This window comes from Kitasatospora sp. NPDC023385 (genome assembly GCF_055664045.1).
Genome location: NZ_JBVOOL010000027.1, coordinates 1,713 through 59,383 on the forward strand (window position 1 = coordinate 1,713; position 57,671 = coordinate 59,383).

General features: G+C 73.5%; 43 protein-coding genes, 1 tRNA gene and 1 pseudogene (1 of these 45 only partly in view). 31 read left to right on the top strand and 14 right to left on the bottom strand.

Translation table 11 applies throughout. From position 1 onward, the window contains the following. The first annotated feature begins 476 nt into the window (after positions 1–476). Positions 477–1,355 carry a tetratricopeptide repeat protein gene (locus AC0B61_RS30275; RefSeq protein WP_471744589.1) on the top strand — a complete coding sequence of 293 codons (879 nt, stop codon included), beginning with the start codon at positions 477–479 and terminating at the stop codon, positions 1,353–1,355. Positions 1,356–1,439: 84 nt separating this feature from the next. Here the strand turns inward: AC0B61_RS30275 and AC0B61_RS30280 are convergent, their stop codons facing one another. Continuing rightward, complete coding sequence (locus AC0B61_RS30280; protein ID WP_471744591.1) at positions 1,440–2,810, bottom strand: DUF1015 family protein; 1,371 nt, start codon at positions 2,808–2,810, stop codon at positions 1,440–1,442. Between the two features lie 93 nt (positions 2,811–2,903). Here AC0B61_RS30280 and AC0B61_RS30285 point away from each other — a divergent pair, with 93 nt between their 5' ends. Together AC0B61_RS30285 and AC0B61_RS30290 are read left to right on the top strand one after the other, a co-directional pair. Next, on the top strand, positions 2,904–3,503 hold the full coding sequence (locus AC0B61_RS30285; RefSeq protein WP_471744593.1) for a tetratricopeptide repeat protein: 600 nt from the start codon (positions 2,904–2,906) through the stop codon (positions 3,501–3,503). Between the two features lie 81 nt (positions 3,504–3,584). Then, on the top strand, positions 3,585–4,622 hold the full coding sequence (locus AC0B61_RS30290) for an HAD-IIA family hydrolase (protein ID WP_471744595.1): 1,038 nt from the start codon (positions 3,585–3,587) through the stop codon (positions 4,620–4,622). 47 nt (positions 4,623–4,669) lie between these two features. Here AC0B61_RS30290 and AC0B61_RS30295 read toward each other — a convergent pair whose 3' ends face one another. Continuing rightward, positions 4,670–5,017, bottom strand: a complete 348-nt coding sequence (locus AC0B61_RS30295; protein WP_471744597.1) for an SCP2 sterol-binding domain-containing protein — start codon at positions 5,015–5,017, stop codon at positions 4,670–4,672. A gap of 179 nt (positions 5,018–5,196) precedes the next feature. Between AC0B61_RS30295 and AC0B61_RS30300 the strand changes: the two genes are divergently transcribed. The 4 genes from AC0B61_RS30300 (at position 5,197) to AC0B61_RS30315 (ending at position 8,147) form a co-directional block, all read left to right on the top strand. Further along, on the top strand, positions 5,197–6,108 hold the full coding sequence (locus AC0B61_RS30300; protein WP_471744598.1) for a hypothetical protein: 912 nt from the start codon (positions 5,197–5,199) through the stop codon (positions 6,106–6,108). Then, positions 6,092–6,316: a hypothetical protein gene (locus AC0B61_RS30305; protein WP_471744599.1), complete on the top strand. Its 225-nt coding sequence runs from the start codon at positions 6,092–6,094 to the stop codon at positions 6,314–6,316. Before AC0B61_RS30300 ends, AC0B61_RS30305 begins: the two co-directional genes overlap by 17 nt. A 27-nt stretch (positions 6,317–6,343) precedes the next feature. Next, the gene (locus AC0B61_RS30310) at positions 6,344–7,150 is read left to right on the top strand and encodes a TlyA family RNA methyltransferase (protein ID WP_471744679.1); all 807 of its coding nucleotides are present in this window, start codon (positions 6,344–6,346) and stop codon (positions 7,148–7,150) included. Positions 7,151–7,241: 91 nt separating this feature from the next. Next, on the top strand, positions 7,242–8,147 hold the full coding sequence (locus AC0B61_RS30315) for an NAD kinase (protein WP_471744601.1): 906 nt from the start codon (positions 7,242–7,244) through the stop codon (positions 8,145–8,147). Positions 8,148–8,196: 49 nt separating this feature from the next. Here the strand turns inward: AC0B61_RS30315 and AC0B61_RS30320 are convergent, their stop codons facing one another. Next, positions 8,197–9,801: an aminotransferase-like domain-containing protein gene (locus AC0B61_RS30320; protein ID WP_471744603.1), complete on the bottom strand. Its 1,605-nt coding sequence runs from the start codon at positions 9,799–9,801 to the stop codon at positions 8,197–8,199. 266 nt (positions 9,802–10,067) lie between these two features. Between AC0B61_RS30320 and yczE the strand changes: the two genes are divergently transcribed. The 3 genes from yczE to AC0B61_RS30335 all read left to right on the top strand — a co-directional run bounded on the left by yczE (position 10,068) and on the right by AC0B61_RS30335 (position 13,824). Beyond that, entirely contained in the window at positions 10,068–10,655 is a 588-nt protein-coding gene (gene yczE / locus AC0B61_RS30325; protein ID WP_471744681.1) for a membrane protein YczE, read from the top strand. Positions 10,656–10,743: 88 nt separating this feature from the next. Continuing rightward, positions 10,744–12,477: a DNA repair protein RecN gene (recN, locus tag AC0B61_RS30330; protein WP_471744683.1), complete on the top strand. Its 1,734-nt coding sequence runs from the start codon at positions 10,744–10,746 to the stop codon at positions 12,475–12,477. Between the two features lie 168 nt (positions 12,478–12,645). Then, positions 12,646–13,824 (top strand): glycosyltransferase family 4 protein, encoded by a 1,179-nt coding sequence (locus AC0B61_RS30335; protein WP_471744605.1) that lies wholly within the window; start codon positions 12,646–12,648, stop codon positions 13,822–13,824. A 27-nt stretch (positions 13,825–13,851) separates the two neighbouring features. Here the strand turns inward: AC0B61_RS30335 and AC0B61_RS30340 are convergent, their stop codons facing one another. Continuing rightward, entirely contained in the window at positions 13,852–15,852 is a 2,001-nt protein-coding gene (locus AC0B61_RS30340; RefSeq protein WP_471744607.1) for a glycoside hydrolase family 15 protein, read from the bottom strand. A 722-nt stretch (positions 15,853–16,574) separates the two neighbouring features. Between AC0B61_RS30340 and AC0B61_RS30345 the strand changes: the two genes are divergently transcribed. The 10 genes from AC0B61_RS30345 to AC0B61_RS30390 all read left to right on the top strand — a co-directional run bounded on the left by AC0B61_RS30345 (position 16,575) and on the right by AC0B61_RS30390 (position 29,925). Further along, complete coding sequence (locus AC0B61_RS30345) at positions 16,575–18,254, top strand: CTP synthase (protein WP_471744609.1); 1,680 nt, start codon at positions 16,575–16,577, stop codon at positions 18,252–18,254. Between the two features lie 106 nt (positions 18,255–18,360). Beyond that, the gene (locus tag AC0B61_RS30350) at positions 18,361–19,008 is read left to right on the top strand and encodes an NUDIX domain-containing protein (RefSeq protein WP_471744611.1); all 648 of its coding nucleotides are present in this window, start codon (positions 18,361–18,363) and stop codon (positions 19,006–19,008) included. A 248-nt stretch (positions 19,009–19,256) separates the two neighbouring features. After that, complete coding sequence (locus AC0B61_RS30355; RefSeq protein ID WP_471744613.1) at positions 19,257–21,443, top strand: tetratricopeptide repeat protein; 2,187 nt, start codon at positions 19,257–19,259, stop codon at positions 21,441–21,443. A 262-nt stretch (positions 21,444–21,705) separates the two neighbouring features. Next, the gene (ald, locus tag AC0B61_RS30360) at positions 21,706–22,821 is read left to right on the top strand and encodes an alanine dehydrogenase (protein WP_471744615.1); all 1,116 of its coding nucleotides are present in this window, start codon (positions 21,706–21,708) and stop codon (positions 22,819–22,821) included. A gap of 425 nt (positions 22,822–23,246) precedes the next feature. Next, on the top strand, positions 23,247–24,314 hold the full coding sequence (locus AC0B61_RS30365) for a ParA family protein (protein ID WP_471744685.1): 1,068 nt from the start codon (positions 23,247–23,249) through the stop codon (positions 24,312–24,314). Continuing rightward, positions 24,311–24,919 (top strand): hypothetical protein, encoded by a 609-nt coding sequence (locus tag AC0B61_RS30370; RefSeq protein ID WP_471744616.1) that lies wholly within the window; start codon positions 24,311–24,313, stop codon positions 24,917–24,919. Before AC0B61_RS30365 ends, AC0B61_RS30370 begins: the two co-directional genes overlap by 4 nt. Positions 24,920–25,417: 498 nt before the next feature. Then, positions 25,418–26,296, top strand: a complete 879-nt coding sequence (locus tag AC0B61_RS30375) for a segregation and condensation protein A (RefSeq protein ID WP_471744618.1) — start codon at positions 25,418–25,420, stop codon at positions 26,294–26,296. Further along, positions 26,293–27,147, top strand: a complete 855-nt coding sequence (gene scpB, locus AC0B61_RS30380; protein ID WP_471744620.1) for an SMC-Scp complex subunit ScpB — start codon at positions 26,293–26,295, stop codon at positions 27,145–27,147. The genes AC0B61_RS30375 and scpB overlap by 4 nt, the downstream gene beginning before the upstream one ends. 62 nt (positions 27,148–27,209) lie before the next feature. Further along, on the top strand, positions 27,210–28,625 hold the full coding sequence (locus AC0B61_RS30385) for a pseudouridine synthase (protein ID WP_471744621.1): 1,416 nt from the start codon (positions 27,210–27,212) through the stop codon (positions 28,623–28,625). A gap of 292 nt (positions 28,626–28,917) precedes the next feature. Next, the gene (locus tag AC0B61_RS30390; protein ID WP_471744623.1) at positions 28,918–29,925 is read left to right on the top strand and encodes a helix-turn-helix domain-containing protein; all 1,008 of its coding nucleotides are present in this window, start codon (positions 28,918–28,920) and stop codon (positions 29,923–29,925) included. Between the two features lie 73 nt (positions 29,926–29,998). On the opposite strand, the gene AC0B61_RS30395 is transcribed toward AC0B61_RS30390, so the two are convergent. From AC0B61_RS30395 to AC0B61_RS30405, 3 genes are all read right to left on the bottom strand, one after another. After that, positions 29,999–30,361, bottom strand: a complete 363-nt coding sequence (locus AC0B61_RS30395; protein ID WP_471744625.1) for a DUF952 domain-containing protein — start codon at positions 30,359–30,361, stop codon at positions 29,999–30,001. Between the two features lie 76 nt (positions 30,362–30,437). Further along, entirely contained in the window at positions 30,438–32,033 is a 1,596-nt protein-coding gene (locus AC0B61_RS30400; protein ID WP_471744627.1) for a mucoidy inhibitor MuiA family protein, read from the bottom strand. A 2-nt stretch (positions 32,034–32,035) separates the two neighbouring features. Continuing rightward, positions 32,036–34,330: a DUF4139 domain-containing protein gene (locus tag AC0B61_RS30405; RefSeq protein ID WP_471744629.1), complete on the bottom strand. Its 2,295-nt coding sequence runs from the start codon at positions 34,328–34,330 to the stop codon at positions 32,036–32,038. Between the two features lie 328 nt (positions 34,331–34,658). Between AC0B61_RS30405 and AC0B61_RS30410 the strand changes: the two genes are divergently transcribed. From AC0B61_RS30410 to der, 4 genes are all read left to right on the top strand, one after another. Then, a complete protein-coding gene (locus AC0B61_RS30410; protein WP_471744631.1) occupies positions 34,659–35,744 on the top strand; it encodes a prephenate dehydrogenase in 1,086 nt (361 codons plus the stop codon). A gap of 108 nt (positions 35,745–35,852) precedes the next feature. Then, positions 35,853–36,977 carry a DUF4419 domain-containing protein gene (locus AC0B61_RS30415; RefSeq protein WP_471744633.1) on the top strand — a complete coding sequence of 375 codons (1,125 nt, stop codon included), beginning with the start codon at positions 35,853–35,855 and terminating at the stop codon, positions 36,975–36,977. Positions 36,978–37,099: 122 nt separating this feature from the next. After that, entirely contained in the window at positions 37,100–37,813 is a 714-nt protein-coding gene (gene cmk, locus AC0B61_RS30420) for a (d)CMP kinase (protein WP_471744635.1), read from the top strand. A gap of 297 nt (positions 37,814–38,110) precedes the next feature. Further along, the gene (der, locus tag AC0B61_RS30425) at positions 38,111–39,565 is read left to right on the top strand and encodes a ribosome biogenesis GTPase Der (RefSeq protein ID WP_471744637.1); all 1,455 of its coding nucleotides are present in this window, start codon (positions 38,111–38,113) and stop codon (positions 39,563–39,565) included. Between the two features lie 181 nt (positions 39,566–39,746). On the opposite strand, the gene AC0B61_RS30430 is transcribed toward der, so the two are convergent. Together AC0B61_RS30430 and AC0B61_RS30435 are read right to left on the bottom strand one after the other, a co-directional pair. After that, the gene (locus AC0B61_RS30430; protein ID WP_471744639.1) at positions 39,747–40,385 is read right to left on the bottom strand and encodes a hypothetical protein; all 639 of its coding nucleotides are present in this window, start codon (positions 40,383–40,385) and stop codon (positions 39,747–39,749) included. A 473-nt stretch (positions 40,386–40,858) separates the two neighbouring features. Further along, a complete protein-coding gene (locus AC0B61_RS30435; RefSeq protein WP_471744641.1) occupies positions 40,859–41,689 on the bottom strand; it encodes a hypothetical protein in 831 nt (276 codons plus the stop codon). A 595-nt stretch (positions 41,690–42,284) separates the two neighbouring features. Here AC0B61_RS30435 and AC0B61_RS30440 point away from each other — a divergent pair. The 7 genes from AC0B61_RS30440 to AC0B61_RS30470 all read left to right on the top strand — a co-directional run bounded on the left by AC0B61_RS30440 (position 42,285) and on the right by AC0B61_RS30470 (position 49,453). Next, a complete protein-coding gene (locus AC0B61_RS30440) occupies positions 42,285–43,085 on the top strand; it encodes a LysM peptidoglycan-binding domain-containing protein (protein ID WP_471744643.1) in 801 nt (266 codons plus the stop codon). A 475-nt stretch (positions 43,086–43,560) separates the two neighbouring features. Beyond that, on the top strand, positions 43,561–44,208 hold the full coding sequence (locus tag AC0B61_RS30445; RefSeq protein WP_471744687.1) for an alpha-ketoglutarate-dependent dioxygenase AlkB family protein: 648 nt from the start codon (positions 43,561–43,563) through the stop codon (positions 44,206–44,208). 181 nt (positions 44,209–44,389) lie between these two features. Next, positions 44,390–45,259, top strand: a complete 870-nt coding sequence (locus AC0B61_RS30450; RefSeq protein ID WP_471744645.1) for an acyl-CoA thioesterase — start codon at positions 44,390–44,392, stop codon at positions 45,257–45,259. Positions 45,260–45,478: 219 nt separating this feature from the next. Further along, positions 45,479–46,267: a DUF1684 domain-containing protein gene (locus AC0B61_RS30455; RefSeq protein ID WP_471744647.1), complete on the top strand. Its 789-nt coding sequence runs from the start codon at positions 45,479–45,481 to the stop codon at positions 46,265–46,267. Between the two features lie 257 nt (positions 46,268–46,524). Next, positions 46,525–47,772: an MFS transporter gene (locus AC0B61_RS30460; RefSeq protein ID WP_471744649.1), complete on the top strand. Its 1,248-nt coding sequence runs from the start codon at positions 46,525–46,527 to the stop codon at positions 47,770–47,772. 136 nt (positions 47,773–47,908) lie between these two features. Further along, positions 47,909–47,982: transfer RNA gene (locus AC0B61_RS30465), tRNA-Pro, on the top strand. A gap of 691 nt (positions 47,983–48,673) precedes the next feature. Next, entirely contained in the window at positions 48,674–49,453 is a 780-nt protein-coding gene (locus AC0B61_RS30470) for a hypothetical protein (RefSeq protein ID WP_471744651.1), read from the top strand. Positions 49,454–49,465: 12 nt separating this feature from the next. On the opposite strand, the gene AC0B61_RS30475 is transcribed toward AC0B61_RS30470, so the two are convergent. The 5 genes and pseudogenes from AC0B61_RS30475 to AC0B61_RS30495 all read right to left on the bottom strand — a co-directional run. Beyond that, the gene (locus tag AC0B61_RS30475; RefSeq protein ID WP_471744653.1) at positions 49,466–50,512 is read right to left on the bottom strand and encodes a tyrosine-type recombinase/integrase; all 1,047 of its coding nucleotides are present in this window, start codon (positions 50,510–50,512) and stop codon (positions 49,466–49,468) included. A gap of 626 nt (positions 50,513–51,138) precedes the next feature. Then, positions 51,139–51,405 (bottom strand): annotated as a pseudogene (locus AC0B61_RS30480) (transposase); the annotation flags it as partial. Between the two features lie 366 nt (positions 51,406–51,771). Further along, on the bottom strand, positions 51,772–53,580 hold the full coding sequence (gene drmB, locus AC0B61_RS30485; RefSeq protein WP_471744655.1) for a DrmB family protein: 1,809 nt from the start codon (positions 53,578–53,580) through the stop codon (positions 51,772–51,774). Next, positions 53,561–56,752 carry a helicase-related protein gene (locus AC0B61_RS30490; protein WP_471744657.1) on the bottom strand — a complete coding sequence of 1,064 codons (3,192 nt, stop codon included), beginning with the start codon at positions 56,750–56,752 and terminating at the stop codon, positions 53,561–53,563. Before AC0B61_RS30490 ends, drmB begins: the two co-directional genes overlap by 20 nt. Next, on the bottom strand, positions 56,749–57,671 hold the 3' portion of the coding sequence (locus tag AC0B61_RS30495) for an NERD domain-containing protein (RefSeq protein WP_471744659.1). It continues 598 nt past the right edge of the window; 923 of the gene's 1,521 nt are visible here — the last part of the coding sequence; its start codon lies beyond the right edge, outside the window; the stop codon is at positions 56,749–56,751. Before AC0B61_RS30495 ends, AC0B61_RS30490 begins: the two co-directional genes overlap by 4 nt.

Here is a 57,671-nt window from a genome sequence, read left to right on the forward strand (position 1 = left end):
ACCGTGGTGGCGACCGTGGCGGGTTCCGTCGCGATGACCGCCCGTCCGGTGGTGGGTTCAACCGTGACCGTGGCGACCGCCCCTCCGGCGGTGGCTTCCGTCGCGACGACCGCCCGAGTGCCTTCCGTCGTGACGACCGTCCCTCCGGTGGTGGGTTCGGTCGTGACCGTGATGACCGTGGTGGCGACCGTGGCGGGTTCCGTCGCGATGACCGCCCGTCCGGTGGTGGGTTCAACCGTGACCGTGGCGACCGCCCCTCCGGCGGTGGCTTCACGCGCGACCGCGGTGACCGTCCCTCTGGTGGCGGCTTCCGCCGCGACGACCGCCCGTCCGGTGACCGTGGCGGCTTCCGCCGTGACGACCGCCGTGACGACGACCGCGGCCGTCGCGACTACGACGACCGCCGGGGCAACTACGAGCCGGTCAAGCGCCTGCCGATTCCGGAGGACGTCACGGGCTTCGAGATCGACGCGGACGTGCGCCAGGAGCTCAAGAGCCTGCCCAAGACCCTCGCGGACGATGTCGCGCGCAACCTGGTGATGGTGGCCCGTCTGCTTGACAGCGAGCCGGAGGAGGCCTACCAGTACTCGCGCGTCGCGCTCCGTCTGGCCTCCCGCGTGCCCGCCGTCCGTGAGGCGGCCGGTTTCGCCTCCTACATGACGCAGCGTTACTCCGAGGCGCTGACCGAGTTCCGCGCCGCACGCCGGATGACCGGCCGGGCGGACCTGTGGCCGGTGATGGCGGACTGCGAGCGCGGTCTGGGCCGTCCGGAGCGGGCGCTGGCGATGGCCGGTGAGCCCGAGGTGAAGCAGCTGGACAAGTCCGGCCAGGTGGAGATGCGCCTGGTGGCGGCCGGTGCCCGCAGCGACATGGAGCAGTTCGACGCCGCCGTGGTGACCCTGCAGAGCCCGGAGCTGGCCTCCAGCACCGTGCACTCGTGGACTGCGCGTCTGCGCTACGCCTACGCCGAGGCGCTGATCGCGGCCGGCCGTGGCGAGGAGGCCCGTGACTGGTTCGCCAAGGCGGCCGAGGCCGACACGGACGGCACCACCAACGCCTCGGAGCGGCTCGCCGAGATCGACGGCGTGGAGTTCACCGACGCGCTCGACCCGGAGGCGGCCGAGGAGGAGTCCGACCAGGCCGAGGCGCCGGCGAAGAAGCGCGGCGGCGACGTCTCCGACGACCGCGTGATCTTCGAGGACGAGGAGGACGTCGAGGAGTACTACGACGAGGACGACCTCGAGATCGACGAGGAGTTCGACGGCGTGGTGCCCGGACGGCCCCGGAACGGCGCCAAGGCTGAAGCCGACAAGGCGGACCAGGCCGACAAGGCCGAGGGCGACGACGCCAGCTGAGCGACCGCAACGCCGTGAGGCCCTGCCGTTCCCCCGGAAGTCCGGGAACGGCAGGGCCTCACGGCGTCCGGGCCGGTGGCGGGATCAGCCCAGCGCGAGATTGCGCAGCACCAGCCCGGTGGCCGGCTTCGGCCCGAAGGACGTGGACTTACGAGGCATCGTGACGCCCTGTTCGGCCAGCCGCCGGACCACGCTCTCCCGGACCGGGTGCAGCAGGACGGCGGTGCCGCCCGCGCGGGCGGCCTCCCGTTCGGCGGCCGCGGCGGTGTGCAGGTAGCCGATGTCGTCCGGGCCGTCGGGGATGCGCCAGGTGTGGTCGAGCAGGGTGGCGTGCAGGACGGTGGCGTCCAGGTGGCGCCACTCCTCGGGCCGGTCACGCGGCACGGTCGCGTCCAGCAGGGCCTCGTCGGGCTCGCCGACGAGCCAGTAAGAGCCGTCGCCGCCGGTCAGGACGAAGCCGTTGCCGCCATGCCGCTTCTGCTCGGCGAGGGCCTGGAGGGCGGCGGGCAGCGGCCCGGGGACCTCCTTGACCTTCCAGCGGTCGCCGAGCTTCTCCAGCGCCTCGGCCACCGGCAGCCGGTAGAGCACGCGGTGGATGGCGCGGACCCGCAGCGGGTAGCGGGCGGTGTCCACCAGGAGCACCATGCCGCGGTCCCACGGGCTGCGCGGCAGGTGGCGGTGCTCGCGCTGGAGGCGCAGGTACATCTCCCAGCGGTGGTGGCCGTCGGCGATCAGGGCCCGGCAGGTGGCGAGGTCGCGGCCGATCTCGGCGATGTCGGCCGGGCCGGTGACGGCCCACAGCCGGTGGTGGGTGCCGTCGCTGGTGGCGGTGGCGAGCAGCGGCTCGCCCTCGACCGTCCGCTCGATCACGCCGGCGGCGCCGCCGTTGCCGCGGTAGGTGAGCAGCAGCGGTTCCAGGTTGGCCCGGGTGGTGCGCATCAGGCCGACCCGGTCGGCGACCGGCCGCGGCATCACGTCCTCGTGGGGGAGCACGACGCCGGTCTCGGGGCCGCTGATCGCGAGGGCGCCGATCAGGCCGCGCTGGACCAGCTCGGGGGAGTCGGCGGTGGCGGGCACCCGCTGCTCGTAGACGTAGATCGCCGGGGCCGGGTCGGCGGCGAGGATCCCCTCGCGCTGCCAGGCGGCCAGCAGACGGGCGGCGTGCCGGTACCGGGTGTCCCGGTCGGGGCGGTCGCCGGCGTCCTCGGGCTCGGGCCGGGGCAGGATCAGCCGGACCACGTTGTGCGGATCGCCGGTCTCCAGGTCGAGCCGGCGGCCCGGGTCGACGACGTCGTACGGCGGGGACATCACCGCGGCCAGGGCGCCGACCCGGTCGGGGACGTAGCGCAGGCCGCGGAAGGGGGACAGGGACAGGCCGGCGGTGGCGACGTGACCGGGATCGCCGGGGCCGCCCTCGGGAGTCTCGACTCCGTCTTCTGCACTGGGTGTGCTCATTCTGGGCATCGTAATCGGGTACGCGTTGTTGAGAGATCGGAACACCCGTGCCGGCTCGTGGGGGCGGGTGGGCGACCGAGGGCGAGGTACGGCATGGACGACGGGCAGGAACGGATGGACGGCGGCGGCCCCGGCGGCGCGGGCGGTCCGGCCGCTGTCACCGGCGGCGCCGCCCCGGCCGGCGGCGCACCGACCGGCGGGATCCCGGCGCAGAGCCGGTCCGGGGAGCCCGCAGGAGAGGTGTACGACTGGTTCCGCCGGGGCGCGCAGCTGTTGGCGCAGGGGCACCCGGCGGCCGCCGAACAGCTGCTGTCCCGGGCGGCGGCGGCCGAGCCGCACTCGCGCAGCATCCGGGAGGCGCTGGCCCGGGCACAGTTCGACGCCGGTTCGTACGAGGCGGCGCTGGAGAACTTCCGGGCCGTGGCGCTGGCCGATCCGGCGGACGACTACGCTCAGTTCGGGTGGGGGGTCGCGGCGGCCCGGCTGGGCGACTTCGAGACGTCCGCCGAGCACCTGGCCCTGGCCGTGGCGATGCGGCCGGGGACCGACCACTACCGGGAGGCGCTGCGGCAGACCCGGGCGACGCTGGCGGCCCGCGCCGGGGCGTACGGCCCGCTGCTGCCCGGGGCGCCCGGGCACCTGGCGCCCCCACCCGGTACCGAGCCGCTGCCTGGTGCCGACGGCGACGCCTGACCGGCCTACGGCCCGGCAGTGCCCCGCGGCAGGTCGGTGCACGACCTGACGGACGAACGTAGCGAATGAGGTAGCTCAGCCATGACCGAGACGGCCACCCCCGTGCGACGCACCGCCCCCGGCGGCAGTGAGCGCCCGCTCACCGAGGCGTACGACACCGCGCTGCTGGACCTGGACGGCGTGGTCTACGCCGGCGACCACGCGATCGACCACGCGGCGGCCGCGCTGGACACCGCCCGGACGGCCGGAATGCGGCTCGCGTACGTGACCAACAACGCCTCCCGCCCGCCGCGCGTGGTGGCCGAGCACCTGACCGAGCTGGGCGTGCCGGCCGAGCCGACGGATGTGATCAACTCGGCCCAGGCGGCCGCCCGACTGATCGCCGAGAAGGTACCGGCCGGAGCGAAGGTGCTGGTCGTGGGCGGTCTCGGGCTGGAGGAGGCGCTGGCCGAGCGGGGCCTGGTCGCGGTCCGCTCGCTGGCCGACGGGCCGGTTGCGGTGGTCCAGGGCTTCGACCCCTCGGTGGGCTGGGCGGACCTCGCGGAGGCCTCGTACGCCGTGCAGAGCGGGCTGCCGTGGGTGGCGTCCAACCTGGACCTGACGGTGCCGCGGGCCCGTGGCATCGCGCCCGGCAACGGCACGCTGGTCGCGGCGGTGCGGGCGGCCACCGGGGTGGAGCCGGAGGTGGCGGGCAAGCCGCTGCCGCCGATGCACCGGGAGACCGTGCTGCGCACCGGCGCCAAGCGGCCGCTGGTGGTCGGGGACCGGCTGGACACCGACATCGAGGGCGCGTTCAACGGCGGGGTGGACAGCCTGCTGGTCTTCACCGGCGTGACCACCCCGGAACTGCTGCTGGCGGCCCCGGTCGAGCACCGGCCGACCTACCTGGCCGCCGACCTGCGCGGACTGCTGGTGCCGCACGCGGCGGTGACGGCCGAAGGCGACGGCTTCACCTGCGGAGGCTGGGCTGCGCGGGCCGAGGGCGGCGTGCTGCGGCTGACCGGGGCCGGTGACCGCTGGGACGGCCTGCGAGCGCTGTGCGCGGCGGCGTGGACGGCGCTGGACGCCGACGGCGCGTCGGTGGACGGCCGGAAGGCGCTGGCCGAGCTGGGCTTCTGAGCGTCCGGGGCTGTCAAGAGCCGCCGCCGAGGGGGCGTCGGCCGGGTTCAGAGCAGGGTGCGCAGCCGCAGCAGATCGCGGAAGCCCGCCTCCAGCCGGACCCGGCCGCCCGCCCAGGCGGACGCGAAGTTCAGCCGCCCGTCGACCAGGGCGACCAGGTCGTCGCTGCGCATGGTGAGCCGGATCTCCGCCTTCGCGGTCGGCCCACCCGGGGCGACGACCAGGTCCTGGATCCGGCCGTCCCGCAGCTGCCCGGTGAAGGTCAGGTCGAGGTCGGTGATCCGGCAGCTGACCGAGCGGTCCATGGCCGCGGCCGTCCGGACGTCGCCGGTGGACTTCGTCATGTTCCGGCTGAGCTGCTCCAGCGCCTCTCGGCACTCCTCGGCGTTCGCCATGGGCGGCTGCTCCCTCCCCTGGTCGCTGCGGTGCTGACTGCGGGCCACGGTACCTCAGGCGGGTTTTGGCGGTAGCGTCGTCGGTGGGGTGCCCGGCACGGCCCGGGTACTGACGGCGACGGCGCGACGCGCGTAGGCGATTGGGAGGCACCCGGATGCTGCCGAGGACGGTTCAGGGAGTGGTGGAGACCGCCGCCGGGGTGGTCGAGGAGGTCGGCAAGCGGGTCGTCGGGACGGCGGCCGTGATCCTGGAGAAGGCCGGGGTCGACGTCGCCGAGGTCGAGCGCCGGCTGGGCGGCCAGTTCCCGCCGTCGGCGAAGACGCTGCAGACCATGGCCGAGGAGGCGTTCACCGCCGGGCGGGCCGGGATGGACCTGGCGGTCGGGGTGGCCCGCAACGAGGCGGAGAAGGTCTTCGAGAGGGTCGGCGACCAGGTCACCAAGGTCGGCGTGGTGCTGGCCTACCTGGAGGCCAAGCTGCGTGAGGTCGAGGAGGAGGCTCCGGCGGGGCAGCCCGAGGAGGGTGCGTACGGTGCCCAGGAGCCGGTGCCGGCGCCGCGGGCGGACGACCTGTTCGGGCGCGGCTGGGAGTTCGAGGACGAGCCCTCGACGGGCCGGACGACCGGGGAGCCGATAGTCGCCGAGCGGGTGGAGGTCGACGAGCCGGTCGAGGTCGACCCCCCGATCCCGTCGGTCGCCGCGGTGCCGCCGGTTCCGCCGGTTTCCCCGGCCGTGCAGGAGGAGCCGGCGGTGACCGGGAAGCCCGCCGCGAAGAAGACCACGGAGGGGAAGCCGACCGCGAAGAAGGCGACCGCGAACAAGGCCGCGGCCAAGAAGGCGCCCGCCAAGCGGACGGCCGCGAAGAAGACCGCCGCGACGACCGCGGCCCCGAGCGCCGCGAAGAAGACGACCGCGAAGAAGACGACCGCCAGGAAGACGACGACCGTCAAGAAGACCGCCACCGCGAAGCCGGCCGCCGCACAGCCCAAGGCGCCCGCACCGCCCGAGGCGCCCGCGAAGCGCACGGCGACCAAGCGGACCACCGTCCGCAAGGCCACCAGCACGAAGAAGCCCGATGTCCGGGACGAGTGAACCGGGCGGTCCGTTCGACGCGACCGCGCCGGCCCCGCAGGTGGGCCCGCTCGGCGTCGAGCCGGTGCCCACCGGCCACCCCGCGGTGGACGCCGGGCTGGCCCGGCTGGAGGCCCTGGACGGGGCCCCGGCGGAGGCGCACGTCGCGGTGTACGAAGATGTTCACCAGCGGTTGGCCGACACGCTGGCCGCGCTTGACCAGGAATGACCCGTAGGAGCTGAAACCCCAGTGGCAGTGGCACGACGCCGACTCGACGCGGAGCTGGTCCGCCGCAAGCTGGCCCGGTCGCGCGAGCACGCGTCCGAGCTGATCGCGGCCGGCCGGGTGACCGTCGGCGGCACCACCGCGAGCAAGCCGGCCACCCAGGTGGAGACCTCGGCGGCGGTCGTGGTGGCCAAGGACGAGAACGACCCCGACTACGTCTCGCGCGGCGGGCACAAGCTCGCCGGGGCGTTCGCGGCCTTCGTGCCGCAGGGCCTGGTGGTCGAGGGCCGCCGGGCGCTGGACGCGGGCGCGTCCACCGGCGGCTTCACCGACGTGCTGCTGCGCGCCGGGGCGGCTCACGTGCTGGCGGTGGACGTCGGCTACGGGCAGCTCGCCTGGTCGCTGCAGAGCGACGAGCGGGTCACCGTGATGGACCGCACCAATGTGCGCGAGCTGACCCGGGACCTGATCGGCGGCACCCCGGTGGACCTGGTGGTGGGCGACCTGTCGTTCATCTCGCTGGGCCTGGTGCTCCCGGCCCTGGCGTCCTGCGCGGCCGAGGACGCGGACCTGGTGCTGATGGTCAAACCGCAGTTCGAGATCGGCAAGGACCGCCTCGGCAGCGGCGGGGTGGTGCGCAGCCCGCAGCTGCGCGCCGAGATGGTGCGCCAGGTGGCCGGACAGGCTTGGGAGCTCGGGCTGGGCGTGCGCGCCGTGACCGCGAGTCCCCTGCCGGGACCGTCCGGCAACGTGGAGTACTTCCTCTGGCTGCGCCGCGACGCCCCGCGGCTGGACCCGGCGGAGGCGGACCGGGCCGTGGTGGAGGGGCCCCGGTAGGGTGCTCTGCGGACGTCCGGCCCGTCATGCTGAATGGCGGCCGCACCGGGGCGGAGGGCGACCCGGCCGGCGTTAGGGAGAGGGCAGCGGCATGAGCGACGAAGCACGTACGGTCTTCCTGATCGCGCACACCGGCCGGGAGGCGGCGCTGCGCAGCGTCGAGGGCCTGGTGCACGGCCTGCTGAAGGCGGGGCTGCGGATCAGACTGCTGGCGGCCGAGGCGGCCGACCTGGACCTGCCCGGCGGCGTCGAGCGGGTGGGCGAGGGCCCCGGGGCGGCGGACGGCTGCGAGCTGATCCTGGTGGCCGGCGGGGACGGGACACTGCTGCGCGGGGCGGAGCTGGCGCGCTCGCACGGGCTGCCGATGCTCGGGATCAACCTGGGCCGGGTGGGCTTCCTCGCCGAGGCCGAGCGGGACGACCTGGCCGTGGTGGTCGAGCGGGTGGTCGACGCCGACTACGAGGTCGAGGAGCGGATGACGCTCGACGTCATCGTCCGCACCAACGGCGACGTGGTGCACCAGGACTGGGCGCTGAACGAGGCGTCGATCGAGAAGGCGTCCCGGGAGCGGATGCTGGAGGTGGTGACCGAGGTGGACGGCCGCCCGGTCTCCAACTTCGGCTGCGACGGCGTGGTGTGCGCGACGCCGACCGGCTCCACCGCGTACGCGTTCTCGGGCGGCGGGCCGGTGGTGTGGCCGGAGGTCGAGGCGCTGCTGATGGTGCCGATCTCGGCGCACGCCCTGTTCGCCCGGCCGCTGGTGACCTCGCCCGAGTCGGTGCTGGCCGTCGAGGTGCAGCCGAAGACCCCGCACGGCGTGCTCTGGTGCGACGGGCGGCGCTCGGTCGAACTGCCCGCCGGGGCACGGGTGGAGGTCCGCCGGGGCCGGACCCCGGTGCGGCTGGCCAGACTGCACCGGGCACCGTTCACCGACCGGCTGGTGGCCAAGTTCGCGCTGCCGGTGACGGGTTGGCGGGGCCGGGCGGACCACCACTAGCCCGGGCCATCACGAGCCCGGGCCACCAGGCCCGGTGGTCTGCCGACCGTCAGACCGCCAGCGGTTGCGCCCCGTCGGCCGCGCCGAGCCGGCCGCCGGCCGCCGCGCGGGCGGCCAGCGCGGCGAGGCGTTCGACGGCGGCGGGGACGGTCGCGGCGGGCACGGTGAGCGGTATCCGGATGTGGTGCTCGAAGGCGCCGTCCGAGCCGAACCGGTTGCCCGAGGCGATCCGCACCCCGTCGTGCTCGCCGGCGTGGGCCAGTGCCGCGCCGGACAGGCCGCCGGTGGAGACCCAGAGCGAGAGCCCGCCGGACGGCATCGGGAAGCTCCAGCCGGGCAGGTGCGCGGGCAGCGCGGCGGCGAAGGCCTGAGCGGTGACCCGCAGCCGGGCCAGCTGGTGCGCCCGTACGGCGGGCAGGGGTGCGCCCAGCAGCTCGGCAGCGATCAGCTGGTCCAGCACCGGGGTGCCGACGTCGCTGTAGACCCGCTCGCTCGCCAGTCGGCGCACCAGTGCGGGGGCGGCCCGGACCCAGCCGATCCGCAGGCCGCCCCAGAGCAGCTTGCCGGCCGAGCCGACGGTGACCACCTGGGCGGACCGGTCCAGCGCCGCCATCGGCCGCGGCAGCGGCGTGGACTCCGGTACGCCCCAGTCGAGTTCGGCGGTGGTCTCGTCCACCAGCACGATGCTCCCGGCGGCCCGCGCGGCGGCCAGCAGCTCGCGGCGCTGCTCCTCGTCGATCAGCGCGCCGGTCGGATTGTGGAAGTCCGGGATCACGTAGGCGAGCTTGGGCGCGGCGCCGCGCAGCACCCGCTGCCACTCCTCCCGGTCCCACCGCGGCTCCGGGGTCCGTGAACCGTCGGCTCGCCTCCCGGTGCTGGGCGCCGGTGCCGACGGCCGTCCGCCCGACACCGGCACCGACACCGGCACCGGTACGGCCTTCGGCCCGGAGCGGTACGCATACGGCACCGGGACCAGGCGCGCGCCGGTGAGCCGCAGCGCCTGCAGGGTGTGCGCGTAGCTGGGGGCCTCGACGGCGACCCGGTCGCCGCGGCCGACGAGCGCCTGCTGGACCAGGTGCAGGCCGCCCATCGCACCCGTGGTGACCAGGATCTGGTCGGGGGTGGTGGGCAGTCCGCGCTCGGTGTAGCGGCGGGCGACGGCCTCGCGCAGCACCGGGACTCCGGTGGGGTAGTGGCCGTGCCCGGAGGCGTAGTAGGGCAGTTGCTCGACGGCCCGGGCGGCGGCGTCGCCGAGCCAGGGCTGCGGGGCGGGCAGGGCGGCGACGCCGAGGTCCAGGGTGCGGCCCTGCTCGTCCGGCGGGACGGGGTGCAGGGCGTCGCCGGGCGGCGGGGCGCCCTCGGGCAGGGCGGTCCAGCTGCCCGCGCCGCGCCGGCTGCGCAGGTAGCCGTCGCCGCGCAGCGCCTCGTACGCGGTGGCGACGGTGGTGCGGCTCAGCTCCAGGGCGGCGGCCAGTTCGCGTTCGGCCGGCAGCCGGGCGCCGACCGGCAGCCGGCCCTCGGTGACCAGCAGCCGGATCTGCCCGGCGAGGGTGCGGTAGGCGGGGCGGCGGGCGGTGGCCGGTTCGGGGAGCCGGGCGGTGGCGAGCAGCCGGGCCAGCGCTTGCGGGGTGACGGTGGTGTGCCAGTCGGCCATGGCGATCAGTCCACTTGCTCGGGATTGGCCCTGGAGCGGGCCGTTTTGGCCCGGCCATCATGACAGGGCGGCCGTACCGTCCGCCACCGCCGGGCCGACCGGAGGTGCAGCACACCGCAGGAGCACCATTGGCCACCACGACCACGACCACGCCCGCACCGACCACGCCCGCGCCGTACACCACCACACCGGCCACCACCCCGACCCCCGCCCCGGCCACGTTCGCCGTCCGGTTCCTCGGCGACACCCACGGCCTCGGCCGCCGGATCCCGCAGCTGTTCGCCGGCCTGGCCCTGTACGGCGCGAGCATGGCGCTGATGCTCCGCTCCGGACTCGGCCTGGACCCGTGGGACGTCCTGCACCAGGGCCTGCAGCGCAGCATCGGCCTCTCGGTCGGCGCCTGGGTGACCATCTGCGGCGCCCTGGTCCTGCTGCTGTGGATACCGCTGCGCCAGCGCCCCGGCCTGGGCACCGTCGCCAACGTGCTGGTGATCGGGGCCGCGATGGACCTCACCCTGCGGATCGTCGGCGACCTGGGGGCGCTGCCCGTCCGGATCGCCGGGGCGGCCGCCGCGATCGTGCTCAACGGCCTGGCCGGCGGGCTCTACATCGGCGCCCGCCTCGGCCCCGGCCCGCGCGACGGCCTGATGACCGGCCTGCACCGACGCACCGGCCGCTCGCTGCGGCTGATCCGCACCGGGCTGGAGGTGACGGTGCTGGCCGCCGGACTGCTGCTCGGCGGCAGCGCGGGGATCGGCACCGTCGCGTACGCGCTGGCCATCGGCCCGCTGGTGCAGTTCTTCCTGCCCTGGTGCACCGCGCCGACGCCCCCGCGAAACCCCCGGAAGGGATGAAACTCGGGGCACGGAGTTGCCGCGCGCCGTTGCCGCTCGTCGCGCGCCGGGGGCGGAACCTCGTAAGGTCGTCTCCGTGTTGGACGAGATGCGGATACGGGATCTAGGGGTCATCGACGACGCGGTGGTCGAACTCGCCCCCGGCTTCACCGCCGTGACGGGTGAGACCGGCGCCGGCAAGACCATGGTCGTCACCAGCCTCGGCCTGCTGCTCGGCGGCCGCGCCGACCCGGGCCTGGTGCGCAACGGCGCCGGCCGGGCCGTCGTCGAGGGGCGGCTGCAATTGCCCGCCGACTCCTCGGTGGCGGCCCGCGCCGTCGAGGCCGGGGCCGAACTGGACGACGGAGCCCTGCTGATCAGCCGGACCGTCTCCGCCGAGGGGCGCTCCCGCGCGTACGTCGGCGGCCGGGCCGTCCCGGTCGGGCTGCTCGCCGAACTCGGCGAGGACCTGGTCGCCGTGCACGGCCAGACCGACCAGCAGCGCCTGCTGCGCCCGGCCCGCCAGCGCGGCGCGCTGGACCGGTACGCGGGCGAGGCGGTGGCCGAGCCGCTGGCCCGCTACCGCGAGACCTACCGCGCCCTGCGCGAGGTCTCGGCGACGCTGGAGGAGCTGACCACCCGGGCCCGCGAACGCGCCCAGGAGGCAGACCTGCTGCGCTTCGGCCTGGACGAGATCGCCGCCGCCGAGCCGACGGCCGGCGAGGACGTCGAGCTCTCCGCCGAGGCCGAACGCCTCGGCCACGCCGACGCCCTGTCCTCCGCCGCGACCCTCGCGCACGCCGCCCTGGCCGGTGACCCGGCCGACCCGGAGGCGCTGGACGCCGGCACCCTGCTCGCGCAGTCCCGCCGCGCCCTGGACGCCGTGCGCCACCACGACGAGCGCCTGGCCGCCCTCGCCGACCGGCTGAACGAGGTCGGCTACCTGCTCGCCGACGTGGCCGGCGACCTGGCCGGCTACGCGGACGACCTGGACGCCGACCCGGTGCGCCTGGCCGCCGTCGAGGACCGCCGGGCCGTGCTGGCCCAACTGCTGCGCAAGTACGGCGGCGCGCAGAACACCCTCGCCGAGGTGCTCGCCTGGGCCGAGGCCGGCGCCGCCCGGCTCGCCGAACTCGACGGCGACGACGACCGGATCGACCAGCTGGGCGCCCGGGAGACCGAGCTGCGGACCGAACTGGCCGAGCTCGCGGCCGAGGTGTCGGCCGCCCGGCAGGCCGCGGCCGGGCAGTTCGCCGAGGCCGTCTCCGCCGAACTCGCCGAACTGGCCATGCCGCACGCCCGGGTGACCTTCTCGATCAGCCAGGTCGACGACCTGTCCGGGATCGAGGTAGACGGCCGCACCGTCGCCTACGGCCCGCACGGCGTGGACGAGGTCGAGGTGCTGCTCGCCCCGCACCCCGGCGCCCAACCCCGTCCGATCGCCAAGGGCGCCTCCGGCGGTGAGCTGTCCCGGGTGATGCTCGCCGTCGAGGTGGTCTTCGCGGGCGCCGACCCCGTGCCGACCTACCTGTTCGACGAGGTGGACGCCGGCGTGGGAGGCAAGGCCGCGGTCGAGATCGGCCGCCGGCTGGCCAAACTGGCCGAATCCGCCCAGGTCGTGGTGGTCACCCACCTCCCGCAGGTGGCCGCGTTCGCCGACCGCCACCTGGTGGTGGAGAAGACCAACGACGGCACCGTGACCCGCAGCGGCGTCAAGGTGCTGAACGACGAGGAACGGGTGCGCGAACTCTCCCGGATGCTGGCCGGCCTGGAGGACTCGGAGCTGGGCCGGGCCCACGCCGAGGAGCTGCTGGCCGCCGCCCGAGCCCCCCGCCACCGCTAGCCGGCACCGGCGGCCCCCGGGGACCTTCGGCGACGCGCCCCGGGTGCCGCCGACTGTCCAAGAGGGCCGCCGACCTGGCATGGTGGCGGCTGGACACTGGCTTCCCAGCCCCGAGCGCCGCGAGGCGGGCAATCCTCGCGAAGCGGCGCGCGAACCTGATCGAGTCGGATGCGAGACGACGTGGACCATTCCGCCGCCCGTGCCACCGCGGCCGCCCCGGAACCGGGGCAGCTGCACGTGGTGCTCGTCCTGGCCGCCAGTACCGGCGGCATCGGTGCGCACGTGCGCTCCCTGGCCCAGGGCCTGGTCGCACACGGGGTGACCGTCACGGTCTGCGCGCCGGCCGGCACGGACGCGCTGTTCGGCTTCTCCCGGACGGGCGCCAGGGTCCATCCCGTCGACATCACCCCCACCGCGGGCGCCCGCAGCGACGCAACCGCGATCGGCGAGCTGCGCCGGGCCTTCACCGGCGCCGACGTGGTGCACGCCCACGGGCTGCGCGCCGGGCTGCTCGCCGACCTCGCGCTGCGCACCGCCGGCCGCTTCCCGGGCCTGCGCCCGGAGACCCCGCTGGTGGTCACCTCGCACCACGCGCTGCTGGCCACCGGCATGGAACGTCGGCTGCAGCGGCTGATGGAGCGCCGGGTGGCGCGCGCCGCCGACCTCGTCCTCGGCGCCTCCTCGGACCTGGTCGCCCGGGCCCGCGAACTGGGCGCCAGCGACGCCCGGCTGGGCCCGGTGGCCGCCCCGCCGATGCCCGAGGGCCGGCTCGACCGGGCCGAGGCGCGCGCCGCGCTGCTCGGCGACGGGCCCGACCGCCCGGTGGTGCTGGCGGTCGGCCGGCTCGTCCCGCAGAAGGCCTTCGGGCTGCTGCTGGACGCCACCCGGGAGCTGTCCGCGCTGGACCCGGAGCCGCTGGTGCTGCTCGCCGGGGACGGCCCGGAGGCGGGCGCGCTGCGCGAGCGGGTGGCCGCCGAGAAGCTGCCGGTGCGGCTGCTCGGCTACCGCACCGACGTGCCCGACCTGCTGGCCGCCGCCGACGTGGTGGTGGTCTCCAGCCGGTGGGAGGCCCGCTCGCTGGTGGTGCAGGAGGCGATGCGGGCCGGCGTGCCGGTGGTCGCCACCGCCGTCGGCGGCATCCCCGAACTGGTCGGCGACGCCGCCGTGCTGGTGGCCTCCGGCGACCCGGCCGCGATCGGCGGCGCGGTGCGCGGACTGCTGTCCGACCCGGCCCGCCGGGAGCGGCTGGCGGCGGCCGGCCGGCAGCAGGCCGAGACCTGGCCGGACGAGGCCGCCACCGTCGCCCAGGTGCTCAGCACCTACGACGAGCTGGTCCAGCGCGGCTGACCGGCCGTTCCGGCGCGCCCGGCGCGATCAGACGGTCGCCTGCTCGACCCGGTCGGCGGCCAGGCCGTCCGGCTGGGCGGACACGTAGGCAGCGCCGCAGGCGGTCAGCCGCAGGGCGGTGTCGATCAGCGGGACGTGGCTGAAGGCCTGCGGGAAGTTGCCGACCTGGCGCTTGAGCCGGGGATCCCACTCCTCGGCGAGCAGGCCCAGGTCGTTGCGCAGCGAGAGCAGCTTGTCGAACAGGTCGCGGGCCTCCTGCACCCGGCCGATCATGGCGAGGTCGTCGGCCAGCCAGAACGAGCAGGCCAGGAACGCGCCCTCGTGGCCGGACAGGCCGTCGACGTTGTTCCCGGACTCGTCGTGGGTCGGGTAGCGCAGGACGAAGCCGTCCTCGGTGGACAGTTCGCGCTGGATCGCCTCGATGGTGCCGATCACCCGCTTGTCGTCCGGCGGCAGGAAGCCGACCTGGGGGATGAGCAGCAGCGACGCGTCCAGCTCGCGGCCGCCGTAGTACTGGGTGAAGGTGTTGCGCTCCGGGTCGTAGCCCTTGTCGCAGACGTCCCGGTGGATGGTGTCGCGCAGGTCGCGCCAGCGCTCCAGGTGGCCGTCGGCGGGCGCGTCCTCCGGGGTCTGCTCCAGCAGCTTGATGGTGCGGTCGACGGCGACCCAGGCCATCACCTTGGAGTGGACGAAGTGCCGGCGCGGGCCGCGGACCTCCCAGATGCCCTCGTCCGGCTCCTGCCAGTGCTCCTCCAGGTACTCGATCAGGCGCAGCTGCAGGTGGTGGGCGTGGTCGTTGCGGACCAGGCCGGTCATGTGGGCCAGGTGCAGGGCCTCGACGACCTCGCCGTAGACGTCGAGCTGGAGCTGGCCGGCGGCGCCGTTGCCGATCCGGACGGGCTGGGAGCCCTCGTAGCCGGGCAGCCAGTCCAGCGAGGACTCGGTGAGTTCGCGCTCGCCCGCGATGCCGTACATGATCTGCAGGTTCTCCGGGTCGCCGGCGACGGCGCGAAGCAGCCACTCGCGCCAGGCCTTGGCCTCGTCGCGGTAGCCGGTGCGCAGCAGGGAGGAGAGCGTGATCGCGGCGTCGCGCAGCCAGGTGTAGCGGTAGTCCCAGTTGCGCTCGCCGCCGATGTCCTCGGGCAGCGAGGTGGTGGGGGCGGCGACGATGCCGCCGGTGGGGGCGTAGGTGAGGCCCTTGAGGGTGATCAGGGAGCGGACCACGGCCTCGCGGTAGGGCCCCTGGTAGGTGCACTGGTCGGCCCACTCGTGCCAGAAGTCGGCGGTGGCGTCCAGCATCTCCTCGGCGTCCGGGGCGGTGGGCGGGTCCAGGTGGGAGGCCTGCCAGGTGAGGGCGAAGGCGATCCGTTCGCCGGCGGCCACGGTGAAGTCGGCGTAGGTGGTGAGGTTGCGGCCGTAGGTGTCGGCCTGGCCGTCCAGCCAGACCGAGTCGGGCCCGGCGACGGCGACGGTGCGGTGGCCGCCGTCGGCCTGCTCGACGCGGTGCACCCAGGGAACGATGCGGCCGTACGAGAAGCGCATCCGCACCGCCGAGCGCATCCGGACGGTGCCGGTCACGCCCTCGACGATCCGGATCACCTGGGGGACGGCGTCCTTGCCGGCCAGCGGGCGCGGCGGCATGAAGTCGATCACCCGCACGGTGCCGCCCTGGCTGTCCCACTCCTGCTCCAGGATCAGCGAGTCGCCCCGGTAGCGGCGGCGGTCGGCGGGCACGGCGGGGGCGGCGGCGGTGGGCGGGGGCACGCGCAGTTCGTCGGTGTCGGTGAGGCGGGCCCGGCTCACGGCGGTGAGGGCCGTGGCGGCGGCGGGGGCGGGGACCTCGGCCAGGACGGCTTCGGCCGGGCCGATCCGCCAGAAGCCGTGTTCATCGGTGCCGAGCAGGCCGGCGAACACGGCCGGCGAGTCGAAGCGGGGGAGGCAGAGCCAGTCCACCGCCCCGTCCCTGCTGACCAGGGCAGCGGTCTGCATGTCCCCGATGAGTGCGTAGTCCTCGATACGGCCGGCCACGTGGATCTCCAGTTCGCAATGTGGTCAGGGCATCGGCGAGCGGAGGGAGCGAGCGGAGACTGCGGGGCCGGAGGTCCACCCCGGGACGTCCGGCCTGCCGGGGGGTGGTGGCAGGCCTTGCTGGAGTGTCCGCGCGGGGCTCGTCGAGCCCCAGGAGTGGGTGGGGAGGAACTGCAATACGGGGAGGTCCGGTCGCGCATCGGGGACCGGGAGCGTCCTGACCCTCCCACGCCCTCCGCGTGCTCGTGCTGTCGGCGATGCGTCCGAGCAGCTTACGACGGACGAAAGGGGCGAAGCACGCGGGCGCAGCCCGGTGTGGCGCCGCAATTCGGCGGAAATGCCGTGCATCGCGGGGGCGTGGCGAAGGATGGTCCGGAAGGATCACTTCCGGGTGGCCTGTCCGGAGGGGTCGGCATGGCCCGGCCGGACACCCCGTCCTGGCCCGGTCCGACCGGTGGTGCGACCGGTGTGACGCATGCGGCCGATGATGCGCCGGTGGTGCGCCCGGCGTGCGCCCCCAGTACGTCGCGCGCGGCCCGAACGGCGTCCCGGTCAGGTCACTGTTACCCTGGTATCCCGTGGACCGGCGGGATCAAACGCCCCGGACCAGCCGAACCGACGACCCTTCGAGCGCCGAGCACCGAGCCGGCCTCCCGTCGCCCGGCGAGCCGAGAGCTTCCCGCCCACGTCACCTTCGACACGCGACCCACGGGAGCCCCCTCTTGGCACAGCCCCATTCCGGCAAGGCAGCGAACAGCCGCGCCGTGACGACCAAGCACCTCTTCGTCACCGGGGGTGTCGCCTCGTCCCTCGGCAAGGGGCTCACCGCCTCCAGCCTCGGCGCCCTGCTCAAGGCCCGCGGCCTGCGCGTGACGATGCAGAAGCTCGACCCGTACCTCAATGTGGACCCGGGCACCATGAACCCGTTCCAGCACGGTGAGGTGTTCGTCACCGACGACGGCGCCGAGACCGACCTGGACATCGGCCACTACGAGCGGTTCCTCGACACCAACCTGCACGGCTCGGCGAACGTCACCACCGGCCAGGTGTACTCGACCGTCATCGCCAAGGAGCGCCGCGGCGAGTACCTGGGGGACACCGTCCAGGTCATCCCCCACATCACCAACGAGATCAAGTCCCGGATCCGCCGGATGGCGACCGAGGACGTCGACGTGGTGATCACCGAGGTCGGCGGGACCGTCGGCGACATCGAGTCGCTGCCGTTCCTGGAGGCCGTCCGCCAGGTCCGCCACGAGGTCGGCCGGGACAACGTGTTCTTCGTGCACGTCTCCCTGCTGCCGTACATCGGCCCCTCCGGCGAGCTGAAGACCAAGCCCACCCAGCACTCCGTCGCCGCGCTGCGCAACATCGGCATCCAGCCGGACGCGATCGTGCTGCGCGCCGACCGCGAGGTCCCGCAGGCGATCAAGCGCAAGATCTCGCTGATGTGCGACGTGGACGAGGAGGCCGTGGTCGCGGCCATCGACGCCAAGTCGATCTACGACATCCCGAAGGTGCTGCACGGCGAGGGCCTGGACGCCTACGTGGTGCGCCGCCTGGACCTGCCGTTCCGCGACGTGGACTGGACCACCTGGGACGACCTGCTGCGCCGCGTCCACGAGCCGCAGCACATCGTCAAGGTCGCCCTCGTCGGCAAGTACATCGACCTCCCGGACGCCTACCTGTCGGTGACCGAGGCGCTGCGCGCCGGCGGCTTCGCCAACAACGCCCGGGTCGAGATCAAGTGGGTCACCTCGGACGACTGCGAGACGCCCGAGGGCGCCCGGGAGCAGCTCGGCGACGTGGACGCGATCTGCATCCCCGGCGGCTTCGGCGACCGCGGCGTCAACGGCAAGGTCGGCGCCATCACCTACGCCCGGGAGAACAAGGTGCCGCTGCTGGGCCTGTGCCTGGGCCTGCAGTGCGTGGTCATCGAGGCCGCCCGCAACCTGGCCGGCCTGCCCGAGGCCAACTCCACCGAGTTCGACGCCGCCGCGAAGCACCCGGTCGTCTCCACCATGGCCGAGCAGCTGGCCATCGTCGACGGAAAGGGCGACCTGGGCGGCACCATGCGCCTGGGCCTCTACCCGGCCAAGCTCGCCGAGGGCTCGATCGTCCGCGAGGTCTACGACGGCGAGCAGTACGTCGAGGAGCGCCACCGCCACCGCTACGAGGTCAACAACGCCTACCGCGCGGACCTGGAGAAGACCGGCCTGCAGTTCTCCGGCCTCTCGCCCAAGGGCGACCTCGTCGAGTACGTCGAGTACCCGCGCGAGGTGCACCCCTACCTGGTGGCCACCCAGGCCCACCCGGAGCTGAAGTCCCGCCCCACCCGCCCGCACCCGCTGTTCGCTGGCCTGGTCAAGGCCGCCATCGCCATCAAGACCGCGGCCGCCGAGTAGTTTTCCTCTCTTTGGCCTCGGTCGTTCACCGGACGGCGGTCCCGCGATTCCCGCGGGGCCGCCGTCCGGCGTTAGATTGTGTCGTACTGACGAAAAGGGGAGAGCGATGGACGAGCAGAGCCACCTGGTGATCGCCGACACGGCCGAGGAATGGGAGGTCCGGGCCGGCCGCACACCGTTCCAGGGCAAGGTCACCGGCGTGCGCAGCGAGGAAGTCCGGATGCCCGACGGCAGCTGGGCCCGCCGCGACTACCAGACCCACCCCGGCTCGGTCTCGGTGCTCGCCCTGGACGACCGGCAGCGGGTGCTGGTCCTGCGCCAGTACCGCCACCCGGTGCGCCAGCGGCTCTGGGAACTGCCGGCCGGCCTGCTCGACGTCCCCGGCGAGAACCCGTGGCACGCCGCGCAGCGCGAGCTGTACGAGGAAGCGCACTGCAAGGCCGACACCTGGCGGGTCCTCGTCGACTTCTACACCTCCCCGGGCGGCACCGACGAGGCGCTGAGGATGTTCCTGGCGACCGACCTTTCGGACGCCGAAGGCGACCGCTACGCCGCCGAGGGCGAGGAACAGGAGATCGAGGTCGCCTGGGTGCCGGTGCCCGAACTGATCCGGCACATCCAGGCCGGGCGGCTGCACAACCCGACCCTGGTCACCGGCGCCCTCGCCGTCCACGCCGCGCTCACCGGCCCCCACGGCCTCGACGCGCTGCGCCCGGCGGACTCGCCCTGGCCGGCCCGGCCCTTCGAGGCCTGAGCGGCCGTCCCGGTCGGTTCGCCCGGGTGATTCGCCGCTTCGAGGGGCCCGTGGCCGTCCCCGGTTGATTCGCTCGGGTGATTCGCCGGTTCGTACGACCGGATGTCACCTCGGCTGAGCCGGACGGTCGAACTACGCTTCGCAGACAGGGCGCCCCTCCCGGGCCGCCCCCGCTGAGCACCGGACGGGTCGAGTCCGGATGCCGAGCGTCGGATGCCGAACGCGGGATGACATCGGGAGTGGCACGGGTGGCGAGGAAGACGGCGACGATGGATCCCGGCCCCGACGCGCCCGCCGGGGCCGCCCCGGGCCTCGAACGGCTCCCGGCCGGGCCCTCGCTCTTCGTCGGACGGCGCGCCGAACTCGCCGCGCTCCGGGCGGCCGCCGCCCGCCCGGCGAACGGCCGCTGCCCGGTCCTGGTGCTGGCCGGGCGCCCCGGCTCCGGGCGGACCGCGCTGGCCGCGCGCTTCGCCCGCACCGTCGCCGGCGACTACCCGGACGGCGTGCTGTTCGCCCGGCTCTCCGCCCCGGACGGCAGCCGGGTGCCGCCCGCGCGGGCCGCCCGGCTGCTGCTGGAGCAGATCGACCCGGAATCGGCCGTGCCCCTGCCCGGGATGGTCGAGGACGGGCGGGACGAGCCGGGCTGCGTCGCGCTGCGCGAGGCGCTGACCGGGCTGCGGGCCCTGCTCGTCCTCGACGACGTGCGGGACGCCGGGCAGGTGTGGCCACTGCTCGCCGACGAACCCGGCTGCCTGGTGCTCGCCACCACCGCCGGGCCGCTCACCGGGATCGAGGACATCGACCCGGTGATCCTCGGCGGACTCGACCGGACGGCCTCCGGCGAACTCCTCGCCGACCTGGTCGGCGGCACCCGGATCTCCTGCGACCCGGTCGGCGCGGCCGACCTGGCCGAGGCCTGCGCCGCCCGTCCGGCCACGCTGCGGCTGATGGCGGGGTGGCTGCGGGCCAACCCGAAGACCGCGGTGACCGACGCGGCGCGCGAGCTGAACGGGGTGGTGGGGGAGGAGACGGCGTCCGAGGAGGCCTCGAAGAAGGGGCAGGAGAAGGGGACGGGCAAGGGGCGGGAGCGGAGGCCGGAGGCGGGGCGGCAGGCGGGACAGCAGGCGGGAGAGGGTGGGGGGAAGGCGCCTGAGTCGTCGGCCAAGCCGGTGCAGCCGGTCAAGGGTGCGCCCAGGACCGCGTCGAAGGACGCCTTCCGGAAGGAAGGGGAGGAGGCGGCGGCTCCCGGCGTCCAGTCGGCGGGCGATCCGGCGGCCTGGGTGAAGCCCGGCCCGGCGCCCGCCGAGCCGGTGCCCGTCCCCGACAACGACCCGCTGCTCGGCGCGTTCACCCTGCTGTACCGCGGACTACCGGCCGCCCAGGCGCGGATGCTGCGCACCCTCACCCTGGCCCCGGCGCAGACCGCCGACCCGCGGACCGCGTCCGCCCTGGTCGGCTGCCCGGTGCCGGACGCGGCCGCGACGCTGGCCGCGCTCGCCGAGCGGCAGCTGCTGGGCGAGGAGGCGCCGGCCGCCGACGGCACGCCGCGCTACCGGGTGCCCGGGCGGCTCTACCCCCGGCTGGTCCGGCTGCGCGAGCAGGAGGACCGGCCGGCCGAGACCGAGCTCGCCCGCGCCCGGCTGCTGGAGCGGCTGGTCCGGCTCACCGAGTCCGCCCGCGCGCTGCTCGACCCGGCGGGTGCCGGCTCCGATTCCGGGCCTGGCTTCGGGCCCGGTTCCGGCGCCGGCTTGGCGGCCGGCCCCGAGGCGCTGCCGGGCGCGCTGCGGCTGCGATCGGCGGCGCACGCCCGGCAGTGGCTGCTGGGCGAGCGGGAGCTGCTGCTCGGCGCGGTGGCCGACGCGATCGGCCAGGGTGACCTCGACGGTTCGGCCGGGCGGCTGGTCACCGCGCTGCTGCGGGCCCTGCCGCTGACCGGCGCCGCCGCCCCCACCGACCTCTACCGGCTGCACGAACTGGTGCTGACCGTCGCCGAGCGCAACGGCAGGCCCCGGCGGGCCTCCGCCGCCCTGCTCAACCTGGGCGACCTGCAGGCCTCGGCCGACCGCTGGGAGCAGGCCGCCGCGCACTACCGGGCCGCCCTGGAGCACGCCCGGACGGCGGACGACGAACCCCTCTGCGCGCGCGCCCTGGAGGGTGCGGCCGGCTGCCACCGGGCGCTCGGCGACGCGGTGCGCGCCGCCGACTGGTACGGCCGGGCGCTCGGCCTGCGGCAGTCGCTCGGGGACCACGCGGCCGAGGCCCGGCTGCTCGCCAGGTTGGCCGAGGCGCACGCCGCGCAGCGCCGCTTCGACGAGGCCGACCGCGAGTACCGGGCGGCTCTCGCGGTGCTGCGCAGGGTCGGCGACGAGCGCGGCCGGGAGGCCGTCGGGGCGGCCCTCGCGGACCTGCGGGAACGCGTCGACGCCGGGTGGTGAGGGGCGGTTCGGAGGTATTGTCGAAGATGCCTGGTTGTGACGTCTTTGGCGGGTAAGTCGCAGGGGAAGCCTACGAACCTGCCAATGTGTGCGGGGAAATTAGTCACTTTGGAAGGCTGACACGCCGACTGGGCTTCATTACACTCGGACTCAGTCGCGCAGCGATCCCCGCCCCGGGCTGCCCCCGGAGGCTTCCCCACGTGCGCGTCGCCCACCGGTCTTCTCCGGTCGGGACCCCCATGGCAAGAGGACGTGTTTAGCCGTGAAGGTCGGCATCCCCCGCGAGGTCAAGAACCACGAGTACCGCGTGGCCATCACGCCCGCCGGCGTGCATGAGCTGGTCCGCAACGGACACGAGGTCTACATCGAGGACAACGCCGGTCTCGGCTCCTCGATCCCCAACGAGGAGTACGTGGCCGCCGGCGCCACCATCCTCCCCACCGCCGACGAGGTGTGGGCCACCGCCGACCTGCTGCTGAAGGTCAAGGAGCCCATCGCCTCCGAGTACCACCGGCTGCGCAAGGGGCAGACCGTCTTCACGTACCTGCACCTGGCGGCCGACCGGGCCGGTACCGACGCGCTGATCGCCTCGGGCACCACCGCCATCGCGTACGAGACCGTGCAGCTGGGCAACGGCGCGCTGCCGCTGCTCGCCCCGATGTCCGAGGTCGCGGGCCGCCTGGCCCCGCAGGTCGGCTCGTACCACCTGATGCGTCCGGCCGGCGGCCGCGGCGTGCTGCCCGGCGGCGTGCCCGGCACCCACCCGGCCAAGGCCGTCGTCATCGGCGGTGGCGTCTCCGGCTGGCACGCGGCCACCATCGCCATCGGCATGGGCTACGACGTGACCCTGCTGGACCGCGACATCAACAAGCTGCGCGAGGCCGACCGCATCTTCGGCACGAAGATCAAGGCCATCATGTCCAACTCCTTCGAGCTGGAGAAGGCCGTCCTGGAGGCCGACCTGGTCGTCGGTGCCGTGCTGATCCCCGGCGCCAAGGCTCCGAAGCTGGTCACCAACGAGCTGGTCTCCCGCATGAAGCCGGGCTCCGTGCTCGTCGACATCGCCATCGACCAGGGTGGCTGCTTCGAGGACTCGCACGCGACCACGCACGACGACCCGACCTTCCAGGTCCACAACTCGGTCTTCTACTGCGTGGCCAACATGCCGGGCGCCGTCCCGAACACCTCCACCTACGCGCTGACCAACGCCACGCTGCCGTACGTCATCGAGCTGGCGAACCGCGGTTGGAAGGAGGCGCTGCGCCGCGACCAGGCGCTCGCCAAGGGCCTGAACGTGCACGAGGGCCAGATCACCTTCCCGGCCGTGGCCGAGGCCTTCGGCCTGGAGTCGGTCTCGCTGGAGAGCGTCCTCGCCTGAAGCCCCTGACCGCTCGGCGGTCGTTCGCCCCCGACCCGATGCCCTCGGGTCGGGGGCTTCGCCATGCCCGTGAACGGCGGGTGGACCGGGCGGGTCGCTCTGTCGTCAATTCCCGTCGGTCGTGTCACCCGCCCGCGGAAACGTCGGGGTCAGTGACCCACTCATCCCTTGACAGCAGCCCGCCCGATAGTCGACACATCGGGCCCACTACCGTGGATTGTGTTGCTGCGAACGCCTTGAACGGCCTAGAGTCGCAAACCGTCGGCATGCCGCCACGCTGACGAATCGACATAGAGTCCTGGATGCCCAAGGAGGTAAGACGACTTGTGAATGAGTCGACAATTGCTCCCGGGGGTGGTCAGCCAGGACTGGCGCAGTACACCGCCGGCCAGCCGAGTGAGGAGCCCGCGGCCCGGCAGCCCTCCGTGGGCTCGGCCGAGGTCGGCTCGGTCGCACTCCGTACTTTCGAAGCACGCCAGACCACAGCACAGGTGACCACGGTGACCGATAACGACGCCGACTTGGCGGCCTACGGCCTGGCCTACGGCGAGTTCGCCTACGGCGCCTACGACGACCCGGACGCCGAGTACGAGCCGGACCCGGAGTACGCAGCCACCCTGGCCCCCGACGCCGCCCGCCAGCGCCGCGAGCGAGTCGGTCCCACCGGCCGCCCGCTGCCCTACTTCCCGATCCCCGCGCCCGTCGCCGAGCACGGCCCGGCCCAGATCATCGCCATGTGCAACCAGAAGGGCGGCGTCGGCAAGACCACGTCGACCATCAACCTGGGCGCGGCGCTGGCCGAGTACGGCCGCCGGGTGCTGCTCGTCGACTTCGACCCGCAGGGCGCGCTCTCGGTCGGCCTCGGCGTCAACCCGATGGAGCTCGACGTCACCGTCTACAACCTGCTCATGGAGCGGGGCCTGACGGCCGATGAGGTGCTGCTCAAGACGGCCGTGCCGGGCATGGACCTGCTGCCGTCCAACATCGACCTCTCCGCCGCCGAGGTGCAGCTGGTCAGCGAGGTGGCCCGGGAGTCCGCGCTGGCGCGCGCCCTGAAGCCGCTGCTGCCCGACTACGACTACGTCATCATCGACTGCCAGCCCTCGCTGGGCCTGCTGACGGTCAATGCGCTGACGGCCGCCCACAGCGTCATCGTTCCGCTGGAGTGCGAGTTCTTCGCACTGCGCGGTGTCGCGCTGCTGACCGAGACCATCGAGAAGGTGTGCGAGCGGCTCAACCCCGAACTGCGCCTGGACGGCATCCTCGCGACCATGTACGACTCGCGCACCGTGCACAGCCGTGAGGTGCTGGCGCGGGTCGTCGAGGCGTTCGGCGAGCACGTCTTCCACACCGTCATCGGGCGGACCGTGCGCTTCCCGGAGACCACCGTCGCCGGCGAACCCATCACCACGTACGCCACCAACTCGGTCGGTGCCGCCGCCTACCGCCAGCTCGCCAGGGAGGTGCTCGACCGGTGCCGCCCCGCCGAGTGAGTCTCCCGGGTGCCGACGAGCTGTTCCGGACCACCGGCGGGATGGCGCTGTCGCCCTCCCTCGCGCCGCGTCCGGCCGTGGCCGAGGCATCCAGACCGGAGACCGCGCGGACCGTCAACGGCTCGGACGGTGCCGACGGGGCCGAGTCCGCCCAAGGGGCTCAGGGTGTTCAGGGTTCTCAGGGCAGCCAGGGCGGCCAGGGCGGCCACGGGGCCCGGGACGACCGGCAGGCGGTGCCGGAGCAGTCCGCCGCCGTCGTACCGGGGCCCGCGCAGCCGGGTGGCCGAGGCGCCGTCGTCGCGCCGGCGGCTCGAACGTACGCCGGTGCCGCCGAGGAACAGCCCGGTGCCGCCGGGCGCGCCCGGCCGCGCGGCCGGGCACCGCGCCGGCCCAGCGGGCGCGAGCGGCACGACGAGAAGATCACCGTGTACGTGTCCGCCGAGGAGCTCATGGATCTGGAGCACACCCGGCTGGTGCTGCGCGGCGAGCACGGACTGGCCGTGGACCGCGGGCGGATCGTCCGGGAGGCCATCGCGGTCGTCCTGGCGGACCTGGAGCAGCGCGGGGAGGCCTCCATCCTGGTCCGGCGCCTGCGCGGGCGGTAGAGCGGCGCCGTAGGGCGGGCCCCGCAGGGCCGCCGAGGGGGGCGCCGACGGCCTTGGGCCAGGCGCCGGGTGTCACGCCGGGCGTCATGAGGCGCGTTCATGGGTGCGTTCCGGGTGCGGGCGCGGGCTTGCGGTCGAGTGCGGCAGGTCATGAGCGGGGCTCATGGGCAGCTTGGTCTCGGGCTGGGGCGCGTTGATCGGGTACCGGGAGACATGAGGCGCGCTCATGGGGGTGTGATGCCCCGGGTTGCAGGCTGCTGAGGGTCATGAGGTGCGCTCATGAGGCGGGGCACCTCGGGCAAGGGGTCGTGACGGCCGCTGGAGGGCCGTTCCTGGGGTCGCGTGGCCCGTACCGAGGCCCGGGGATGTCGGGGGCGGCTGCGTGAGGTCTCCGGGCCGTTGAGGGGCGTCGGGGGTGTCGGTCCGTGTGTTCGGCGGGCGGCGTGTCGGTGGCGCCCGGGCGGGACGGGGGCCGGGCCCGGGTGAAGATGGACCGTCATGCCGAGCACCGCCGAACCAGCTGCCACCGCCGAGAGTGCGACCGAGAACGTGTCGCGGGGCGGCTTCCGGGTGCGGCTGGACAACTTCGAAGGCCCTTTCGACCTGCTGCTCAGCCTGATCGCCAAGCACCGGATGGACGTCACCGAGGTGGCGCTGGCCACCGTCACGGACGAGTTCATGGCGCACATCCGGGCGATGGGCCCGGACTGGGACCTGGACGCGGCCACCGACTTCCTGGTGGTCGCCGCCACCCTGCTCGACCTCAAGGCCGCCCGGCTGCTGCCCGCCGCGGAGGTCGAGGACCACGAGGACCTGGCCCTGCTGGAAGCCCGTGACCTGCTGTTCGCACGGCTGCTGCAGTACCGGGCGTACAAGCGGGCGGCGGCGCTGTTCGGCGAGCGCTGGGCCGGAGAGCTGCTGCGGCAGCCGCGGACGGTCGGACTGGAGCCCCGGCACGCGGAGCTGCTGCCGGAGGTGGTCATCACCATCGGTCCGCAGCGGCTGGCCGAGCTGGCGGCCAAGGCGATGGAGCCCAAACCGAAGCCGGTCGTGTACGTGGACCACATCCACACCCCGCCGGTCAGTGTGCGCGAGCAGGCCGGGTTGGTGGTCGGGCTGCTCACCGAGCTGGGCGAGGCGTCGTTCCGGCGGCTGGTGGAGGACGCGCCGGACACCCTGGTCGTGGTCGCCCGCTTCCTGGCGCTGCTGGAGCTCTACCGGGAGCGGGTGCTCGCCTTCGAGCAGCCGGAGGCGCTCGGCGAGCTGCGGGTGCGCTGGGTGGGCGAGGAGGGCCGAGACACGGTCGAGGTGACGGACGAGTTCGACCGTCCGGCGGGAGAGCCCGCGGGCGAAGCGGAGGAGGACGAGCGGCGATGAGCGGCGGGAACGAGGCCGGGCGGCCGGTGCGGCGCCCGCTGGGGCTGCCCGGGCAGCCGCGGGCCGAGGAGTGGCTGGAGCCGGCCTTCGCGCTGCTGCCGGACCCGGTGGAGGCGGTGGAGACGGGGGACACGGCGGAGCGGGGAGAGACGCGGGAGCCGGAGGCCCGGGTGGTGCACCAGAAGTCGGCTCCGTCGACTTCCGGCGCCGAGGAGCCGGCCGGCCCCGGGCTGCGCGCCGAGCTGGAGGCGGTCCTGATGGTCGTCGACGAGCCGGTGCCGGAGGAGCGGTTGGCCGGCGTGCTGGAGCGGCCCCGCGCCGAGGTGGCCGCGGCGCTGCGCGAGCTGTCCGCCGAGTACACCGCCCAGGGCCGGGGCTTCGACCTGCGGCTGGTGGCCGGCGGCTGGCGTTTCTACAGCCGCGAGACCTGCTCCGGGGCCGTCGACCGCTTCCTGCTGGACGGCCGGCAGGCCCGCCTCACCCAGGCCGCGCTGGAGACCCTGGCGGTGGTCGCCTACCGGCAGCCGGTGTCCAGATCACGGGTTTCCGCCGTCCGCGGTGTGAACTGTGACGGCGTGATGCGTACCCTGGTACAGCGAGGACTGGTGGAAGAGACCGGATCCGAGCCCGAAACAGGTGCGATCCTGTATCGGACGACGAACTTCTTCCTGGAACGGATGGGGCTCCGCGGCCTGGATGAGCTGCCGGAGCTCGCTCCCTTCCTGCCCGAGGTCGACGACGTGGAAGCGGAGTCCCTGGAGGGCACGATGATCGCGGAGGCGGTCGCCGCCGCTGCCGCGCAGGCCGCGGACGGCAGTGGCGAGGCCGGTCGGGCCGGGCCCGATCGGTAGGGGGCGGTGAGGTCGGCCGAAACGACCGCACATCCCAGACGGAACGACGTACGGACACTTTGATGCGTAGCAGTGGCAACGGCAGGAACAGCAGCGGCGGCGGGAGCAGTCGCGGCGGACAGGGCGGGGGCCGGAGCGGCGGCTCCTACGGCGGCGGCAGCGGCGGTAGCGGTGGCGGCGCCGGTCGCGGCGGCTCGGGCGCGCGCGGGGGTTCGTACGGCGGCGGCTCCTACGGGGGCGGCGGCGGTGGCGGTCGCGGCGGTTCGGGTTCGGGTTCGAGCTCCGGCCCGGGCTCGCGTGGCGGCTTCGGTTCGGGTTCGCGGGGTGGCTCCGGTTCGGGTTCGAGCGGGGGTTCGCGTGGCGGCTTCGGTTCGGGTTCGAGCGCGGGTTCGCGCGGCGGCTCCGGTTCGTTCGGGCGCGACAGCCGCCGTGACGACCGGCGTGACGACCGTCGTGACGACCGTCGTGACGACCGTCGTGATGACCGCCGCTTCCCGGACCGCCCGCTGCGGCCCGAGGAGCGCAGGTACGACCGCCCCGAGTTCGGCGGCGGCCCCAACGCCACCCCCGCCCGCGGCGGCTACTCCGGCCGGCGCCCCAGCCCGGCCCCGCGTCCGCGCCGCGAGGGCCAGGGCGCCCCGGGCGACCCGCGCCGCCAGCCGCAGCGTTCGCGCGAGCTGCAGGCCAAGATCGAGGACGCCGTCCTCGCCCGGCACGACAAGCCGGCCGTCAAGCTGCCCAAGACCTTCGGCGAGCCCGAGGGCGAGCGGCTGCAGAAGGTGCTGGCGCGCGCCGGCATCGGCAGCCGCCGCGCCTGCGAGGAGCTGATCGAGCAGGGCCGGGTCGAGGTCAACGGCAAGCGCGTCACCGAGCAGGGCAAGCGGGTGGACCCGGAGAAGGACGAGATCAAGGTGGACGGCCTGACCGTCGCCACCCAGTCGTTCCTGTTCTTCGCGCTGAACAAGCCGGCCGGCGTGGTCTCCACCATGGAGGACCCGGACGGGCGCCAGTGCCTCGGCGACTACGTGACCAACCGGGAGACCCGGCTGTTCCACGTCGGCCGCCTGGACACCGAGACCGAGGGCATCATCCTGCTCACCAACCACGGTGAGCTGGCCCACCGCCTCACCCACCCGCGCTACGGCGTGACCAAGACCTACCTGGCCGCCATCCAGGGCCCGATCCCGCGCGACCTGGGCAAGCGGCTGGCCCAGGGCGTGGAGCTGGAGGACGGCTTCGCCCGTGCCGACAGCTTCAAGGTGATCTCCAACGTCGGCAAGAACTACCTGGTCGAGGTGACCCTGCACGAGGGTCGCAAGCACATCGTCCGCCGGATGCTGGCCGAGGCCGGCTTCCCGGTCGAGAAGCTGGTCCGCACCCACTTCGGCCCGATCGCCCTGGGCGACCAGAAGTCGGGCTGGCTGCGCCGCCTGACCAACCCCGAGGTCGGCCAGCTGATGCGCGAGGTCGGCCTGTAGGCCGTCCGCTCTCCCGCCTCCTGAGGGGCCCCCGGTCGCCGTGGTGCGGCCGGGGGCCCCTCGTCATGGCGGTGTGGGTCGCGTGGTGAGGGTTGTGCGGTTCGTCTGGTGCGGGTTGTGCGGGTTGTGCGGGTCGTGTGAGCCGGGACGCAGGCGCTGGTCACGGCCTTGTCATCGTCATGATCCGTGGCTGAGGATGGCCACCGGGCCACCACCCCGTCGCGTGGCGGGACTGCGCCAGCACGGGCGCGCCGGTGGGGGCGGATCAGGGCGAACAGGGGGAGAGGGCTTCGTGTCCGATGCACCACTGGGGCGGGCCGGCGGACAGGCCCTCGGCGCACTCGGGATGGCCGAGCCGGACGGGCGGGTCTACGCGGCCCTGGTGGCCAGCCCGCAGTCCACCGCGGAGGAACTGGCCGAGAGCTGCGGACTGACGCTCCAGCAGAGCGTGCGCGCGCTGGACCGGTTGTCGCAGCAGGGCATGGCCACCCGGGCGCCGGTGGACCGGCACCGCTTCCTGCCGGTCGCCCCGGACGTCGCGATCGGCACCCTGATCGGGCACCGGGAGTCCGAACTGCGGCACGCCCGGGCCGAGATGCACCGGCTGATGGACGCCTTCCGGGAGGCCTCGCGCTACACCGACCCGGCGCACTCGGTGGAGGTGCTGACCGGCGGCGAGGCGATCGCCCAACGGCTGGAGCACATCACCGAGACCAGCCAGTACCAGGTGCGCGGCTTCGACCGCCCGCCGTACATCCAGGACCCGGTGGCCCCGATGCCGCAGCAGCGGCACCGGATGCGCGAGGGCGTGAAGTTCCGGACGGTCTACGACCGGGAGGCGGTGGCCTGGCCGGGGCGGCTGGAGCGGAACATCCTGGTCGGCGTCGCGGACGGCGAGGAGGCGCGGGTCCGGCCCACGCTGCCGATGAAGATGATCATCTCTGACGACCGGATGGCGATCATCCCGATCAGCGTCGGCGACAGCGTGCTGGACGCCGCGTACGTGATCCACCCCTCGGCGCTGCTCCAAGCCCTCGACACGCTCTTCGAGGCGGAATGGGAGCGCGCCGTCCAACTACAGGCCGCGATCGGCACCGGGGACGCGTCGCTGGAGCCGGAAGCCGACCACCGCAAGCTGCTGGGCCTGCTGGCGGCCGGGCTCACCGACGAGTCGATCGCCCGCTCGCTCGGCTGGAGCGCCCGGACCACCCAGCGGCGGCTGCAGAGCCTGATGCGCTCGCTGGGCGCCACCACCCGCTTCCAGGCCGGTATGGCGGCCCGGGAGCGGGGGTGGCTATAGGCGGGACGGCTGTCGGCGGGGAAGGTCGTCGGCGGGAAGGGCTGTAGGCGGGTAGGCCGGGAAACCCGGGAGGTCAGCTCCAGGGCGTGAGGGACGCCCAGCGGCCGTCCGGGCCGCGCTCGACCTTCTCCAGGCCGACCACGGCGGAGCGGTTCAGCCGCCCGTAGATGTGCGGGAACAGCACGTCGGGGGTGGCGCCGGGCGGCGGAGCGCCGTGCGGGGCCTCCCACTTGACCATCGGCTCCACCAGCGCCTCCTCGATCAGCAGGACCATCAGGGGGTCGGGGATGTCGGCGTAGAAGGCGTTGGCCACCGCGAGCGCCGTCTGCTCGTCCGCCGAGCAGTGGATGAACCCGTCGGTGAGCAGCGAGGCGGTGGCGTACGGGCGGCCGGGGTCGGCCAGCCAGTCGTCCAGGGGTGCGAGGTGGAGGATCATGTTTCCTTTTCTACCCGTTGTCTCCGGTTTGGTCCCGAGCGGTCGTCACCGGCAGGGGGAGCGGCGTTCGGAACCTTCAGAGGCCGGCCACCTTGGCGGAGGCGGAGACCTCGTACACCAGGGTGAGGGTGCGGCGGGCGCCCGGGCCGAGCGGGACGTCCCAGCGGACGATGCCCTCGGCGTCGAAGGAGTCCGGAGCGGGGGAGCACTCCTCCTTGCGCAGCCGCACCTCGACCGCCGAGACCTCGGAGACCGGCACCCGCTCGCGGACCGTGACCGTCCGCTCGTCGTGCTCCTCCGGGCCGGAGAAGCGCGACAGGTGCAGCCGCACCGTCCGCGTGGTGGTCTGGCGGCCGGTGAGGCCGGCGGTGGCCTGGCGCTCCTCGGTCTCGCGGACCACCCGGTAGCCGTCCGAGCTGCCGAAGGACAGTTCGGCGTCCGCGCCGACGGCGGTGAAGCGCAGCTCGCCGCGGCCGGTGAAGCCGCTGCCGCGGACCAGCTCGACGGGGCCGGCCAGCAGCGGGTGCCCGGCCGCGTTGCGGAACCGGACCACCTGGGAGACCAGCGGGGACAGCTCCGGGGCGCAGGCGTACTCGCTGCCCGCCGGGGCGGTGAAGGCGCCGAGCGGCACCCGGTGCGCCCGGCCGTCGGACGGCACGGTCGCGGGGGCGGGCGCGGGCAGCACCCGGACCTCGCCGCCGTCGTCCACGCCCGGGACCTCGGCGGACGGGCCGACGCTGCTGATCGCCTCCTCGCGCAGCTGCACCTCGACCGTGCGGCGCTCCTCGTCGGTGCGCTCGCGCAGCGTCAGGACGTCCTCGGTGACGGCCGGCGGGTCGGTCGCGAGGGCGGAGCGGGCGGTGGAGAAGGTGAGCCGGACGTTCGCCCAGTCCTCGCCGGTGCGCTGCCAGATCACCGCTTCCGACTCCAGGCGCAGGCTGCCGCCGTCCAGGGTCGCCCGGTAGGACGGGCGCCAGAGCGCGCAGGGCACCAGGTGGGAGACGGTCAGTTCGGCCGGTCCGGACTGAGCCGCCTCGACGGTGAGCTCCAGATGGGCGGTCAGCTCGGCCGGATCCTCCTCGGCCTCGTCCAGGGCGACCAGGACCTGCGAGCGCTCCTGCTCCAAGCGGCGCAGCCGGGAGTGGGTGGCGCGCAGCTCCTCGCCGTAGCGTTCGTGCTCCGCGTCCACCCGGGCCAGCTCGCGGGCCCAGCGGGTCCGTTCGAGCTCGCCGACGCCGGCGCCCTCGCCGATCTCCCGCAGCAGGTCGGCGGAGAGCTGGGCGAGCAGGGCCAGCCGGGCCTCCAGCCGGGCGCGGGTCTGGTCGGCCAGGCGGCTCTCGCCGTCCAGCCGGTGCAGCCGGTGGCGCAGCTCGGAGTCGTCCGGGCCGGGTGGGAGCGGGGCGCGCGGGGCCCAGGTGCGGACCAGCCGGGCATCCAGCACGCGGACGCCGGCGGTGGCGGACTCGGCGCGCAGGGTCCGGTCGACCGCGAGGGCGGTGAGCGGGCCGAAGTGAAGCCGCCGGACGCCCGCGGGGAGTTCGACCGTCGTCGTGCGCTCGACCTGGCCGCGGTCCTCCAGGCAGGTGACGGCGGTGACGGGGAGGGGATGGGGTTCGCCGGCGTCCCGGGTGTTCCTGGTTCCTGCGGGTTCCCAGGTCGTGTCTCCGGTCATGGTCAGTTCCTCCGGTTTCCGCCGACGATGGCCTTTCCGGCCGGGATCTTGATGAGGTAGCCGCCGTCCAGCTCGGTGCGGCCGCCCGGCGGCAGGTCGACCCGCCAGAGCCGGGTGCTGGGCGGGCACTCCGGCGTGGAGACGGTCGGGGCGTGCCAGTCGGCCCGCTCCTCGATCCGGATCTCGGCGTCGGAGGTGACCGGCACGCGCTCTCGGACCTCCACCGTGACGGCGCGGCCGAGCCGGTTGGCCAACTGGACGTGCACCCGGTGGTCGAGCACGGTGCTGTTGCCCTTCAGCATGCCCGTGGCGGACTCGCGCAGCTCGGTGCGGCGCGCCACCTCGATGCTCTCGGCGACGCCGATGCCCAGGCGCCGGGTGCCGCCCGGCGCCAGGGTGGGCAGGGCGGCGGTCAGCAGGAACTCGTCGTCCACGGTGACCTCGACCGGCCCGGCCAGGACGGCGCGGTCGGTGCGGTTGGCGAGCACCAGGGTCGCGTACACCTTCTCCTCGACGGCGGGGACGGTGACGTACTCGGGGACGGCGGAGAGCGGGATCTCGTCCACGGTGACGGCGTGCCAGGTGCCGTCGGACGGGATGTCGGCGGGGGCGGCGGCGTCGAAGCGGTGATCGAAGGAGCCGGCCGACTCGCGCGGCGGGACGGCGTGGCGGGGAAGGGGGAGGCGGCGGATCCGCTCGCCCGGATTGCCGCCCGGCAGCGTCCAGTCCAGTTCCTCGCGTTCGAGGCGCTCGGCGCGCGGGTGCAGGGTCCCCCGTCGGGTGGCGGGCTCGTCGGGGCCGGCCAGGACGAGGTCCGGGTAGTCGAGCAGGGTGGCGTCCGGGGCGAAGCCGGCGGCCGGGGGCGGGACGGGAAGCCCCGCGCGGCTGTCGTGGCGTCGGTAGCGAAGGGCTCGTCGGGCCTCCTCGGGCGGCAGGCCGCCCGGGGCCGGCGGGAACGAGGCGGCGGGGGCGGAGGCCGCGACGGGGGCGGGCGGCGGCGGGCCGCCGTAACCGGCGAAGCCGCCCGGGGCGGGCGGGGGCGCGGGCACCGGGCCCACCGGGCCGTCGACGCTCAGGGTGCCGCCGTTGCGGTTGCCGCCGCCGTATTGGTCGGCGGAGGCGGGCGCGGTGTCCTCGGCTGCCGCGAACAGCTCGGGGCGCGGGCCGGAGGGATGCGGGCCGGACGGGCGGGCGCCGCCGAGGCGGGAGGCCCGGGCCGCGCGCGGGGCGCCGGTCGAGGAGCTGACCGGGGCCGGCGCCGGGCGGCGCGCGGAGGGACTGCCGACGGCCGCCGCCTCGTAGCCGGTGAACAGGTCGGACAGGCCGGCTGGGGGCTCGCGCCAGCCGGAGGGCGGCGGGGCGGGCTGGCTGCGGCCGATCCGCAGCGAGGCGAGCTTGGGCAGGTCGGTGCGGCGGTCGAGGTCGGCGGTGGAGAGGGCGAGGCGCACGCCCGTCCAGTCCTCGCCGGTCCGCTGGGCGACACTGGCGCGCAGGACGAGGTGGCCGGTGTCGGAGCCGCTGCGGTAGGAGAGACGGTAGGCGGGCACCCAGCGGGCGGCGGGGACGCCGTACTCCAGCTCCAGCTCCAGGTCGGGTTGCGGGGCGGGGTCGGGTTGCGGGGCGGGGTCGGGGGCGGTGATATCGGCGGGGGTGGGGTTGCCGGTGGCGAGGGTGAGCAGGACGGTGGCGGTGGTCGCGACCGGCTCGGCCCGGTCGGCGGTGGACGCCCGGTCCAGCCGGTCAGCGGCCAAGTCGCGCTCGTGGTCGGCGAGTTCGATCTGCCGATTGACCTCCTCGACGCGCTCCTGGAGGGCGGCCAGCCGCTCGTCGACGAAGTCGGCGAGCTCCAGCCAGGCGTCGGCGGGCGTACGGCGGAACTGCTCGTCGCGACGGCGCTGCGGCGGTACGGCGCGCAGGGCGGCGGTGTCGGCGATCGCGGCGAGGAGCAGTCGGCGGCGCTCGGTCAGCACGCTGAGGTGCTCGGTGGCCTCGTCCAACGCTCTCTGCAGGTCGGGGAGTTCGCCCGGATCGCGGAGCTCGGCCTGCCGCTCAAGCCGGGCTTCGGTGACCACGGTGCCGGCCGGTCCGGCCAGTACCCGGGCGCGCAGTGAGCGGCCGTCCAGGGCGGCGGGCAGGCCGGTCAGCCGCAGCCGCCCGTCCGGCGGCACCGGGACGGTGGCCCGACGGCGGCACACCGCGCCCTCGGCGTACACCACGACGGAGTCCAGCACCGACGGGTGGCCCGGTACGGCCGACGGATTCGTCTGCCCGGTCCGGCTGCTGTGCTGATCGTCCATGCGCAACCCCTTCGTTCGCCTGTTGCCTGCCGTGTGCCGCGTACTGCTTGCGGTGTCACGCGGTTCGGCCGCTTGCCCGTTCGTCCGCTTGCGTGCTCGCGCGCTGGTCCGCGCCTGCCCCCGGGCCGCCAGTCTGCCCGGGTTCGGTGCGGGCGTCGTCGGATTTGCCGGGTGCGGCGTGTGCACCGTGTGGGACGGGGCGGGAGCCGTCGCGGTTGCCGGGCGGTAAGTGGGGACTTCGGCGCAGCCGATGAGGGAGGATGGGGCGCGGGTGCTCCCGGACGGTTCCGGCACCTGTCGAGAATCGTGATGAGGAGAGCGACCCGCCATGCGCACTGCCGTCGTCGTCGGCACCGGACTGATCGGCACCTCCGCCGCGCTCGCGCTGACCGCTCGCGGACTGACCGTCCACCTGGAAGACGCGGACCCGGACGCCGCCCGCACCGCCGAATCGCTGGGCGCGGGCACCACCGAGCCCGTCGACGGCCCGGTGGACCTGGCGATCATCGCCGTCCCGCCCGCGCTGGTCGGCAAGGTGCTCGCGGACTGCCAGCGCCGCAACCTGGCCCACTGGTACACCGACGTCGCCAGCGTGAAGGCCGGCCCCGGCAGCGAGATCGCCGCGCTCGGCTGCGACACCGTCCACTACATCGGCAGCCACCCGATGGCCGGCCGCGAGCGCTCCGGCCCGCTGGCCGCCCGCGCCGACATCTTCGAGGGCCGCCCCTGGGTGCTCACCCCGACCGCGGATACCGACACCGAGACGCTCAACGCCGCGCTGGAACTGGTCGCGCTCTGCGGCGCGATGCCGATCGTGATGGACGCCGCCGAGCACGACCGGGCCGTCGCCCTGGTCTCGCACGCCCCGCAGCTGGTGTCCTCGCTGGTCGCGGCCCGCCTGGAGAACGCCGACGACACCGCCATAAGGCTCTCCGGCCAGGGTGTGCGCGACGTCACCAGGATCGCCGCCTCCAACCCCGGCATGTGGGTCGACATCCTCTCCGCCAACGCCGGCGCGGTCGCCGACGTCCTGGAGGCCGTCGCCTTCGACCTCGGCGAGACCGTCACCGCGCTGCGCGCCCTGGAGGCGGCCGAGGAGGGCGAGCGCCGGGCGGGCGCGGCCGGGATCGAGGCCGTCATGCGGCGCGGCAACACCGGCCAGGCCCGGATCCCCGGCAAGCACGGTGCGCCGCCCACCCGGTACGAGACGGTCGCGGTCGTGCTCGGTGACCAGCCGGGCGAGCTGGGCCGGCTGTTCGGCGAGGTCGGCGACGCCGGGGTCAACATCGAGGACGTCGTCATCGAGCACTCGACCGGGCAGCAGGTCGGGTTCGTCCAGCTGTCGGTGGCGCCGACGGCGGTCAAGCGGCTGGTGAAGGCGCTGCAGGCGAGCGGGTGGCGTGTGCGGGACTGAGGACCCGGGAGGGCGGCGGGCTGGTCGGGGGCGGGTCGGTTACGGGGCGGGGCTGGTTTCGGGCGGGGCGGTGCCGGGACGGGTCGGTGCTGGGGAGGGAGTGGGCGCGTGATCGTCGAGTTGCCGCTGGGGGCGCTGGGGGAGACCGGGCACGGCTTCGCCGGGGAACCGGTCGACCTGGGGAACGAGCGGTTCCTGCGGGCGGTGGCGGGCCGGGACCTCCGGATCCGCCACCGCAGCGTCGAGACCATGTACGAGCGCCCCCGGCCGACCTACCCCCACCCGGAGCTCGCGCCGCCCGAGCCGACCGTCAGCCTGCTGCTCCGGGCGGCCCACGCCGCCTTCGCCGAGCACCTGCCGCTGAGCCTGTCCCCGGACGTGCTCTGGTACGCGGTGGTGCACGAGGTCGCGGCGCACGTACGGATGTACCCGCCGCGGTACCGGGCGCTGTTCGGCGCGGCCCGGGACCGTCGGGCGACGATCGTGGTGCGGGACGACAGCCTGGCGGACCCCGACCCGGACTGGGCGCGTTCGATCCGGCTGGTGCGGCAGCCGCTCACGGAGGCGGTGGGCGCGGAGCTGGTGGAGCTGTTCCGGCCCGCCTTCTCCACCACGACGCCGGACGACGCGTCCTCCGCGCTGGTGGCGCTGATGGACACCGTCAGCGCGTACTACGACTTCCGCTGGGAGACCCGCTGCGGCATCCCTCGGGTCCGGCTGGAGGGCACGGCCGAGGACTGGGCGCGCCTGGCCGCGGGGGTCGGCGCGCTCGCCGAGCGCTTCGACTGGCTGGCGCCGTGGTTCGCCGAGCTGCAGCCGGTGGCGGACGAGATCGCGGCGACAGCGGCCGGCGGCCCGGTGGACGAGGACTTCTGGCGCTCGCTGTTCAAATGGCACTCGATCTCCGGCGGCCCCCGGGTGACCGGCTGGCTCACCGCCTTCTTCGCCCACACCCAGACCCCGGACGGGCCCCGGCTGCGGCGCTCCTTCGCCTGGCGGGAGGCGGCGAGCAACGGGTACCACCGGGAGGCGTTCGAGGTGAACGACTTCCCGTCGCACGTGTCGCGGGTGCCGTTCGTGTGGGAGGTCCTCGGCCGGCAGCTGCCGATGGCCTTCGTGGGCGGGGTGCTCGGGATCGGGTGGGACGGGGAGTACCTGCGGCCGCGGCTGGGGAACGCCGTGGTGGAGGAGGAGACGGCGGGGGCGGAGGGGCGGCGGAGGGTAGCGGGGTAGGGGGCCCGGTGGGCGGCGGAGCGTACGACCTCGGCGGTCCATTAACCTTGAGGGAGACAATCCCCGGCCGTCCGCCTGCGCAGGCTTCGGCTCCATGCGTCAGTCAGAGAGAGGTTCGCCCCGTGGACACTGCCGACCGAGCGCACGCCCCGGTCGTCGTCGCCATCGACGGACCCTCCGGCTCCGGCAAGTCGACCGTCTCGCGGGCGGTCGCCGTCCGGCTGGGCCTGAGCTTCCTGGACACCGGCGCCATGTACCGGGCCATGACCTGGTGGATGCTGGCCAACGAGGTCGACGTGAGCGACCCGGACGCGGTGGCCGTCGCGTGCGGCAAGCCGGTGATCGTGTCGGGCACGGACGCCGACGGCCCCACCATCACGGTGGACGGCCAGGACGTCTCCGGCCCGATCCGCGGCCCCGAGGTGACCGCACAGGTCAGCGCCGTGTCCGCGGTGCCGGCCGTCCGGTCCCGGCTGGTGGAGCTGCAGCGCGGCTGCGCCGAGGTCGCCGAGCGCGGCATCGTCGCCGAGGGCCGGGACATGGGGACGGTGGTGTTCCCCGACGCCACCGTCAAGGTCTTCCTGACCGCCTCCGAGGCGGCCAGGGCCACGCGCCGGGCAGCTGAGCTTCGGGCCAAGGGCGTGGACGAGGCGACCATCACCGCGATGGCCGCCGACCTCGCCCGCCGCGACGCCGCCGACTCCTCCCGGACGACGGCGCCGCTGACCCAGGCCGCGGACGCGGTCCTGGTGGACACCAGCGAGCTCACCCTGGAGCAGGTGATCGACCGGATCGCCGCGCTGGTGGAGGAGCGGGCCGGACTGTCGTCGGTCTGATCCCTTGCCGCTCCCTGACGGCTGTCGGGGGCTGGTGCCGGGACTCGTGTCGGGGACTCTTGGCGCTGCCCGACTTCCGTCGGGGACTGCCGTCGGGTATTGCCGTCGGCCGGGCCTTTGCCGGTCCGACTGCCGTCGGTGTGAACCACCGCTGGTCCGACAACCGTCGGTCCGGCCACTGAGTGAACCGCGGGCCGCCGAGGCGCCGCGGAGACAACCATCGCGCTGCCCCGAGCGGGGCAGGTACGCACGACCCGCCCCTGGGAAGGGCCGGGCCGGGAAACGGAACAGACGAACATGACCGCAGAGCACGCAGCCACCGGCCCCGGTGAGCTCGACGCCTCCGACTACGCCGAGTTCATGGCCCTCGCCGCCGAAGAGGGCTTCGACTTCGACGGCGTCGACGGCTACGACGGCGCCGAGCACGTCCCCCTGCCGGTGCTGGCCGTGGTCGGCCGCCCGAACGTCGGCAAGTCGACCCTGGTGAACCGCATCATCGGCCGCCGCGAGGCCGTCGTCGAGGACAAGCCGGGCGTCACCCGCGACCGGGTCACCTACGAGGCCACCTGGAACGGCCGCCGCTTCAAGGTGGTCGACACCGGCGGCTGGGAGATCGACGTCCTCGGCATCGACGCCATGGTGGCCGCCCAGGCCGAGCTGGGCATCGAGCAGGCCGACGCGGTGCTGTTCGTCGTGGACGCCAAGGTCGGCGCCACCGACACCGACGAAGCCCTGATCAAGATCATCCGCCGGGCGGGCAAGCCGACCGTCCTGTGCGCCAACAAGGTCGACGGCCCGTCCACCGAAGCCGAGGCCGCCTACCTGTGGTCGCTCGGTCTGGGCGAGCCGTACCCCGTCTCCGCCCTGCACGGCCGCGGCTCCGGCGACCTCCTCGACGCCGTCATGGACGCCCTGCCCGAGGCCCCGCCGCAGACCTTCGGCGACGCCGCCCCCGGCGGCCCCCGCCGCATCGCGCTGATCGGCCGGCCGAACGTCGGCAAGTCCAGCCTGCTGAACAAGGTCGCCGGCGAGGAGCGCGTCGTCGTCAACGAGCTGGCCGGCACCACCCGTGACCCGGTCGACGAGCTGATCGAACTCGGCGGCAAGACCTGGAAGTTCGTCGACACCGCCGGTATCCGCCGCCGGGTCCACCTGACCGCCGGAGCCGACTTCTACGCCTCGCTGCGCACCTCCTCCGCGCTGGAGAAGGCCGAGGTCGCGGTCGTCCTGATCGACGCCAGCGAGACCCTCGCCGAGCAGGACACCCGGATCATCTCGATGGCCGTCGAGGCCGGGCGCGCCGTCGTCATCGCCTACAACAAGTGGGACCAGCTGGACGAGGAGCGCCGCTACTACCTGGAGCGCGAGATCGAGCGCGACCTCGTCCAGGTGCAGTGGGCCCCGCGCGTCAACGTCTCGGCCAAGACCGGCCGGCACATGGAGAGGCTCGTCCCGGCGGTCGAGACCGCGCTGGAGGGCTGGGAGACCCGCATCCCGACCGCGCGCCTGAACGCCTTCCTCGGCGAGCTGGTGGCCGCCCACCCGCACCCGATCCGGGGCGGCAAGCAGCCGCGCATCCTGTTCGGCACCCAGGCGGGCATCCGACCGCCGCGCTTCATCCTGTTCGCCTCGGGCTTCCTGGAGGCCGGCTACCGGCGCTTCATCGAGCGCCGGCTGCGTGAGGAGTTCGGGTTCGTGGGGACGCCGATCTCGATCTCGGTGCGGGTCCGCGAGAAGCGCAAGCGGAAGTAGTAGTAGCAGTAGTAGATAGACGTAGCAGGGCGCGGCAGTCGCGCGTCCGTCTGCGGACAGCCGGAGGGCCCCGTCACGGTGGTGGCGGGGCCTTCCGGCGTTTCGCCGTGTCGGTGGGGCGGGGGCTGACTGGTGGGCGCGGCGGCCGGTGGGGCGGGGGTCGGCCGGTGGGTGGCCGTGGTCAGTGGTGGTCGCCGTTGCGGCCCGGGGGGAGGGAGAGCATCTGGCGGTGGCGGCCGCCGGTGGACGGGGCGGTGGCGAGACCGGTGGCCGTGCCCATCACCGGGGACGGGGCGGGCGGCGCGGGCGGCGTTGGTGCGGGTACGGCCATCGGATGCGGGACCTGCCCGAGGTAACCGGTCGCGACCCACCCCTGGCCGTTGGTGAACTGAGCTGCGGAGCTCGCGTGTTGGGCGGGCGTCGGGTGCGGGACGGGGGCCGGGGCGGGGTGGCCCGCACCGTCGTGGGGTCCGTGGTGATGGCTGCCGGTGTGGCCGGTGTGGCTGTGGCTCATGTGTCCGGTGTGCCCGCTGTGATGGCCGGGGGATGAGCCCGCGCCGTGGGGCTGGGGAGCCAGGAACTGGGGGAGGCCCGGCGCCTGGCCCGCGAGCGTGTGGAAGGCCTGGTGCTGGGGCGGGTACGGGCGCTGCTCACCGAGCCGCGGGTAGCCGTCGCGGACCGCGAACCCGGTGAAGACCAGGTCCTCCTCGCCCGAGCGGTCGCCGGGCAGGGCGCGGAAGAGACGCCGGTACTCGGAGTACAGCTCGTCGTAGATCGGCGTGGCGGAGTGCGGGTGCTCGGCGTCGTACGACGGTCGCATGCCCGGGATCGAGCGGGGGGCGGTGGCGGACCGGCCGGGGGACGCGGAGACGTCGTAGCTGTACACGTAGGGGCCAACGAGCGAGAGGGGCGGGGGATGCGGGGGCGGGCGGCCCGTGCGGGGTGTTCATGCGGGTGCCCATGAGCGCCGTTCATATGGGTGTTCATGCGTGGCGCTCATACGGAAGTGCCCATGAGCGGTGCTCATGGGGGGCGACTCATGAGCGATGCTCATGCGGGCCCTCATGAGACCTGGTCATGAGACCTGGTCATGAGACCTGAGACCTGTTCATGGGAGGTGGTCATGAGCGGCGCTCATGGACGAAGTGCGGCGCGGACCGCGAAGCCTGCCGGTGCCGGGCGTGCCGGGCGTGCCAGCGTGCCCCGCGCCGGAGGGCGGGCCCGGGAGAGGGGGCGGCCGCCGTCCGGCGCGTCGGGACGGGACGTGATGACGGGATAGGACGGGCGGGACGGTCAGGTGCCGGCGAGCGGGAGGGACGCGGCAACCACCTGGCCCAGTGCCACCGCCCGCTCCAGCGCCTGGCGCAGCAGGTCCTCACGGGGCTGGCGGCCCACCATGCCGGCCGGGACGGCGTACATGGTCACCTCGGAGAGCTGGCTCGCCGCCATCCGCCAGGCGTCGGTGACCTGAAGCGGCTGATGGGCCTGCCACCAGCCGGTGCTGCCACCCGCCGCCGCGGGCTGCAGGACCGCGTGCAGCTTGCCCATCGCGACCAGGACCGACCAGCCGGGCAGCTGCTCCGGGGTCTCGTCCAGGTCGGTGACGGGCTGGAAGCCGGCGTCCTGGAGAAGGTCGAGGAACTCGTCCTCGCCCGAGGTGCTGCCCGGGCGGCCGACCGGGCCGGTGGGCTCGACCACCAGTGAGGCGTGCCCGACCTTGCCGTGCAGCACGAGACCGCAGGTGATGCCGAGGATGGCAGCCTGGCCGGGGGCGGTCGGCGCCGGAGCGGTCGGTGCGGGGGCGGGCGCCGCCGGCGCGGGGATGGCGAGGTCCGGGGCACCCGGCTGGGACTGGCTGATGCTCCGCACGGCGCCGACCAGCTGCTCCTCGGAGACCGGCACCACCTGGGAGGGGATGCAGCGGGCGTGCGCGAAGGCGAGCACGGCGGTCTCGTCGCCGACGAACAGCACGGTGCTGGTGGGCTCCACGTGCGTGTCGCCGGCGGTCCGGCATGAGGTGCACTCGTAGCTGTCGGGGGCGCGGTCGCCGCCCAGTAGGCGGTCGGCCTCGTCGTCGCCGATCTCGGACCGGACCTCGTCGCTGACGTCGAGCATGCGCGGCACAGGGTCTCCTCGGATGGGTGTGGATGGGGCTTCGGGGATGGACACGGAGAGGTCGCCATGACCAACGGGCCCTTGTGTCAGGCGTCACGGGTGCCCGTCGAGGCTGACGGGAATTGCCCCGGATCCGACCGCGCCGCGTGTTCTCGTGGTCGCAATCTGTCGATGTCGGTGATGGGACTGCCGGAATGAAGCGGTGAGGTGAGTCACGTGGCCGCGGTGTTTGATCTAGGAACCAACGGTTAAATACGACATTTCGGACAAGATTGTGCTGGCCTTACCGCCGGTAACCCTTGGCTGAGCTGGGCAGACCGTCCGGGTTTTGGTTTCCCCGCCGCCCGGCTCGTAGCTTCTTGGTCGGCGCAACGAGCGCCACCCGGGTTCACCCCCCGACGCACAGTCCCCCCGGTCCGCCGGGGAGTGGCAGGTGCCCGCCGACGCGATCGCTCGAACAGATCGTCAGCGAGTGGCTGGGTGGCCGGGGCGGCAGCGGCACGTCCGACACGTGCACGGCCGCCCGACGGACGCGGCAAGCGAAACGCGGCCCTCTCCAGGGCCTGGTTCCGCATGTCCGCCCGGGGCTGTCGAGAGGAACCTCATGACTTTCCGTAACGAGACCGCCGCTGCCACCACCTCCACCGCCACCAAGCGCAACCGCGTTCGGATGGCTGTCGTGGCGGGCGCCGCTGTCGCGGCCCTGCCGGTGGCCGGCCTCGTCACGGCCACCTCGGCCTCCGCCGCGTCCGTCTCCACCTGGGACGCCGTCGCCCAGTGCGAGAGCGGTGGCAACTGGGCCATCAACACCGGCAACGGTTTCTACGGCGGTCTGCAGTTCACCTCCAGCACCTGGGCCGCCTACGGTGGCACCGCCTACGCCTCGCAGGCCAACCAGGCCACCAAGGCGCAGCAGATCGCCGTCGCCGAGAAGGTCCTCGCCTCGCAGGGCCCCGGCGCCTGGCCCGTCTGCTCCGTCAAGGCCGGCCTGACCAAGGGCGGCGCCCCGGCCGCCGTCGACACCTCGGCGGGCACCGCCTCCGGTTCGACCGCCGCCAAGCCGGCTGCCCCGGCCGCCAAGCCCGCCGCCCCGGCTGCCAAGCCGGCTCCGGCGCCGAAGGCCGCCGCCGCGCCCAAGGCTGACGCCGCGCCGAAGAACGACGCTGCTCCGAAGGCCGCCCCGAAGGCCGCCGCTCCGAAGGCCGACAGCGGCGCCAAGTCCTGGACCGGCTCCAACGACGCCAAGCCGGCCAAGGGCGGCAGCTACACCGTCAAGTCCGGTGACACCCTGAGCTCCATCGCCGCTGCGCAGGGCCTGGACTGGCACGACCTGTACGCGAACAACGCCAAGGTCATCGGTGGCAACCCCGACCTGATCTTCCCGGGTCAGGCTCTGAGCATCTGAATCTCCGGGGCCGCGAGTTCCGGAGTTCCGGAGTTCCGGGGCTCCGGGGTTCCGAGGCGTCGTGAATGACTGACGCCGGTTGCTCCGGCTGCCAGTGGCTACGCCAACGGCCGCTTCTCCACCCGCGCGCGTTCTCCGCGTCGGGCGGAGGAGCGGCCGTTGGCGTTACGCGGCGTTTCACGGGGCTTAACGGCGTTTCGCGGGTTTCACGGTGTGGCGGGGCAGGCGGATGCCCTCGCGCCTAGGGGCGGCTGCCATGCCATGCCATGCCGCGTGGCACCGCAGTCGCGTGGCTTTTCTGCGCGCGGGAGTTGGGGCTCGTCAGGCGGTGCCCAGTGGTGCCCCGTCGTGCCCGGGCAGGGCTTCTGTCGGGGTCATGCGGGAGGATGGTGGGGTGATCCAGGGCGAGTTGTTCGGTGATCTGCCCGGGGCCACCGGGGACGAGCGTCCCTCCGGTTCCTCCGGCGCCTCCGGGATGTGCGGGCGAGCGGAGCCCGCCCCCGGTGCCGTCCTGCTCCCCGGCTGGCTCGACCTCGACGCGCAGCTGCGCCTGGTCGCCGCCTGCCGGGAGTGGGCCCGTCCGCCGGCCGGACTGCACGGGGTGCGGATGCCCACCGGCGGAATGATGTCCGTACGAATGGTGAGCCTCGGCTGGCACTGGTACCCGTACGGGTACCGGCGGGTCTCCGAGGACGGCGCGCCCGTCAAACCGTTTCCGCCGGAGCTTGCCCGCCTCGCCCGTCGGGCCGTCGCCGAGGCGTACGGGGCCGCGCTGCCGGAGGTCGCCGGCGCCGCGTCGTACGAGCCGGACGTCGCCATCGTCAACCACTACCCGCACGGCGCGAAGATGGGCCTCCACCAGGACCGCGACGAGCGGGCGGACGCGCCGGTGGTGTCGCTGTCGCTCGGCGACCGCTGCGTCTTCCGGCTCGGGAACACCGAGACCAGGACCAAGCCGTGGACCGATCTGGAGCTGTCCAGCGGGGACCTGCTGGTGTTCGGCGGCCCGGCCCGGTTCGCCTACCACGGGGTGGTCCGCACGCTGCCGGGGACGGCGGATCCGGAGCTGGGGCTGGTCGGGCGGCTCAACATCACGGTGCGGCAGTCGGGGCTGGGGACGTAGGTGCGCCCGCCCGCTTCCGTCACCTGTTCGTTTGGTCGACTACTCGTTCGAGTGAACTGGAGGTTCGGGCCCGGTGGGCGGGAATGACCCGGGTCGCCAGAGAATTCGAGTGAGCTGGAGCATTCGATCGGAATTCGTGCCGGAAGGCCGGAGCCCGAAGTCCGGAGAGGAAGCGTGCCTCATGGGTACCCCCGTCGACGATCTTGTCGATCTGCTCGACCTGGAGCAGATCGAACTGAACATCTTCCGCGGGCGCAGCCCTGAGGAGGCCCTGCAGCGGACGTTCGGCGGCCAGGTCGCCGGGCAGGCGCTGGTCGCGGCGGGCCGTACGGTGGACGACGGGCGCCCCGTCCACTCGTTGCACGCCTACTTCCTGCGCCCCGGCGTGCCCGGACTGCCGATCGTCTACCAGGTCGACCGGATCCGCGACGGCCGCTCGTTCACCACCCGCCGGGTGCTCGGCATCCAGGGCGGCCGGTCGATCTTCGCGCTCACCGCCGACTTCCACAGACCCGAGGAGGGCGGCATCGAGCACCAGTACCCGATGCCCGCCGTCGCCTCCCCCGAGGACCTGCCCAGCGCACTGGAGGAGGTCGGCTCCCGGCTCGGCGAACTGCCGCCGTTCATCAGCCGCCGCCAGCCCTTCGACGTCCGCTACGTCGACCGGCTGCGCTGGACGAAGGAGGAGCTGACCGGCGTCGAAGCACGCAGCGGCGTCTGGCTGCGCACCGACGGCCCGCTGCCGGACGACCCGCTGATCCACGTCTGCGCCCTCACCTACGCCAGCGACATGACGCTGCTGGACGCCGTCCGCGCCCCCGTCGAGCCGCTGTGGGGCGAGCGGCACTTCGACATGGCCTCGCTCGACCACGCCATGTGGTTCCACCAGCCGTTCCGGACGGACGACTGGCTGCTGTACCAGCAGGAGTCCCCGATCGCGCACGGCGCGCGCGGCCTGGCCCGCGGGCAGATCTTCAACCGGAGCGGACAACTCGTCGTGTCCGTGGTGCAGGAAGGGCTGTTCCGGCCGCTGAAGCGCCGGGACGGGTAGGCGATGAGTCGGGTGGGTGACGAGACGGGTAGGTGAGGAGACGGTTGGGTGAAGTGTGTGGCTCGTGTTGAGCGCCGCGTCGGTGCGTTGCCGCCGTATTGCATTTTCGGCGGCTTCAAGCCGGCGGGAATGATCCGTCCGCGTGGGCGGCGTTGTGAATGACCGAGACGGGCGGCCCGAACGGCGGGCCGTCCGCGGACCGACCGGGATGGTGGACCGATGACGGCGACGGCCGCGGAGGACTGGAAGCACTGGAGCGACGGGCGGGCGGCGTCCGTGAGCGCACGGCACGGCCAGCTCGCGCTCACCGGCACGCACTGGCTGGAGCCCGAGCCGGCCGAGATCCCCGGCCTGCCAGGGCACTGGTGGGCCGACACCGACGGCGTACGGGTACGGGCGGCGGCGGGCGACGGCATCACCCTCACCGGCGCGGACACCCCGGTGGACAGCGAGGTGCTGCTCCGTCCGGACAGCCACCCGGCCGCCGACACCGCCACCCTGGGAGACCTACTGCTCGTCCCGATCGAGCGCGAGGGCGAACTGGCCCTGCGGGTCTTCGACCCGGCCGCGCCCCGGCGCGTCGCCTTCGCCGGTATCTCCGCCCACCCGTACGCGCCGGAGTGGGCCGTCCCCGCGGTCTTCACCCCGTTCGAGGACGAGACTCGGTCGGTCGTCGTCCCGAACGCCGACGGCAAGGACCGCCCGCTGGCCGTCACCGGACAGATCGCCTTCACCGTGGCGGGCGAGCACCGGACGCTCACCGTCAGCCGGTCGGGCAACCACCTCAGCGGTGTGATCGCGGACGCCAGCAGCGGCATCGACACCTACCGCTTCCGCTTCATCACCCTGCCGGCACCGGACGCCGACGGCCGCACCGTCCTCGACCTCAACCGGGCCTACCTGCCCCCGTGCGCCTTCTCCGACCACTTCATCTGCCCGTTCCCGCCGCCGGGCAACCGGCTCGACTTCGCGGTGGAGGCGGGGGAGAAGCAGGTGCTGAACCGGTAGCGGGCCGGAGCGGGGTCGCGGGCGGGCCCCGGTGCGGGGCCGCCCGGGGGTGGGGCGGAGCATGGGGGACTATGTCGAACAATCAACAGTCCGCCGCTGGCTCCGCCGCCTCCGCCGCTGCGTCGTCCTCTGACCTCGATCCCGATCCCGATCCCGATCCCGATGCTGCCTCAAGGGCCGGCTCCGAGCCTGGCGCCAGCCCCGATCGTGGCGTCGCACCCGACGCCGCGGCCGGCGCGCCCCTCCCGCCGGACCCGGTGGCCACCCCCGGACCGTGGTACCGACGGGCCTTCGCCGACCTCAGCCCGCTGCGCGACAACGTCGACTACCGCCGGGTCTGGGCCGGCCAGGCCATCTCCTCCATAGGCCAGCAGATGACGGCCGTCGCCGTCTCCGTCCAGGTCTACGACCTCACCGGCTCCGCCTTCGCCACCGGCCTGGTCGGCATCTTCTCCCTCGTCCCACTGGTCGCCTTCGGCCTCTACGGCGGCGCGATCGCCGACACCGTCGACCGACGCAGGCTGGGCCTGATCGGCTCGGGCGGCCTGGCCGCCGTCTCCGCCGCCCTGGCGGCGCAAGCACTGGCCGGCCTCGGCATGGTCGCCATCCTCTACGCCGCCGTCGCCGTCCAAGCCGGATTCTTCGCCCTCAGCTCGCCCGCCCGCTCCGCGATGATCCCCCGGCTGGTGCCCGCCCACCAGCTCCCCGCCGCCAACGCCCTGAACACCGTCAGCATGAACCTCGGCCTCACCGTCGGCCCCATGCTCGGCGGCGTCCTCATCGGCGCCTACGGAGCCCAAGCCGCCTACCTGCTCGACACCGTCGCCTTCACCGCCACCCTCTACGCGATGTGGCGCCTGCCCGCCATGCGACCGCTCAGCGAACGCAAGGGCCGCGCCTCCGTCCTCGACGGCCTCCGCTTCCTGCGCGAGCAGCCCAACCTGCGCACCAGCTTCCTCGCCGACCTGGCAGCCATGGTCTTCGGCATGCCCCGCGCCCTCTTCCCCGCCATCGCGGTCACCTTCTACGGCGGCGACGCCGGCACCGTCGGCTTGCTGGTCTCCGCCCCGGCCGTCGGCGCCCTGATCGGCGCCCTCTTCTCCGGCTGGGTCAGCCGCGTACACCGCCAAGGCGTGGCCGTCCTCGCCGCCGTCGTGGCCTGGGGCCTGGCCATCGCCGCCTTCGGCGCCCTCCACAACCTCTGGCTCGGCCTCGTCCTGCTCGCGGTCGCAGGCTGCGCCGACACCGTCAGCATGATCTTCCGCAACACGATGATGCAGGTCGCAGCCCCGGACGAGATGCGTGGCCGCCTCCAGGGCATCTTCATCGTCGTCGTCGCCGGCGGCCCCCGACTCGGCGACTTCGAATCCGGCACCGTCGCCGCCCTCACCAACCCCGCCACCTCCGTGATCACCGGCGGCCTCGCCTGCGTCGCCGCCGTCCTCCTCCTCGCCGCCCGCCGCCCCGCCTTCCTCACCTACGACGCCCGCCACCCCACCCCCTGACCCACCCACCCCCAAACCTGGCAGCGAGCACCCCCCGACGTGCTGTATTGTTTTCCACGTCGCCGGGACACTCGGAGACAAGGTCGAGAAGCCCACAGCAGAGCTCCCCAGGCCCTCGCTGAAGGCACCGAGACCACGGGACGTGGCGCAGCTTGGTAGCGCACTTGACTGGGGGTCAAGGGGTCGCAGGTTCAAATCCTGTCGTCCCGACTTGCGAATCCGCAGGTCGGAGGCCGTTTCCATCTGAGGATGGGGACGGCCTTTTTGTGCGTGTCGCGGGGTGGTGGTCGCAGGGTGGTCGCACCTCGTCCGGCCGCGGATCGCAGCCGGGCGCGGGCTGACCTGGTCAACTCGCTGCTGTATGGCTGGAGTTGGCGCACGTGGCCCGATTGGTGGCCGGATCGTTAACCACTTACGACGTCCTGTGGCGGGTGACCTCGCGTTGCGAGGTTGACGCGGTCGGGCGTGAGCATCGTTCAATTTGTGAGCTTTCTTCCGCTCTGTCCGTATTTTCTGGGCCGGATGTCGGCGCGGGGGCGGCCCCGCAAGGCGAAGGTCTGCGACCACCATGCGACCACCATGCAGGCGGGAGCCGTCCTGGCCAGGCGGTCCTCCTTGCTGGGGCGCAAAGGGGCCCGGCAGGCCGCGGGCTTCGGGAGACGGTGTGCTGAGGGGTGGGGCGCGCCGGGTGCGGCTGGGGCAGATTTTCGGAGATGACGTGTCCCTGGGTTCGCTGGGTTCCCTCCTCCTGGACTGCTACAGCGCCCCCGGGGACCGGGCTGTGCTTCACGGTGACCGGGCATGCCGCCAGTTGGGGCCCGGTGCGCGGCTGGGCCGTGTCGGGCTCGCGGCCGGGCCGTTGTGCGGGTCCTGCGCGTGGATGTTGCCTGCGGACCATCCCGTGAGCGAGTTCGCGGTCGCGGTGGCAGGGCTGAGAACTCCCGCCGTGGTGGCGGGCGCCGGCGCGCCGGCGGGTCCGGTGCCGACATCAGGGCCTGCGGGCGCTGAGCCCGCCCAGGCGGTGCGGGTGTGGCGGCGCGCGCAGTCGCGCGCGCTTGAGGGCTTCGCGGCCGCTGCCGCTTTCCCCTGGCTGGAGCCCTGGGCAGGGCCCAGGCTGTCCGCGCTGACCGGCGCGGTCGAGCAGGCTCGCGGAGCGGTTGCCCGCCGTGTTGACCCGCGCGAACTGCTGACGGCTGCCTGCGTGGCGGCCCTGCCCGTGCCGGTCGGGCTGCGGGAAGGGCCGCCGGCTTGTGCGGGGAGTTGGGGAGTCGACGGGGAGTGGCTGTTGGTGGAGGCGTGGACGCGCTGGCAGAGCGCCTGCGCGGAGGGCGAGGCGCCGGTGGCGGATTGCGTACGGGCGGCGTCCGCAGCGGTCTACGAAGCGTTCGGCAGACGGCGCAAGGCACGTGATGAGGCGCTGGACAGCGTCCAGCGCCTCATCACGGCCTCAATCGACCAGGCACGGCGGCTCGCTGAAGAGGAGTACGCCAGGCCCGTACATCTGGTTGAGATGGCGCTCCCGCTACTTGAGACGGAGCCGTTCACCGGTCGGGAGCGCGATCCGCTCACCCTCTGGCAGGCTGGGGTGATCGCGGTCCACCAGAGCGGCGTCGACTGGTCGTCCGGGCGCGTCACGCTCGCCGCTCCCCGGGCGGTGTCCGATCTGCTCCTGGGCGGTTGACTCCTGGGCCGGTCAAGCAGCGTGGCGGGGCTGGAAACCGGGCCAGTCATCAAGGTCCGTGGCGGCCAGTTCGTAGGCATGGGCGAGTGCGTTGACCGCGTCGTCGGCCGCGTGCTTGAGCAGGTGCCCGTAGATGTTGATGGTCGTCGCGATGGTCGAATGCCGCAGCGCCTTCGACACGATCGCGATGGACACCCCGGAGGTGATCATGATGGTCGCCACCGTGTGCCGCAGATCGTGAATCGTGATCTGCGGCAGCCCGGCCTCGGCCTGGCGGCGGCGCAGCTGGTCCAGGAGGTACTGCGGGCGCAGCGGGGCTCCGTCAGCGCTCGCGAAGACGAGTCCACGCAACGGCGCTCCCGCAGGCAGCAGAGACTGCTGGTGGTCGGCTTGGCGCTGCAGCGCGGCCAGGACCCGTGGGTTGACGCTGACCCAGTTCCTGCTCGCCTTGGTCTTCGGCGCGCACAGGTGTAGTTCGTTGTTGTCGATGGTGGCCAGCGTCCAGCGGACGAAGATCTTGCGCTCCATGAAGTGGACGTCCTCCCAGTGCAGCCCCAGCACCTCCCCGCGCCGCATCCCGGTGCCCAGCATCACCTCGAACACGTCGGCGACCTGGTCGCGGTAGTACAGCTCGTTGTGACGCAGGAACGCCGCCGCCTGCACCGCGGTCCAGCACAGGCGCTCGGCCGCCGCCGGCCGCGCGCCGATGGCACCCTCGGCCGCGTTGTAGCCGATCAGACGCTCCTTGTGGACGGCATGGCTCAGGGCGCTGCGCAGCGTCGCCCCCAGCCGGTAGACCGTCGGCGCACCGCGGCCCTGCAGACGCAGGTCGGCCTGCCAGGCGGCGACATGCCGGGGATTCAGGTCCTTCAACCGCATCCGGCCGAACACCGGGAGAAGCTCCTGGCGGACGCACTTGCCGTAGGAGGCCGCAGTGGACGGCTTGAGCGTCCGCTCCTTCAACGCCACCCACTCCAGCAGGAACGCACCGACCGTCAGCTTGCGGTCTTCGAACACACCCGTCGCCTCCGCGTTCAGTACGCACTGCAGTGCGTACACGGCATCCTCCCGTGACCCGTAACCGCTGCGCCGCCGAGTACTGCGCCCCTCCCCGTTCGTCGGCATGTCCACCGCGTACGCCCAACTCCCGTGCAGTTCATCCGCCGCCAGCCGCGGGCAGCGCGCCCCGATCGGACGTCGATCCGCGCCCCGGCAGCCACAGCGCCGATAGACCCGCCCACGCTCGAACTCAGCCGCAGTGCTCACCATTGAACTCTCCCTTCACGCAAGCAACTTCCGCCACATGCATGCCCGCCAAGCAGCCACGAAGTCGCACCGAGCAAAGGGGCCCGAAGCACACCCACAGCGCACGACACGGTGCTCACCCCAATCCGACTCGGAGCCAGGTTTGACCCAGCGGCGCTTGGAGCGCGCTCTGCCAATCTCGTGGGCGTAGCCGCGAGAGGCGACGCATCTGGGCACGTCGGGGTCAGGGGCAGCTGCCGCTCGGGCTCGTTGGCCCCCTCTCCAGCTGACGTGGTGCTCGCGCGGACCGGGTGGGCGACGGACTTCGGGCCGGGGATCTCGTGACGGGGGTCGCGGGGGCATGCAGCCCGGCGTGGCCACCGAACGCCTACCGCCGCAGGACCGCCTACACGGTGTCACCGAATGGCGGGGCAGCTGGGCTGGTCGATACGGCGCTGGCGCTCCAGCGGGCTCGGGAAGAAGGAGCCAGCGCGGATCTTGGGGATGGCCAGTTTCAGGTGGCCGGCCTGCGTGGTCAGGGGCTTGCCCCAGCGACGGTTGCGCCAGGCGGTGATGCGGGCCTCGGTGTGTTCGCCCCGCTCCGCGCCGATCCGGGCGGTGACCTCGGCCTCGATGCGTTCCTGCAGGGTCCGCTGGGCGATAGTCCTGATCAACTCGATTCCGTCCGCTGTACGCAGTGACTCCATGAGACGGAGTAGGGCAGACTAGGAAAAGGCCATCTCGCACCTCTCCTTTCAACGAGGACCAACTCGGAGAATTGCCGACAGCTTCATGACCAGGGGTTGCACCAAGATCCCTGCTACACCACTCCACGGACGCCGTACTGCTCTGTCCGTTGCCTGCTTTGGGATGCTTGAACTCCATTCGCCGGTACCCGAGCGTCGCAGAGCAGGAGCATAGAGGCGGCAGTCGGCTGCGCAGGTGTCCTTGCCAGGGAGACCGGGCAAGGACACCTTTCCAGTCAACCGCGCGCTTGCAGAGGCTGCCGCCGAGTGCCCCCGGTGCCCGGGAAGACCTGATGTACGCGGGGGCGCTCGTTCGAGACCGTCGCGCTACACGGTCGCCCCGCGTCGAGCCTCGTCGAGGACGGTTTCGAGGAGGCCGGGCACGTCCCGGCCGCCGAGAACGAGTTGGCGGTCCAGCAGGCGGTTGCCCGTCTCGCACGAGGTCTCGCTGACGAGCGCGCAGCCGTGGCACGCCGACAGGTTCAAGGAGGAGGAGCCCTGGTGGTCGCTCTCGATGCACACGGGGTCGTTCGAGCAGACGTCCGCGTCGTTGAGGGCGGCCAGCAGCAACGGGAGGAGCTTGTCGGGCGCGCCGAGGCGGACGAGTCCGCCGAGCGTTCCCTGGGCGTCGCCGGCGGCGGTGTAGATCAGGATCCCGGCGGTGTGGTCCGGACGGTCGGAATTGGCGTAGACCCTTTCCTGGAGTGCCGCCGACGCGTAGCCGCTGGCGAACGCGAGCCGGCGGATGAGCAGGTGGGCGATCGTGTGCAGGGCGATGAAGCGGGGCTCGGGGGTGTCGAGCCGATGGGCCCACTGGCTCGACGCGCGTCGGTCCACCAGGATCTCGGCCCGGTCGCGGACCTTCGGCAGGTCCTCCCATCGCGAGAGCCGCTCCTCGTCGAAACGGAGGAAGATCCCTTCGCCGAAGACCTCGACGGCCGGGTAGACCGGCATGCGTCGCCGGTCGGGGCCGAGGTCGGCGGGGATGAGGTCGGCCTCGGCGTCATGGCGTCGGAAGCCCCTGAGGGCCCGTACCTCGCGGACGCGTCGGACCTGACCGACGCCGACGAGCCGGCTCGTCAGCGAGGAGGGCCACTTCGGGTCGGCGGGTACCTTCCAGCCGTCGACGACGAAGTCGCCCGCGCCGTCGTCCCTTCCGGCTTCGAGTTTCCCGAGGAACGCGGCCCACTCGCCGTCCTTCAGGTCGAGGAGGGGGGTGTCCGCGGAGTCGTCGTCCCCGGCCGCGAGGCGTAGGACCTCCTCCGCCGTCGCCCCGACCTCGTCCGCGATCCATCCGGCCACCATCTCCGCCTGCGGACCGCCGTTGTCGGCGACGACCTTGTCGAAGTAGAGGTGGCCTCGGATGCGTTCCGTGACCTGGGCGGACTGCGGACGTTCCTCGGGGATGTCCAGGGCCGAGAGGCGTTCGGCGATGTAGTTGCCGGTGGCGCCGCGCTGGACGGCGACGAGCCGGTGGTCGCAGGCGTCCCCGGGCTTCGGCTCCTCCCACGGCTGGGTGCCGTCGCAACGGATGTAGTCGCGGTGCAGGGAGTCCTCGCCGGTCAGATCGGAGAGCGGGCGGGAACGCTTGCACGCGGTGCAGTGGACGCGGAGCGCGGCCAGGCCTTCACCGTGCCGCATCGAGCGGACGAACTTCAGCTCCGTGTACGCGCGGCAGTGTCGTACGACCTCGGTGACGCCGCCGTCGGAGCCGCGGTGCGCCCACTTGAACCAGGGGATGTCCTGGATGTGGCTGCCCTTGCGGCACACGGCGACGTAGCGCATCGGCACGAGCGCGCCGCCGCAGTCGCACTTGTTGATCCAGCGGCCGTTCTTCCGGCCGGTGACCTTGGAGAGTCGCGTGCACTGCTCGCAGAACCGCCAGGCGGGGAAGCGCCAGTAGAGCAGATGGTCGGTGTCCTTGGCCGCCCGCCCGGCGTGAGCGGGCGCCTGGCGCAGCACGCCGGCGCCCAGCCGCGCCAGCAGCCGGTCGCAGCTGATCTCCGGGGCCCGCCTGCGGTCCCACCACGAGGTGTCGGGGGCGATCAGCGACTCCCCGAGCACGTCCACCACGGCTCCCACTCCGAAGGGCGTGATCGTCTCCGAGAGACGCAGGTCATGCAGGATTCGTTCCACGGTCGACTCCTTCCGACGGCTCGCGTACCTGTACGGCGACGTTCGGTTCGACGGACCGCATTGAGTCGCCGACGAGCCATCCCTCCCTGTTCTGGTCGAATCGCTTCAGCAGCGCCCGGTCCTCGGACTTCTTGTACTCGTACAGCAGCGGAGCGTGGTCGTCGCGGGCGCGATTCGCGCGGTGGTCCCACTCGTTCAGCAGCCGCCACACCTGCGCCTCGGTCTCCTCGGCCTCGACGTCCTCCGAGCGGCTCACCAGGGCGACGAACGCCGAGACGATCCGTTCGACCGCCTCACGCATCCGGTCGTCGTCCAGGTCGAGGCGGTCCGCGGCGTCGTTCGCGGCGAGGGACGGCAGCGAGTGCCGCAGCAGCGCCACGAGGGCGCCCGCCAACGACCGGTCGCGGGACGCCGTCGACCAGGGGGTGACGCTCGTCGGTTCGACGTTGCGGTAGAGCGCCTCGTGGAAACCGCGGAAGGACTCGAAGTGCGAACGGTCTCGTGCCCGGTTGGATCGGAACAGCGTCGTGACGATGCCGTTGTTCTCCCCGCGGCCGACCCGGCTGGTGGCCTGGATGTACTCCGAGGTCGTCTTCGGCTGGCCGACCATCAGCATCAGCGCCAGGCGGGGGATGTCGATGCCGACGGAGAGCATGTTGGAGGACAGGACGACGTCGACGGCGTCGTCGCCGACGTCGACACTGCGGCCGAGTTCGCGCAGGTCGTTGGGCAGCTCCTCCGGGCCCCGCCTGCTGGTGAGCTCCAGCACCCGCTCGGCCCTGACCCGGCGCAGCGGCAGGGCCAACCGGTCCGAGCGCGGTTCGAGACGCCCGTTGACGTCGTCGACCACCAGTGTCCCGGTGCGCCCGAGCTCGCGGAGGCTGTTGTGGTACATCACGGTCGTCCAGTACGAGTCGCGCGTCCCTTCCGAGTCGGGGGTCCGGGCGAGCACCTCCGGGATCTCGATGAGCGGCGCCGCCGCGGAGATGACCGCGGAGACCTGGGACAGGGACTGCGGCATCAGTCCGACGTAGAGACGGCCCACGCCGCTCTCGACGGGGCGCGAGAAGAAGGTGCGGTCGCCGTCGAGTCCCGCCGGCGGATACAGGGCGACCTCGCGCCCGTACAGTCCTCGGACCTGCTCGGCGGAGGCGCGGATCGTGGCCGTCGAGGCGATGATCTTGGGTGGGGTGCCGCCCCGGCTCAGGAGCAGCTGGATCACGGCGTCGAAGACGGCGACCGTCGTGCCGAGCGGGCCCGAGAGCAGATGGAGCTCGTCCTGGATGATCATCGACGGCTGCAGGTACGGCCTACCGAGGCCGAGGAGGGCGCCCGCCGCGGTGTTGAACTGCAGGCGGGCGAACTTGTCGACGGTCGCCAGCAGGATCGTCGGCGGGTCCTCGTAGAGGACCTCGTCGACCACGGCCACCGGGAGCCCCCGGTTGAACCGACAGGCGCCGTCCGTGCAGTGGACGAGGACGTCGTTGCCGACGAGCCGGAAGCCGTATCGGCCCCGGTCCATGCTCCTGGATTCGGGCACGAGCGGGACCCCGCACCAGGGACACCCCTCGATCTGGAACTTGTTCGCCTCCTCGGGCTTCGCGGCCTTGTGGAGGCGGTCGAGGGCGCCCTTGGCGTCGGCCCTCGACCGGGGGGTGACCTCGTTGCCGACCCAGAGCCCGATGGAGAACCGGGCCATCCCCGCCGCCCGCGAGTCGTCGTGCCGCAGCAGCTCCATCGCGCAGACGAGCGAGGCCGCGCGCTGGAACTGCTGGGCCGTCAGGAGACGGAGCGTGTAGCGGGTGATGACCGCCGTGCCGGCGCCCTTGGCCCCGTGGACGAGCCGGCGGCGGAAGATCTCGACCGCCGCGAGACCGAGATAGGCCTCCGTCTTGCCGCCACCGGTGGGGAACCAGATCAGATCGACGAGCTCCCGGTCGTCGTGCGTCTCGTCGACGGTCGAGGCCAGCGCCACCAGCAGGAAACCGAGTTGGAAGGGACGCCACCGGGGCTCCTCCACGTTCTCCGCGGTCCCCTCGCGTCTGATCGAACCCTGGCGCATCTGCAGCCTCATCGCGGCCATGCCCAGGGCGAACGCGGTCCTCAGTTTCTCCTGCCCCGGGTCTCGCAGAAGGTCGACGCCGTCCGCCATCCGGTCCGCGGCGGCGCGTGCCCGGTCGGTGATCGCCCGTGCGACCGGGGCGTCCGCGTCGAAGGCCTCGACGCGCCCCTGCTGCTCCGAGACCCAGTCGGAGAAGGACCGGACGAACGCGTCGAGCATCGGTACGACCTCCTCCGGCCGGGTGTCGATCCGTGACAGGTTCTCCAGCAGCAGCGCCCGGGCGGCCTCCGAGGCGACGTCGAACCCGACCGTCTCCACGGCGGGCACCACGAACGACGGCACGGGGGTCAGGAGGACGCTCGTGCACACGCCGTCCTCGACCTTCCAGTCGGCCGCCATGCCGTGTCCCACCGCGTAGACCTTCTTGTCGCGGTAACGAAGGCGCAGTTCCGCCGACTCGTCGTCCACGTCGAAGGACCGTGCGACGTCGTACTCCAGGATCCGGCCGCCGGGAGCCGGCCTGGCCTGGAGCTCGACCTGGAAGAGCATCCGGGCGATGTCCTTCCGGTCGTTGTCCTGCGACTGCGACCGTACGCGTGCGTGGACCGTCACCAGATGGGCGTCTCCGTAGGGACGCCACCTCGAGCCGATCTCGAACTCGACGTCGCCCGCCCGGAGTGCGTGCGGGGCGAGCTTCTGGGCGAGCTCCAGACCCTCGCGGGAGAACGGGCGGCGCCGCCAGCGGGGCGGACCGTCGTCCGCGACCGGCTCGTACGTGCCTGCGGAGAAGTCGCAGAGCACCGTGGGCTGGTCCGTGACGAAGGAGATCGCGACGGACGACGGGCGCCAGTCCTCGGCGAGGGGCACGGACGCGCCGCCCTCCTCCACCTCTCCCCGGGGTACGTCCGCCTCGACGTCGTCGTCCGCGATCCCGGCCGTGGACTCCGCTTCGGCGACGGGAGGACGGGGCGGCGCCGGTGGGAACAGCATCCCGACGGCGTACTGCCGGTCCGGCAGGTTGAACACCACCTCGTCGTCGCCGCCGTCCGGTCCGACGTAGGCCGCTCGAAGGTGTTTCAGGGCGTTCCTCTGCGCCGCGGTCATGGTCATGCGGTCTCCAACCGGTGTCGGACGAGCTGCTGGAGGCGCCGCCTGTCGTCCTTGGACGCGACGACGTGCAAGGAGACCCGGGCGCGGGTCACCGCGACGTAGAGCGCCGCCGTCCCGGCGTCGTCGAAGGCGGTGGGCAGACCGCAGACGACGATGTGTTCCGCCTCCAGGCCCTTGGCGTACCGCGGGCTCGTCATGACGAATCCGTCGCCCGTCCTGGCCGGAGCGGCACCGGACGCGACGTCGACGATCCAGACGTCGTCCTTGCGGACTCCGTCGGCGACCAGCTTCCGGGCGACGGCCGCGGCCTCGTCGACGTCGGCGTCCCCGTCGGGTGCGTGCCACTGGACCTTCTCACCGTGCACGATGCCCGGGTCCCCGACGTCGGCGGCCAGATACTCCTGGACCATGTGCACCATCGCTCGGGTGTTGCGGACGTTGAGGCTGAGGTCGAACAGGGAGGCCTCGGGCCTCACGAGTTCGAGGACGTCCTCGTCGTAGTTCCCGTCGACGTGCGCCTGGTTGTTCATGTCGAGGAACATGCGCCATCGGCCCGCGGCGCGTCCGCCCGCGACGACCCGGTCGAGCGTGTCCATCGCCTCGGCGGTCATCAGGTCCTGCGCCTCGTCGACGAACACGGCGTCGTAGGTCTTGTCGGACCCGAGTCGGTGGAACGGGACGACGTCGATGTCGAGGTCGACCACGTGGGGGGCGAAGAATCGCAGGAGTTCGGGGGAGTGGAAGGTGATCAGGACGGAGCGTCCCTGGTCCGCCTCCTGCTTGGCCGCCTCCGCGAGGACGAGTGACTTGCCCGTGCCGGCGCCGCCGAACACCATGATCCGCGGGTTGCGCGCCATCGAGGCGAGGACCCGGGCCTGGTCGGCGGTGGCCTGGTTCTGCTCCTCGATGACCGCGCCGC

Bases quoted from the DNA above. Each gene is read 5' to 3' on its own strand.
- AC0B61_RS30315 (WP_471744601.1), top strand. From the start codon at position 7,242: ATGAGCGACGAAGCACGTACGGTCTTCCTGATCGCGCACACCGGCCGG.
- AC0B61_RS30445 (WP_471744687.1), top strand. From the start codon at position 43,561: ATGTGCGGGCGAGCGGAGCCCGCCCCCGGTGCCGTCCTGCTCCCCGGC.
- AC0B61_RS30410 (WP_471744631.1), top strand. From the start codon at position 34,659: ATGCGCACTGCCGTCGTCGTCGGCACCGGACTGATCGGCACCTCCGCC.
- AC0B61_RS30350 (WP_471744611.1), top strand. From the start codon at position 18,361: ATGGACGAGCAGAGCCACCTGGTGATCGCCGACACGGCCGAGGAATGG.
- AC0B61_RS30400 (WP_471744627.1), bottom strand. From the start codon at position 32,033: ATGACCGGAGACACGACCTGGGAACCCGCAGGAACCAGGAACACCCGG.
- AC0B61_RS30450 (WP_471744645.1), top strand. From the start codon at position 44,390: ATGGGTACCCCCGTCGACGATCTTGTCGATCTGCTCGACCTGGAGCAG.
- AC0B61_RS30285 (WP_471744593.1), top strand. From the start codon at position 2,904: ATGGACGACGGGCAGGAACGGATGGACGGCGGCGGCCCCGGCGGCGCG.
- AC0B61_RS30280 (WP_471744591.1), bottom strand. From the start codon at position 2,810: ATGAGCACACCCAGTGCAGAAGACGGAGTCGAGACTCCCGAGGGCGGC.
- AC0B61_RS30405 (WP_471744629.1), bottom strand. From the start codon at position 34,330: ATGGACGATCAGCACAGCAGCCGGACCGGGCAGACGAATCCGTCGGCC.
- AC0B61_RS30490 (WP_471744657.1), bottom strand. From the start codon at position 56,752: ATGACCATGACCGCGGCGCAGAGGAACGCCCTGAAACACCTTCGAGCG.
- AC0B61_RS30320 (WP_471744603.1), bottom strand. From the start codon at position 9,801: ATGGCCGACTGGCACACCACCGTCACCCCGCAAGCGCTGGCCCGGCTG.
- AC0B61_RS30430 (WP_471744639.1), bottom strand. From the start codon at position 40,385: ATGCGACCGTCGTACGACGCCGAGCACCCGCACTCCGCCACGCCGATC.
- AC0B61_RS30440 (WP_471744643.1), top strand. From the start codon at position 42,285: ATGACTTTCCGTAACGAGACCGCCGCTGCCACCACCTCCACCGCCACC.
- AC0B61_RS30395 (WP_471744625.1), bottom strand. From the start codon at position 30,361: ATGATCCTCCACCTCGCACCCCTGGACGACTGGCTGGCCGACCCCGGC.
- AC0B61_RS30375 (WP_471744618.1), top strand. From the start codon at position 25,418: ATGCCGAGCACCGCCGAACCAGCTGCCACCGCCGAGAGTGCGACCGAG.
- AC0B61_RS30455 (WP_471744647.1), top strand. From the start codon at position 45,479: ATGACGGCGACGGCCGCGGAGGACTGGAAGCACTGGAGCGACGGGCGG.
- AC0B61_RS30295 (WP_471744597.1), bottom strand. From the start codon at position 5,017: ATGGCGAACGCCGAGGAGTGCCGAGAGGCGCTGGAGCAGCTCAGCCGG.
- AC0B61_RS30290 (WP_471744595.1), top strand. From the start codon at position 3,585: ATGACCGAGACGGCCACCCCCGTGCGACGCACCGCCCCCGGCGGCAGT.
- recN (WP_471744683.1), top strand. From the start codon at position 10,744: ATGCGGATACGGGATCTAGGGGTCATCGACGACGCGGTGGTCGAACTC.
- der (WP_471744637.1), top strand. From the start codon at position 38,111: ATGACCGCAGAGCACGCAGCCACCGGCCCCGGTGAGCTCGACGCCTCC.
- AC0B61_RS30335 (WP_471744605.1), top strand. From the start codon at position 12,646: ATGCGAGACGACGTGGACCATTCCGCCGCCCGTGCCACCGCGGCCGCC.
- AC0B61_RS30385 (WP_471744621.1), top strand. From the start codon at position 27,210: ATGCGTAGCAGTGGCAACGGCAGGAACAGCAGCGGCGGCGGGAGCAGT.
- AC0B61_RS30305 (WP_471744599.1), top strand. From the start codon at position 6,092: ATGTCCGGGACGAGTGAACCGGGCGGTCCGTTCGACGCGACCGCGCCG.
- scpB (WP_471744620.1), top strand. From the start codon at position 26,293: ATGAGCGGCGGGAACGAGGCCGGGCGGCCGGTGCGGCGCCCGCTGGGG.